This is a genomic window from Metallibacterium sp., assembly GCF_054637675.1.
Map to the genome: position 1 here is coordinate 1 of NZ_JBTSRB010000012.1, position 55,300 is coordinate 55,300.

The 55,300-nt window shown below is 66.1% G+C and carries 55 protein-coding genes and 1 pseudogene (1 of these 56 cut by a window edge); 23 read left to right on the top strand and 33 right to left on the bottom strand.

Features of this window, described 5'->3' with window-relative positions:
* A partial coding sequence (locus ACYDAT_RS05930; RefSeq protein ID WP_461448988.1) for an outer membrane beta-barrel protein occupies positions 1-603 on the bottom strand: 603 nt, incomplete at its 3' end.
* Between the two features lie 192 nt (positions 604-795).
* Positions 796-2,247 (bottom strand): bifunctional 2-methylcitrate dehydratase/aconitate hydratase, encoded by a 1,452-nt coding sequence (locus ACYDAT_RS05935; RefSeq protein ID WP_461438452.1) that lies wholly within the window; start codon positions 2,245-2,247, stop codon positions 796-798.
* A gap of 146 nt (positions 2,248-2,393) precedes the next feature.
* On the opposite strand from ACYDAT_RS05935, the gene ACYDAT_RS05940 reads away from it, so the two are divergent.
* The 5 genes from ACYDAT_RS05940 (at position 2,394) to ACYDAT_RS05960 (ending at position 6,654) form a co-directional block, all read left to right on the top strand.
* Entirely contained in the window at positions 2,394-3,194 is an 801-nt protein-coding gene (locus ACYDAT_RS05940; protein ID WP_461438453.1) for a DODA-type extradiol aromatic ring-opening family dioxygenase, read from the top strand.
* 222 nt (positions 3,195-3,416) lie between these two features.
* Positions 3,417-4,097 (top strand): TerC family protein, encoded by a 681-nt coding sequence (locus ACYDAT_RS05945; RefSeq protein WP_461438454.1) that lies wholly within the window; start codon positions 3,417-3,419, stop codon positions 4,095-4,097.
* Positions 4,098-4,106: 9 nt separating this feature from the next.
* On the top strand, positions 4,107-4,319 hold the full coding sequence (locus tag ACYDAT_RS05950; RefSeq protein WP_461448990.1) for a hypothetical protein: 213 nt from the start codon (positions 4,107-4,109) through the stop codon (positions 4,317-4,319).
* Positions 4,319-4,546, top strand: coding sequence for a helix-turn-helix domain-containing protein (locus ACYDAT_RS05955; protein ID WP_461438456.1), 228 nt, complete (start codon positions 4,319-4,321; stop codon positions 4,544-4,546). The genes ACYDAT_RS05950 and ACYDAT_RS05955 overlap by 1 nt, the downstream gene beginning before the upstream one ends.
* 95 nt (positions 4,547-4,641) lie before the next feature.
* Positions 4,642-6,654: an FAD-dependent oxidoreductase gene (locus tag ACYDAT_RS05960; RefSeq protein WP_461438457.1), complete on the top strand. Its 2,013-nt coding sequence runs from the start codon at positions 4,642-4,644 to the stop codon at positions 6,652-6,654.
* Positions 6,655-6,694: 40 nt separating this feature from the next.
* Here ACYDAT_RS05960 and prpC read toward each other — a convergent pair whose 3' ends face one another.
* The 10 genes from prpC to pilG all read right to left on the bottom strand — a co-directional run bounded on the left by prpC (position 6,695) and on the right by pilG (position 22,011).
* The gene (gene prpC, locus ACYDAT_RS05965; protein WP_461438458.1) at positions 6,695-7,852 is read right to left on the bottom strand and encodes a bifunctional 2-methylcitrate synthase/citrate synthase; all 1,158 of its coding nucleotides are present in this window, start codon (positions 7,850-7,852) and stop codon (positions 6,695-6,697) included.
* Positions 7,853-7,955: 103 nt separating this feature from the next.
* Positions 7,956-8,852 (bottom strand): methylisocitrate lyase, encoded by an 897-nt coding sequence (prpB, locus tag ACYDAT_RS05970; protein WP_461438459.1) that lies wholly within the window; start codon positions 8,850-8,852, stop codon positions 7,956-7,958.
* Positions 8,853-8,935: 83 nt separating this feature from the next.
* On the bottom strand, positions 8,936-9,406 hold the full coding sequence (locus ACYDAT_RS05975) for a chemotaxis protein CheW (protein ID WP_461438460.1): 471 nt from the start codon (positions 9,404-9,406) through the stop codon (positions 8,936-8,938).
* Positions 9,407-9,410: 4 nt separating this feature from the next.
* Positions 9,411-11,630: a chemotaxis protein CheB gene (locus ACYDAT_RS05980; RefSeq protein WP_461448992.1), complete on the bottom strand. Its 2,220-nt coding sequence runs from the start codon at positions 11,628-11,630 to the stop codon at positions 9,411-9,413.
* Positions 11,614-17,712 (bottom strand): hybrid sensor histidine kinase/response regulator, encoded by a 6,099-nt coding sequence (locus ACYDAT_RS05985; RefSeq protein ID WP_461449045.1) that lies wholly within the window; start codon positions 17,710-17,712, stop codon positions 11,614-11,616. The genes ACYDAT_RS05980 and ACYDAT_RS05985 overlap by 17 nt, the downstream gene beginning before the upstream one ends.
* Positions 17,713-17,770: 58 nt before the next feature.
* On the bottom strand, positions 17,771-18,637 hold the full coding sequence (locus tag ACYDAT_RS05990) for a CheR family methyltransferase (protein ID WP_461438462.1): 867 nt from the start codon (positions 18,635-18,637) through the stop codon (positions 17,771-17,773).
* Between the two features lie 18 nt (positions 18,638-18,655).
* Positions 18,656-20,686 carry a methyl-accepting chemotaxis protein gene (locus ACYDAT_RS05995; RefSeq protein WP_461438463.1) on the bottom strand — a complete coding sequence of 677 codons (2,031 nt, stop codon included), beginning with the start codon at positions 20,684-20,686 and terminating at the stop codon, positions 18,656-18,658.
* Positions 20,687-20,720: 34 nt separating this feature from the next.
* On the bottom strand, positions 20,721-21,248 hold the full coding sequence (locus ACYDAT_RS06000; protein WP_461442181.1) for a chemotaxis protein CheW: 528 nt from the start codon (positions 21,246-21,248) through the stop codon (positions 20,721-20,723).
* A 22-nt stretch (positions 21,249-21,270) separates the two neighbouring features.
* Positions 21,271-21,642 (bottom strand): response regulator, encoded by a 372-nt coding sequence (locus ACYDAT_RS06005; RefSeq protein WP_297903921.1) that lies wholly within the window; start codon positions 21,640-21,642, stop codon positions 21,271-21,273.
* A gap of 12 nt (positions 21,643-21,654) precedes the next feature.
* Complete coding sequence (gene pilG / locus ACYDAT_RS06010; protein ID WP_081128981.1) at positions 21,655-22,011, bottom strand: twitching motility response regulator PilG; 357 nt, start codon at positions 22,009-22,011, stop codon at positions 21,655-21,657.
* A gap of 281 nt (positions 22,012-22,292) precedes the next feature.
* On the opposite strand from pilG, the gene gshB reads away from it, so the two are divergent.
* The 5 genes from gshB to ACYDAT_RS06035 are packed head-to-tail and all read left to right on the top strand — an operon-like array spanning position 22,293 to position 26,114.
* Entirely contained in the window at positions 22,293-23,252 is a 960-nt protein-coding gene (gene gshB, locus ACYDAT_RS06015) for a glutathione synthase (protein WP_461448994.1), read from the top strand.
* On the top strand, positions 23,249-24,127 hold the full coding sequence (locus tag ACYDAT_RS06020) for an energy transducer TonB (RefSeq protein WP_461438466.1): 879 nt from the start codon (positions 23,249-23,251) through the stop codon (positions 24,125-24,127). The genes gshB and ACYDAT_RS06020 overlap by 4 nt, the downstream gene beginning before the upstream one ends.
* A gap of 57 nt (positions 24,128-24,184) precedes the next feature.
* Positions 24,185-24,748 carry a YqgE/AlgH family protein gene (locus ACYDAT_RS06025; protein WP_297903930.1) on the top strand — a complete coding sequence of 188 codons (564 nt, stop codon included), beginning with the start codon at positions 24,185-24,187 and terminating at the stop codon, positions 24,746-24,748.
* On the top strand, positions 24,745-25,212 hold the full coding sequence (gene ruvX / locus ACYDAT_RS06030; protein WP_461448996.1) for a Holliday junction resolvase RuvX: 468 nt from the start codon (positions 24,745-24,747) through the stop codon (positions 25,210-25,212). Before ACYDAT_RS06025 ends, ruvX begins: the two co-directional genes overlap by 4 nt.
* The gene (locus ACYDAT_RS06035; RefSeq protein WP_461438468.1) at positions 25,188-26,114 is read left to right on the top strand and encodes an aspartate carbamoyltransferase catalytic subunit; all 927 of its coding nucleotides are present in this window, start codon (positions 25,188-25,190) and stop codon (positions 26,112-26,114) included. Before ruvX ends, ACYDAT_RS06035 begins: the two co-directional genes overlap by 25 nt.
* Positions 26,115-26,144: 30 nt before the next feature.
* On the opposite strand, the gene ACYDAT_RS06040 is transcribed toward ACYDAT_RS06035, so the two are convergent.
* On the bottom strand, positions 26,145-27,293 hold the full coding sequence (locus tag ACYDAT_RS06040) for a PilT/PilU family type 4a pilus ATPase (protein WP_297918441.1): 1,149 nt from the start codon (positions 27,291-27,293) through the stop codon (positions 26,145-26,147).
* A gap of 117 nt (positions 27,294-27,410) precedes the next feature.
* On the bottom strand, positions 27,411-28,451 hold the full coding sequence (locus ACYDAT_RS06045) for a type IV pilus twitching motility protein PilT (RefSeq protein WP_081128995.1): 1,041 nt from the start codon (positions 28,449-28,451) through the stop codon (positions 27,411-27,413).
* A 105-nt stretch (positions 28,452-28,556) separates the two neighbouring features.
* Between ACYDAT_RS06045 and ACYDAT_RS06050 the strand changes: the two genes are divergently transcribed.
* The 5 genes from ACYDAT_RS06050 (at position 28,557) to ACYDAT_RS06070 (ending at position 32,048) form a co-directional block, all read left to right on the top strand.
* A complete protein-coding gene (locus ACYDAT_RS06050; protein WP_461449047.1) occupies positions 28,557-29,216 on the top strand; it encodes a YggS family pyridoxal phosphate-dependent enzyme in 660 nt (219 codons plus the stop codon).
* Between the two features lie 213 nt (positions 29,217-29,429).
* Positions 29,430-30,323 (top strand): pyrroline-5-carboxylate reductase, encoded by an 894-nt coding sequence (gene proC / locus ACYDAT_RS06055; RefSeq protein WP_461448998.1) that lies wholly within the window; start codon positions 29,430-29,432, stop codon positions 30,321-30,323.
* Entirely contained in the window at positions 30,320-30,901 is a 582-nt protein-coding gene (locus ACYDAT_RS06060) for a YggT family protein (RefSeq protein ID WP_461438471.1), read from the top strand. The genes proC and ACYDAT_RS06060 overlap by 4 nt, the downstream gene beginning before the upstream one ends.
* 8 nt (positions 30,902-30,909) lie before the next feature.
* Positions 30,910-31,347, top strand: coding sequence for a DUF4426 domain-containing protein (locus tag ACYDAT_RS06065; protein WP_461449000.1), 438 nt, complete (start codon positions 30,910-30,912; stop codon positions 31,345-31,347).
* Between the two features lie 11 nt (positions 31,348-31,358).
* The gene (locus tag ACYDAT_RS06070; RefSeq protein ID WP_461449002.1) at positions 31,359-32,048 is read left to right on the top strand and encodes a histidine phosphatase family protein; all 690 of its coding nucleotides are present in this window, start codon (positions 31,359-31,361) and stop codon (positions 32,046-32,048) included.
* A 21-nt stretch (positions 32,049-32,069) separates the two neighbouring features.
* On the opposite strand, the gene ACYDAT_RS06075 is transcribed toward ACYDAT_RS06070, so the two are convergent.
* Together ACYDAT_RS06075 and pdxH are read right to left on the bottom strand one after the other, a co-directional pair.
* The gene (locus ACYDAT_RS06075; protein WP_461449004.1) at positions 32,070-32,867 is read right to left on the bottom strand and encodes a cobalamin-binding protein; all 798 of its coding nucleotides are present in this window, start codon (positions 32,865-32,867) and stop codon (positions 32,070-32,072) included.
* A 97-nt stretch (positions 32,868-32,964) separates the two neighbouring features.
* The gene (gene pdxH, locus ACYDAT_RS06080; protein WP_461438475.1) at positions 32,965-33,564 is read right to left on the bottom strand and encodes a pyridoxamine 5'-phosphate oxidase; all 600 of its coding nucleotides are present in this window, start codon (positions 33,562-33,564) and stop codon (positions 32,965-32,967) included.
* Positions 33,565-33,619: 55 nt separating this feature from the next.
* On the opposite strand from pdxH, the gene ACYDAT_RS06085 reads away from it, so the two are divergent.
* Complete coding sequence (locus ACYDAT_RS06085) at positions 33,620-34,510, top strand: kinase (protein ID WP_461449005.1); 891 nt, start codon at positions 33,620-33,622, stop codon at positions 34,508-34,510.
* Here ACYDAT_RS06085 and ACYDAT_RS06090 read toward each other — a convergent pair.
* From ACYDAT_RS06090 to ACYDAT_RS06100, 3 genes are all read right to left on the bottom strand, one after another.
* On the bottom strand, positions 34,474-34,821 hold the full coding sequence (locus tag ACYDAT_RS06090; protein ID WP_297918412.1) for a YbjQ family protein: 348 nt from the start codon (positions 34,819-34,821) through the stop codon (positions 34,474-34,476). The two genes, ACYDAT_RS06085 and ACYDAT_RS06090, sit on opposite strands and share 37 nt — an antisense overlap.
* A gap of 3 nt (positions 34,822-34,824) precedes the next feature.
* Positions 34,825-35,529 carry a response regulator transcription factor gene (locus ACYDAT_RS06095; protein WP_461438477.1) on the bottom strand — a complete coding sequence of 235 codons (705 nt, stop codon included), beginning with the start codon at positions 35,527-35,529 and terminating at the stop codon, positions 34,825-34,827.
* Between the two features lie 112 nt (positions 35,530-35,641).
* On the bottom strand, positions 35,642-36,490 hold the full coding sequence (locus ACYDAT_RS06100; protein WP_461438478.1) for an NAD-dependent epimerase/dehydratase family protein: 849 nt from the start codon (positions 36,488-36,490) through the stop codon (positions 35,642-35,644).
* A 36-nt stretch (positions 36,491-36,526) separates the two neighbouring features.
* Here ACYDAT_RS06100 and ACYDAT_RS06105 point away from each other — a divergent pair, with 36 nt between their 5' ends.
* The 3 genes from ACYDAT_RS06105 to bla are packed head-to-tail and all read left to right on the top strand — an operon-like array spanning position 36,527 to position 39,053.
* Positions 36,527-37,084 (top strand): shikimate kinase, encoded by a 558-nt coding sequence (locus ACYDAT_RS06105; protein WP_461438479.1) that lies wholly within the window; start codon positions 36,527-36,529, stop codon positions 37,082-37,084.
* The gene (gene aroB, locus ACYDAT_RS06110; protein WP_461449007.1) at positions 37,081-38,160 is read left to right on the top strand and encodes a 3-dehydroquinate synthase; all 1,080 of its coding nucleotides are present in this window, start codon (positions 37,081-37,083) and stop codon (positions 38,158-38,160) included. The genes ACYDAT_RS06105 and aroB overlap by 4 nt, the downstream gene beginning before the upstream one ends.
* A complete protein-coding gene (bla, locus tag ACYDAT_RS06115) occupies positions 38,148-39,053 on the top strand; it encodes a class A beta-lactamase (protein ID WP_461438481.1) in 906 nt (301 codons plus the stop codon). Before aroB ends, bla begins: the two co-directional genes overlap by 13 nt.
* 18 nt (positions 39,054-39,071) lie before the next feature.
* Here bla and ACYDAT_RS06120 read toward each other — a convergent pair whose 3' ends face one another.
* Entirely contained in the window at positions 39,072-39,950 is an 879-nt protein-coding gene (locus ACYDAT_RS06120) for a CPBP family glutamic-type intramembrane protease (RefSeq protein ID WP_461441887.1), read from the bottom strand.
* A gap of 172 nt (positions 39,951-40,122) precedes the next feature.
* Between ACYDAT_RS06120 and ACYDAT_RS06125 the strand changes: the two genes are divergently transcribed.
* Positions 40,123-40,365: a WGR domain-containing protein gene (locus ACYDAT_RS06125; protein WP_461438483.1), complete on the top strand. Its 243-nt coding sequence runs from the start codon at positions 40,123-40,125 to the stop codon at positions 40,363-40,365.
* 4 nt (positions 40,366-40,369) lie between these two features.
* Positions 40,370-41,467, top strand: a complete 1,098-nt coding sequence (hemE, locus tag ACYDAT_RS06130; RefSeq protein ID WP_461449009.1) for a uroporphyrinogen decarboxylase — start codon at positions 40,370-40,372, stop codon at positions 41,465-41,467.
* A gap of 146 nt (positions 41,468-41,613) precedes the next feature.
* Here the strand turns inward: hemE and ACYDAT_RS06135 are convergent, their stop codons facing one another.
* The 8 genes from ACYDAT_RS06135 to ACYDAT_RS06170 form a co-directional block, all read right to left on the bottom strand.
* Complete coding sequence (locus tag ACYDAT_RS06135; RefSeq protein ID WP_461449011.1) at positions 41,614-41,802, bottom strand: type II toxin-antitoxin system RelE/ParE family toxin; 189 nt, start codon at positions 41,800-41,802, stop codon at positions 41,614-41,616.
* An 84-nt stretch (positions 41,803-41,886) separates the two neighbouring features.
* Positions 41,887-42,048 (bottom strand): addiction module protein, encoded by a 162-nt coding sequence (locus ACYDAT_RS06140; protein ID WP_461449013.1) that lies wholly within the window; start codon positions 42,046-42,048, stop codon positions 41,887-41,889.
* Positions 42,049-42,151: 103 nt separating this feature from the next.
* Positions 42,152-42,583, bottom strand: coding sequence for a UPF0158 family protein (locus ACYDAT_RS06145; protein ID WP_461449015.1), 432 nt, complete (start codon positions 42,581-42,583; stop codon positions 42,152-42,154).
* A gap of 97 nt (positions 42,584-42,680) precedes the next feature.
* Positions 42,681-43,061 (bottom strand): hypothetical protein, encoded by a 381-nt coding sequence (locus tag ACYDAT_RS06150; protein ID WP_461449017.1) that lies wholly within the window; start codon positions 43,059-43,061, stop codon positions 42,681-42,683.
* 88 nt (positions 43,062-43,149) lie between these two features.
* Complete coding sequence (locus tag ACYDAT_RS06155; protein WP_461449019.1) at positions 43,150-43,668, bottom strand: hypothetical protein; 519 nt, start codon at positions 43,666-43,668, stop codon at positions 43,150-43,152.
* A gap of 79 nt (positions 43,669-43,747) precedes the next feature.
* Complete coding sequence (locus tag ACYDAT_RS06160; RefSeq protein ID WP_461449021.1) at positions 43,748-44,596, bottom strand: hypothetical protein; 849 nt, start codon at positions 44,594-44,596, stop codon at positions 43,748-43,750.
* Positions 44,597-44,802: 206 nt separating this feature from the next.
* Complete coding sequence (locus ACYDAT_RS06165; protein WP_461449023.1) at positions 44,803-45,858, bottom strand: DNA cytosine methyltransferase; 1,056 nt, start codon at positions 45,856-45,858, stop codon at positions 44,803-44,805.
* A 624-nt stretch (positions 45,859-46,482) separates the two neighbouring features.
* On the bottom strand, positions 46,483-47,115 hold the full coding sequence (locus ACYDAT_RS06170) for a DUF5343 domain-containing protein (RefSeq protein ID WP_461449025.1): 633 nt from the start codon (positions 47,113-47,115) through the stop codon (positions 46,483-46,485).
* 208 nt (positions 47,116-47,323) lie between these two features.
* On the opposite strand from ACYDAT_RS06170, the pseudogene ACYDAT_RS06175 reads away from it, so the two are divergent.
* Positions 47,324-48,429, top strand: a pseudogene (locus tag ACYDAT_RS06175) (integron integrase).
* 42 nt (positions 48,430-48,471) lie between these two features.
* Here ACYDAT_RS06175 and ACYDAT_RS06180 read toward each other — a convergent pair.
* The 5 genes from ACYDAT_RS06180 to map are packed head-to-tail and all read right to left on the bottom strand — an operon-like array spanning position 48,472 to position 54,211.
* A complete protein-coding gene (locus ACYDAT_RS06180) occupies positions 48,472-49,401 on the bottom strand; it encodes a patatin-like phospholipase family protein (protein ID WP_461439249.1) in 930 nt (309 codons plus the stop codon).
* A gap of 31 nt (positions 49,402-49,432) precedes the next feature.
* Positions 49,433-49,822, bottom strand: coding sequence for a Spx/MgsR family RNA polymerase-binding regulatory protein (locus ACYDAT_RS06185; protein WP_461449027.1), 390 nt, complete (start codon positions 49,820-49,822; stop codon positions 49,433-49,435).
* Positions 49,819-50,646, bottom strand: coding sequence for a 2,3,4,5-tetrahydropyridine-2,6-dicarboxylate N-succinyltransferase (gene dapD / locus ACYDAT_RS06190; RefSeq protein WP_461449049.1), 828 nt, complete (start codon positions 50,644-50,646; stop codon positions 49,819-49,821). Before dapD ends, ACYDAT_RS06185 begins: the two co-directional genes overlap by 4 nt.
* 20 nt (positions 50,647-50,666) lie before the next feature.
* A complete protein-coding gene (glnD, locus tag ACYDAT_RS06195; RefSeq protein WP_461449029.1) occupies positions 50,667-53,378 on the bottom strand; it encodes a [protein-PII] uridylyltransferase in 2,712 nt (903 codons plus the stop codon).
* 44 nt (positions 53,379-53,422) lie between these two features.
* A complete protein-coding gene (gene map, locus ACYDAT_RS06200; protein WP_461439252.1) occupies positions 53,423-54,211 on the bottom strand; it encodes a type I methionyl aminopeptidase in 789 nt (262 codons plus the stop codon).
* Positions 54,212-54,492: 281 nt separating this feature from the next.
* Here map and rpsB point away from each other — a divergent pair, with 281 nt between their 5' ends.
* On the top strand, positions 54,493-55,300 hold the 5' portion of the coding sequence (rpsB, locus tag ACYDAT_RS06205; RefSeq protein WP_461449031.1) for a 30S ribosomal protein S2. It continues 92 nt past the right edge of the window; 808 of the gene's 900 nt are visible here — the first part of the coding sequence; its start codon is at positions 54,493-54,495; the stop codon falls past the right edge of the window.

Below are 55,300 nucleotides of genomic sequence, written 5' to 3' on the forward strand. Positions count from 1 at the left end.
CGGCGCTGCAGCCGGCGGCGGCGGCGGCGGCGGCGGCGGCGCCATGGAAATCACCAGACCCAGCGTGGCAGCCCAGTCACCATAGTTGGTGGTGGTCGGAAGGGAGACAGTGTCACGGTTCCAGCGGTAGTCGATTTCGCCGCGCAGGGCGACGCGATCGGTCAGCGCGCGCTGCACACCACCACCAACCAGGAATCCGGGACCCCAACCACTGGGCGCATTGAAAGCGTTGTGCCCATACATGCCGATACCACCCGCCACAAATGGCCGCCAACCGGCATAAGTCTGCCCATCGCCGATGAAATAGCGACCGGTCACACCCAGACTCTGCGTCTGCCACTGATGAGTGGCAAAGGGTGAGCTGCTCTTGTAGTTGGCGTCGTTGAGGGTGTACTCGAGATCCACCGCGAAATTCTGGTTGACCCAAAAACCGACACCCAGCCCGCCCAGAACCGAATCCTGGGTGTCGCGCTTGGAATCGGGCACCAGCACGCCAAGGCGCGGTGCGATGTACCAGTTGCCATAATCCACGGCCTGTGCGGTACCCATGCTGCTACCCGCCACAACCAGCGCGATCAGAGCGTAGAGGCTCTTTCTTTTCATCGCAGTCTCCTAATTTCAGTTGATGCGCCCGTTCCGGTTGGCGTCGGCGCCACGCTAATGCTCAGGACTTGCCAGTCAGATACGGCATCGAATGGCAACGGTCACAGTTTAGCAAAAAACAAACAAATGCGTTCAGCACTGTGACGCTCGTTCAGTTTCACGTCAAGCGCGCCTCGCGGCGCGCGATCGGCATCACAGTGCGAACAGATCCATGAAGCAGTGCACCGGCATGGCGTCGAAGCGCTCGGCGCTGGCGCAGACTTCGAGAATGCGCTGCACGCACTGCTGCGGCAAATGGCCGCGCAATGCGCCCTCGAACTTTTGCAACAGCACCGGGATGCCCTCGGCGCGGCGCTTGCGGTGCCCGATCGGATAGTCGATCGAGACCTTGGCCGTATGGCTGCCATCCTTGAAGAACACCTGCACCGCATTGCCGATATAGCGCTTGCCAGCATCGAAATAATCGCGCGTGAATTGCGGATTTTCGTGCACGCTCATCTTGCTGCGCAGCGCGTCGATGCGCGGGTCGGCCGCAACGACGTCGCCGTAATCGTCGGCGGTCAGACGGCCGAAGATCAGCGGCACCGCCACCATGTACTGGATGCAGTGGTCGCGGTCGGCATAATTGGCCAACGGGCCAGTCTTGTCGATGATGCGCGCGCCGGCCTCCTGGGTTTCAATTTCGATGCGCTCGATCTGGTCGAGGCGCGGTGCCACCTCGGCGTGCAGACGCATCGCGCACTCTACCGCAGTCTGCGCATGGAACTCGGCCGGGTGGCTGATCTTGAACAGCACGTTCTCCATCACGTAGCTGCCGAACGGGCGCTCGAATTCGAAGGCCTTGCCCTTGAAAGCCACATCATAAAAACCCCAGGTCTTGGCGCTGAGCGCCGAGGGGTAACCGACCACGCCTTTGTCCACGGCGTTGAGGGCATGGATCACCGCGCGGCGGCAGGCGTCACCCGCGGCCCAGCTCTTGCGTGGCCCGGTGTTGGGGGCGTGGCGATAGGTGCGCAGTGCGCCGTTGTCGATCCAACTATGCGCAACGGCGGTGACAATGGCGTCCTTGTCACCGCCCAGCATGTGCGTGGCCACCGCGGTCGAGGCCAGGCGCACCAGAATCACGTGGTCGAGCCCGACACGATTGAAGCTGTTCTGCAGCGCGTATATACCCTGAATTTCGTGCGCCTTGACCGCGTAACGCAGCACCTGCCCCATGTCCAGCGGCGTGCGCCCTTCACGCTCGGCCTTGCGGCTGAGGTAGTCACCCACGGCCAGAATGCTGCCGAGGTTGTCGGAGGGATGACCCCACTCGGCCGCTAGCCAAGTGTCGTTGAAATCCAGCCAGCGGATCTGCGTGCCGATGGCGAACGCGGCCTGCACCGGATCGAGCTCGTGGCTGGTGCCAGGCACGCGCACGCCGCCAACCATGGTCGCGCCAGGCACCACCGGGCCAAGATGCTTGACGCACTCGGGGAACTTCATCGCCAGCATGGCGCAGCCCAGCGAATCCATCACCATGTAGCGCGCCGTATCGATGGCATCACGCGAGCTGATCTCGCCATCGGCCACGTAATCGGCAATGGCGAGCATCGGTGCATCGGGCGCAGGACGCTGCGCGGAACGGATATCGTGCTGGGACATGGCGGGCTTCCGTGGAGGGGCTGCAACAGACAGCAAGTCGTGCATTTTGCCAGAAGCCGAGCGCACCCCACGCTGTTGCGCCTGCCGCAACAAGCTGTTCGCAGCCAGAGGCATGTGCGCGCGGCGCGCGCCCGCATGATGCGAGCATGGATACACAACACACCACGCCGTTGCCCAGCCTGTTCATCTCGCACGGCGCGCCGACGCTGGCGCTGGAAGACAGCGTCACGGGTCACTTCCTCGACACGCTGGGGCCGGCGCTGCCGCGGCCGCGTGCGATCCTGATCGCCTCGGCGCACCTGCATGCCGCGCAACCCGTGCTGACAACCTCGCCTGCTCCAGCCACGCTGCATGACTTCGGTGGTTTTCCACGCGAGCTTTACGCTCTGCGCTATCCGGCACCAGGGTCGCCGACGCTAGCCACGCGCGCCGCAGAACTGCTGCGCGATGCAGGCTTCGAGGCGGCCACGAATGCCGCATTGCCGCTCGATCACGGCGCCTGGGTACCGCTGCTGCGGATGTACCCGCAGGCCGACATTCCCGTGGTCGCGCTCAGCGTCAGTCCGCAGCGCGATGCGGCTTGGCATTATGCGCTGGGCGCGGCGCTGGCGCCGCTGCGCGCGGACAACGTGCTGGTGATCGGTTCGGGTGGCTTCGTGCACAACCTCGGCACCCTCGATTGGCAGCATGCTGCGCATACGCCAATAGCGTGGGCGCAAGCCTTTGCCGCATGGCTCGCGGCGCGCGTGACCGATGGTGATGGCGCCTCAGCCATGGACTGGCGCGCGCAGGCACCACAGGCGCTGCGCGCGCACCCCACACCGGAACACCTGCTGCCGTTGTTCATTGCCTGGGGTGCCGCAGGCGGCGCGGGGACACTGCTGCATGAGGCCTGGCAGTACGGCACCCTGGCGCTGCACGCGTTTCGTTTCGACGGCGGTGCTTGACCACGCGCACGACGACCCCAACAATCAGCCGCTGCCTCCCACGGGGAGTAGCTCTCAAGGAACTTCGCACGAGGTTCCCCGCACGCCGGCCGTCATCACGAGCGCACGCTCCGGTCGCCGTGGTGCCCCAGCCAACAATGCGGGTGCGAGCGAGACCATGGGCAGCCCCCGGCCGGCCGCGCGCCCGTGTCGGCGCTGTCCGCTCTGCGCGCCGGAGTCTGCATGGACGTTCTCACCTCCACTTTTTGGTCGGGCCTGCTCAGCATCATCCTGATCGACCTGGTGCTGGCCGGCGACAACGCCATCGTCATCGCGCTGGCCGCGCGCAATCTGCCCAAGCATCTGCAGAAGCAGGCGATTTTCTGGGGCACGCTGGGCGCCATCGCGGTGCGCATCGCCATGACCGTCGTGGTGGTGTGGCTGCTCAAGCTGCCCGGACTGATGCTGGCCGGCGGTTTGCTGCTGCTGCCGATCGCATGGAAACTGCTGCGCCAGGACGAGGGTGAACACAAAGTCGCGCCCGCGATGGGCTTCTGGTCGGCGATGCAGACCATCGTGATCGCCGATGCACTGATGGGCCTCGACAACGTACTGGCCGTCGCCGGCGCTGCGCATGGCCACATGTCGCTGGTGGTGATCGGCCTGCTGGTCAGCGTGCCGCTGGTGGTATGGGGCTCGACGCTGATTCTGAAACTGATCGAGCGTTTCCCCGCGGTGGTGTACATCGGCGCCGCCGCCATCGCCTGGACCGCCGGGCGCATGCTCAGCCACGACTTGTTGGTGAAAAACTGGTTCGCCGCGCACGCCTGGGCGGGCTACTTGCTGGAAGTCACCCTGGTCGTGGTGATCTGCGGCGGGGCGTGGCTGATGCAACGCCGCGGAGCCAGACCACAAGCCGGATGAGCGCGTCTTGTGCAGCGATTGCTTCATGCTCGCCGTTGTGGCGCCTGGCTGCTGCGTTCACTCGTCCTGCGGGGTGTATTCGAGCCTTGGCTTGATCGCCTTTCATTCGAAAGGCGCCTTGGCTTCTTCGGGACGAAGATTGCAACCAGCATGCGCTGCGCCGCAACCGGCATCGTGCGCGAAGGCGTGCGCGCCGCCGAAGAAAATCGCGCGTTTGTCTGATGACGATCACCGTCAATCTCGATGTGATGCTGGCCCGGCGCAAGATGAAATCGAAGGATCTGACCGCGCGCGCCGGCGTCACCGAGGCCAACCTCTCTCTGCTGAAGCAGGGCCGCGTCAAGGGCGTGCATTTCGAGACGCTGGCGGCGATTTGCACGGTGCTGCAATGCCAGCCTGGCGACTTGCTCGAATATCGCAGCATGGACGCCACGTCCGGCACGCGCTGAAGTCATGCCGTGGCCGCGCATGATCGGCGCGACGCTTGTCAGTGCCCGCGCGCGGCGCCATGATCGAACGGTCGTTTGAATGCGCGCCGGCCCTGATGCCTTACCCCAACTTGTTCAAGCCGCTGGATCTCGGCTTCATTACCCTGCCCAATCGCGTACTGATGGGCTCGATGCACACCGGGCTTGAAGACCACGCGCGCGACTACGACAAGCTTGCCGCGTATTTCGCCGCGCGCGTGCGCGGCGGCGTCGGCCTGATGGTCACCGGCGGCATCGCCCCCGGTATCGCGGGCTGGCTGAAGCCATTCTCGGGGCGACTGTCGATGCCTTGGCACGTGGCGCGTCATCGCAAGCTCACGCGCGCGGTGCACGCCGAGGGCGGGCGCATCTGCATGCAGATCCTGCACGCCGGACGCTATGGCTATCACCCGCTGTCGGTGGCGCCTTCACGCATCAAATCGCCGATCACGCCGTTCACGCCGCGCGCGCTGTCGGGGCGCGGCGTCGAGCGCACGATCAGCGCCTTCGCGCGCTGCGCGGCACTGGCGCGCGAGGCCGGCTACGACGGCGTCGAGATCATGGGCTCGGAAGGTTATCTGATCAACCAGTTCCTGGCCGCGCGCAGCAACCACCGCAGCGATCGCTGGGGCGGTAGCGCGGAGCACCGCATGCGCTTCGCGGTGGAAATCGTGCGCCGCGCGCGCGAGCGCGTCGGTGTGGACTTCATCATCATTTATCGCCTGTCGATGCTGGATCTGGTCGATGGCGGCCAGAGCTGGGACGAAATCGTGCATCTGGCCAAGGCCGTCGAAACCGCCGGCGCGACGCTGATCAACACCGGCATCGGCTGGCACGAGGCGCGCGTGCCGACCATCGTCACCAGCGTGCCGCGCGCGGCGTTCACCTGGGTCACGCGGCGGCTGAAGGGCGAGGTCGCGATTCCGCTGATCACCACCAACCGCATCAACATGCCCGAGGTCGCCGAGCAGGTGCTGGCTGCGGGCGATGCCGACATGGTGTCGATGGCGCGGCCGCTGCTGGCCGACCCGCAATGGGTGGCCAAGGCGCGCAGTGGCCGCGGCAGCGCCATCAACACCTGCATCGCCTGCAATCAGGCGTGCCTCGACCATGTGTTCGAAAACAGGCGTGCATCGTGCCTGGTGAATCCGCGCGCCTGCCACGAAACCGAGTTGCTGATCGCACCCACCGCACAACGCAAACGCTACGCCGTGGTCGGCGCCGGGCCGGCGGGGCTGGCCTGCGCCACCACGCTGGCCGAGCGCGGCCACGCGGTGACGCTGGTCGAGCGCGACGCGCGCATCGGCGGCCAGTTCAATCTGGCCAGGCGCATCCCCGGCAAGGAGGAGTTCGCCGAAACACTGCGCTATTTCGAGCAACGCATCGCCGATACCGACGTCGATCTGCGCTTGGGCACAACGGCCAGCGCGGATGCGCTGGCCACAGGCTATGACGCGGTGATCATTGCCACCGGAGTCAACCCGCGCCGCGCCGGCATCGCTGGCGAGGATCACCCCATGGTGCTCAGTTATCTCGATGTGCTGGCGCGCGATGCCGCGGTGGGGCCGCGCGTGGCCATCGTCGGCGCCGGTGGCATCGGCTTCGACATGGCCGAGTTTCTGGTGCAACCCGCACCTTCGCCCAGCACCGATATCACGCGCTGGGCGCGCGAATGGGGCGTGGATCTGAACCTGCGCGCGCGCGGCACGCTGCGAGCCGCGCCCGAGCCATCGGCACGCGAAGTGTATCTGTTGCAGCGTTCGCCGGGTACACCAGGCAAGCGCCTGCACAAGACCACCGGCTGGGTGCACCGCGCCAGTTTGCGCGCCAGGCACGTATGCATGTTGGGTGGCGTGGAGTACCAGCGCATCGACGCCGCCGGCCTGCACGTGCGCAAGGGCGGCGAGGAGATGCTGATCGCCGTGGACAACGTGGTGATCTGCGCCGGACAAATGCCGCAGCGCGAACTGGCCGATGCCTTGCTTGCGCAAGGCGTGGCGGTGCATGTGATCGGCGGCGCCGACGTTGCACAGGAACTGGATGCCAAGCGTGCCATCGATCAGGGCACGCGCCTGGCGGCGCAGCTCTGAGTCCGCGCAGCGCCGCGCGCGGACTCGCCAGGAGTGAAACTCAGCCGCGCTTCTCGATCTGCACGAAGGCGCGATCCTCAGGCCCGATGTAGTTGGCGCTGGGGCGAATGATCTTGCCGTCCTCGCGCTGCTCGATCACATGCGCGCTCCAGCCCGAGGTGCGCGCGATCACGAACAGCGGCGTGAACATCGGCGTCGGCACGCCCAGCATGTGGTATGTGCTGGCCGAGTACCAATCAAGGTTGGGGAACATTTTCTTGGCGCTCCACATCACCTGTTCGATGCGCTCGGACACCTCGAACAGGCGCGGGTTGCCGCCCTCGCTACACAGCTTGCGGCTGATCTCCTTGATGATCGGATTGCGCGGATCACCGATGGTGTACACCGGATGGCCGAAACCGATGATGATTTCCTTGCGCTCGACGCGCGCGCGGATGTCGGCCTCGGCCTCGTCGGCGCTACGGTAGCGGGCGATGATTTCCATCGCCACCTCGTTGGCGCCACCGTGCCTGGGACCGCGCAATGCGCCGATCGCGCCAGTGATCGCCGAGTAGATATCGGCACCGGTGCCGGCGATCACGCGCGCGGCGAAGGTGCTGGCGTTGAACTCGTGCTCGGCATACAGCGTCAGCGAATGATCCAGCGCCTGCGCATGCAACTCGCTGGGCGCCTTGCCGTGCAGCAGATGCAGAAAGTGTGCGGCGATGGTGTCGTCATCTGTCTCTGTGTCGATGCGCTTGCCGCTATGGCTGTAGTGATGCCAGTACAGCAGCATCGAGCCGAAACTGGCCATCAGGCGATCGGCAATGGCGCGCGCGCCAATCACGCCATGGCCCTCGTGCTCGGGCAAGGCCGTGCCCAGCACCGAGCTGCCGGTGCGCATCACGTCCATCGGGTGCGTCGCCGCGGGCAATTGCTCCAATGCCACGCGCACCGGCAGCGGCAGGCCACGCAAACGCTTGAGCTGGGCGCGGTAGGCGTTCAATTCGCTCCAACCGGGCAGCGTGCCGTGGACCAGCAGATGGGCGACTTCCTCGAAACTGGCGCGCGTGGCCAGATCATGGATGTCGTAACCACGGTAGTGCAGATCGTTGCCGTTGCGGCCCACGGTGCAGACCGCGGTATTGCCGGCAGCGACGCCGGAAAGCGCGACTGACTTCTTGGCTTTGGGCAAAACCTGCTGGGCGGGATCACTCATTGGCTTGCTCTCCTGGGTGGCTCGCCCATGCGCACGACGCGGGGCAAGCGTGGGGATGTCGTGCATGCACGCAAGCCTGGCGCGCGCTTGCGTCGGCATGGCATCACTCGTCGGGTGCGGTGTGCGCGCCGAACAGGGCATCGAGCTTGCGTTCGTAGGTGTGGTAATTCAGCACCTCGTACAACTCCTCGCGCGTCTGCATGGTCGGCACCACGGCTTGTTGCGTGCCGTCGCGACGCAAAGTCTCGTAAAAATTCAACGCGGCCTTGTTCATGGCGCGATAGGCGCCGCAGCAGTACAGCGCGATATCCACGTTGGCGCCGCGCAGCTCATCGACGGTGAAATACGGCGTGGCGCCGAACTCGGTGAGATTGGCCAGGATCGGCACGCGCGCAGCGGCCTTGAAGCGGCGGTAGTCATCCAGCGTGCGCATCGCCTCGGGGAAAATCATGTCGGCGCCGGCCTCGACACAGGCGCAGGCGCGCGCGATGGCGGCATCGATGCCCTCGACGGCGATGGCATCGGTACGCGCCATGATCACGAAGCTCGCATCGCTGCGCGCATCCACCGCTGCTTTGACGCGATCGACCATCTCCGCGCTGCTCACCACTTCCTTGTTGGGGCGATGGCCGCAACGCTTCTGCCCGACCTGATCCTCGATGTGCACCGCAGCCACGCCGACGCGTTCGAAGCTGCGGATGGTGCGGGCGATGTTGAACGCACCGCCCCAGCCGGTGTCGATGTCCACCAGCAGCGGCATCTGCGTGGCCTCGACGATACGCCGCGCATCGGTGAGCACGTCTTCCATGGTGCTGATGGCGAGATCGGGCAAGCCCAGCGAGTTGGCGGCCACGCCGCCGCCGGATAGATACAGTGCCTGGTAGCCGGCGCGCCTGGCCAGCAAACCGGCATAGGCGGTGATGGCGCCCACCACTTGCAGCGGACTTTCGGCGACCAGCGCGGCGCGAAAGCGCGCGCCGGGGGATGCATGGCTGCTCATGAGTGCTCCGTGGAAAGGGCTATTGTAAACCCCTGCCCGCGCGCGCCAAATCTGATGCCGAGTTTGCGTCCGAGAACCTTGTTTCAGGCAGCGATATTCAACACCGCCAGCAGTCGTGCCTCGATCGCCTGCAGATCGGGAATATGTGCGGGTTCATCGCGCACCAGCACCTCACTGCGCACACCGAATGGATGGTCCTCGCTGCCGCCGGCGGGCATCAGCACGTCAGGGGTCAGCGTGACCAGACGTGGAAATCCCTGCGTGAGCATGGCCAGATAGGGCATGCGCGGATGCGCGCCCGGCGCCTTCAGCACCGCCACGCGCGCGTGCAGCGAGCCTTCCGTTTCGACCTGGCCGATGAGCACCGCATAGGCGACCAGCGGCAGGCGCCAACCACGCCACGGAATGCGCCCCAGCAGCCACGGCGGCGCATCGCCCACCGCCTCCGGGGTGGTCAGGGTAATCACCTCGGCGACGTTGGCATTGGGCAGCAACACGCGCCCGCTGGTCACCGGAATCATCACGCCGCGAATTTCCGAACTGGTCAAAGCCATGCATTCACCCTGCCGAAAAATCCGCATTGAGCCGCGCCGCAAGCTCTTGCGGCGTGCCCGAGAAAGTCACCAAACCGGCCGCCGCCGCGGCATCGACCATGGCGCTGACCACGCAGGTCTCGCGCGACTGCGCCCACACCACGCCACCGCGTTCGACAACCCTGCGCATGCCCTGCAGCGCATCGCTGGCCATGCCCGAAAACACCAGCGCCAGCGCGCGCGCGCCGAAGGTATCGGCGATGCGCGTGAAGGTGTCGTCAATCGATGGCGTGTAGCGCTCGTCGCCACCGGGCAGCAGATGCACACCGCCATCTGGATCAAGCGCGATACGCGCGCGCGGCGGCACCAGCAGCACGTCGCCGACGCGCGCGTTGAGCCCATTGGCGGCGGTGCGCACCGGATGCTGCAGCGCACGCTCGAACTGCGCGGCATAGCCTACAAAGAAGGCTTCGTCCAGATGTTGCGCGACCACCAGCAACAACGGCAGGCCCGGCGTCAGCGCAGACAGGAATTCGCGCACCGCATCCGGCCCGCCGATCGAGGCGCCGATCGCCACCACGCGGCGGAACCCGCGTGCCGGTTCGCGCCGCGCAGCCATATCCGCGTTCGCCGCGGCTGGCGCAATGTCCTCGATCGGTAGCAGTTCGATCCCGTCCGACGCGGCGAAATTCGGTGCAGGCGTCGGCGCATCCATGGGTGGCGCGGGTTGCGCAACAGACACCAGCGCGGCATCAAAATCCAGCAGGCCCCAGTCCGGCGCGGAAACATCAACGGCCGGTGCAATCGGGGCATCCGGCACGGCCTCCTCGAACATCTCATCAAGCATCAGTTCTAGATCGGGGGCGGCATCGCCAACGCTCACTGGCGCTGCTGCCATGATCTCAGGCGACTCGGTGGCGTTGGCGTCGATGACGCTCGTGGCGTCGGTGTTGAGCGACGGGTCCGCGTTGGGGCGCGCGCTGTCCGTCGGCGGCGTCCAGGTTTCAGGGTCGAAGTCGACCAATTCGATCGACAGCGTGGACTCTTCGGGTTCGGCGAGCATCGACAGCAGCGGATCGTGTGCGCCTTCATCAGCGGGCAGGTCGGCGAGGGGCAGCGCGACCGGCACGACCCCCACCGCGTTCGCCGCGTGCGGCAGAACCTCGGCCAGCAGCGCATCGAGATCGGCCGTCGATAATTCATCATGGCTCTCGATGGCGACCGGCTGCGCCAAGGCTTCGTGCTGTGGCACGCGCTCGATCGGGGTCGATTCGTCGAGGGCCGGCTCGATCGAGCCTGCATCATTCGCACTGTCGTCCACGGGCGCGATCGACACAGCGGGCAGTGCTTCCGGCGCGTGCAGATCGGCCAACAGCGCGTCCAGATCGAAATCCAGTGCGTCAAACTGCGGCGTGTCGATCGCCGCGGGCGTGATCGGTGCCGCGTCCACATTCGTCTCGACAGGGGGGGGCGACGCGGAAGCCTGAATCCCGCTCGCCACATCAAGATCCGGATGCGCCCGCAGGGCGGGCTCGAAATCGGCCGGGAGCTGCACGTCCAGCGGTTTTTGCACATGCTCCATGCCGGCGGCGGAGAACGAAACCAGCAGCGCGTCGAGATCATCGTGCAACGGAGTGAGCCGATCCCGCACCGCGCCTTCCCCGGTAGCGGTACGCAGCGGATCGTTCATCGTCGGCGCCGCATCAGGCGCGCTCGCATCGTCCAGCAACGCTTCGATCTCGCGGCCGAGCGCAGCGTTCATGGCGGGCTCCGGACGCGTCGGCGCTGAAGGGTCGGTCGGCGCCTCAACGGCGGCGGCAACGGCGTCATTCCCGAGTGGCGCCGCCAGCAACATTTCCGGCGCCGGCACGGACGCGGCACCGGCCGGGCGCGGCGGATCAATATCGGTGCCGAGGATCTTGGCGGCAAGGTGGCGCGCCCAGCGCGCCGCATCCCATCCAGCCAGGCTGCGCGTGGCTTCGGCGTCATTCAGCACCAGACGCTGACGGACCGGATCCAGAGCCTCGACCACGCGCTCCAGCGCGGCCTCCTCATTCGGATCGAGGTTCAGCACCACCACATCGGCGGCGTGCTCGATGAGCGCCTGTGGCTGAAACTCGCTGACGCGCGCTTCGAGCACGATGCGCGCGCCGCGATCACGCAAGGCCTCGCGCAGGCGCACGCCCATGTCGAGATCCTCGAACAGCAGCACGATCGCGGGTCCGCTATCAGGCGTGCTGGCCACCGAGCACCTCCTGCACATTGCGCAGCAGATCGGCCTCTTGATACGGCTTGCCCAGATAACGCTCCACGCCGATTTCGAGTGCACGCTGTCGATGCTTCTCGCCGCTGCGCGAGGTGATCATGATGATTGGCACGCGCTTGAGGCGCGGATCGTTCTTCATGTGCGTGGCCAGCTCGTAGCCATCCATGCGCGGCATCTCGATATCGAGCAGCATGACATCCGGCGTGCGCTCCTGCAGGCGCTCCAGCGCATCGATGCCGTCCTTCGCGGTGATCACATCCATCTCCACGCGTTCGAGCACGCGCGAGGTGACCTTGCGCATGGTGATCGAATCGTCCACCACCATCACCAGCGGCCGCGCGCGCGGCGCGGCGTCAGTTGCGCTGATGGGCGCGATCGACCGCTCCGCGTCGCCGTCCTCGGCCGCCGCTCGCGCGGCGGCATCGGCATACTGCCCCAGCGCGGTGCCGCGCCGTACCAGGGGCGGCAAATCGAGGATGATCACCACCGAGCCATCGCCCATGATGGTGGCGCCAAACAGGCCCGGCACCGAACTGATCTGCGGGCCGACCGACTTGACCACGATTTCGCGCGAGCCGACGACCTGATCGACGTGCACCGCGGCGCGCAACTCGCCGCTGCGAATCAGCAGCAACGGCAACTGCGGGTCATCACTGTGACGCGTGCCCACGCCCAGCAAACGGCCCAGTTCGTGGATCACGTAGCGCTCGCCGGCGTAGGTGTACATCGGCGCCGCATCGAGCATGCGCGCGGCGAGATCCTCGCGGGTGATGCGCGCCATGCCCTGCACCGAGGTCATCGGCACGGCAAACACCGACTCGCCCTGCTTGATCAGGATCGCCTGCGTCACCGCCAGGGTGAACGGCAGGCGGATCTGGAAGCGCGTGCCCTGCCCGCGCACCGAGTCGATGGCCAGCGACCCGCCGAGCTGCTTGATCTCGCTGGCGACCACGTCCATGCCCACGCCGCGGCCGGCGATCTGCGTGATTTCGCCCGCGGTGGAGAAGCCGCTTTCGAGGATGAAGGCGTACAGGTCGCGATCGGACAGCTCGGCATCGGCGCGCAACAGGCCGCGCTCGATGGCCTTGCCGCGGATGGCATCACGATCGAGTCCGCGGCCGTCATCGCTGACATCCAGCAGCACCTCGGTGGCCTCACGGCTGACGCGGATGGTGACCGTGCCTTCCTCGGGCTTGCCGGCGGCAACACGCTCGGCGGCGGATTCGACGCCATGCGCGACCGCGTTGCGCAGCATGTGCTCGAACGGCGCTTTCATGCGCTCCAGCAAGGTGCGATCCATTTCGCCGTGCGCGCCCTCGACGCGCAACTGCGCGCGCCGGCTCAAGTCCTGCGCGGCCTGGCGCAAGGTGCGGCGCAACGACGGCACCAGCGCCTCGAACGGCACCATGCGCGTGCGCATCAGTCCTTCCTGCAACTCGGAGCTGACCCGCGACTGTTGCAGCAGCAGGGTTTCGGACTGGCGCGTGGTGTCATCCAGCAAGCCCTGCAGCGAGGCCAGATCGGACACCGACTCGGCCAGCGCGCGCGAATACTGCTGCAGTTGCGAGAAGCGGTCCAGTTCGAGCGGATCAAAGCCGCTGTCGTGCGCGGCGATCTGCTGCTCGCGCTGGAAGCGCGCGATGATCTGCGCCTCGGTTTCGATTTCCAGCTTGCGCAACTGGTCGCGCAGGCGCGCCACGGTCTGATCCAGCTCGACCAGGTTGAAGCGGAAGGTGGAAACCTGCTGCTCCAGACGCGAGCGGTAGATCGACACCTCGCCAGCTTGGTTGACCAGCGTGTCAAGCACATCCGAGCGCACGCGCACCATTTCCTGCGTGGTACGCACGAGATCCTCGGCTTCGATCGGCGGCAGCGGCTGCAGCGGAACGCGCGCTGCCTCGGCGAGGACGGGCACAACCACGGGTTCAGTCTCAACGGCGCGCGGAGCAGAGGCTGCGCCGACTTCGGCGAGGCGCTCGAACAAGGCGATGGCGTTGACCGGCAACGCCACGGCATGCCCCTGCCGCACACGCTCGACCAATTCGTGCAGGCGGTCAAAACCGCGCTCCAGCGAGGCAACCACGGCGGTATCGCCCAAACGGCGACCGGCGGCCACGGCATCAAGCAGGCTTTCCATGGCATGCGCGAGATCGCCTACCGGCACGATGCCGGCCATGCGCGCACCACCCTTGAGGGTATGCAGATCGCGCTGCAAGCCGATCACCGCGTCGTGCACACCAGGCTGCGCGCGCCATGCATTGAGGCGAACATCAGCCTGATCAAGAATTTCCAAACCCTCCTGCACGAAGACTTCCAGCAGATCCGGATCGGACTCGGCAAGAGCCAGATGTCCATCGGGTTGGGCATCATCCGGGAATGTCGGGATGGGCGCCTCAGGCAAACGCGCGCTGGCAGCGAGTGCGGGTTCGTGTTGCGGGTAAAGCTGCTCGAAAGCGGGCACCGTGTCGTACGTCTCGGCATCGCGCGCATCCGCGTCGTGCAAGTCCAACTCGGACAGTGGCGCGAATTCTGCTTGCACTGCATCGCTTGGCCCGTGCTGCTCCGCATCCGACAGGACTTCTTGCGGCACTTCTGCGCTGCATTCCGTGCTTGCGGTTTGCAGGCCCTGCAACAGCAGACGGGTCAGCGGATCGTCGGCGAGGGCACCCACATCCGGCGCCGCAGGTGGGGCCTCGATGTCGGATTCCGGGCTCTGCCGCGTGAGGTCGGCCAGCCAGGTTTCCACGGCTTGATCGGCCGCGGCACGCGCGGCCTCGGCATGCTCGGCTTCGCGACGCCCAGCCTCCAAACGCTCAATTTCCGCGCGTTCGACTTCAAATTGCACGACTGCGCTGCGCTCGGCTTCGACACGCTCAGCCGCAAGCCGCGCGGCCTCAGCGCGCTCAACCTCGGCGCGCTCTGCTGCAAGGTGTTCGGTTTCGCGACGTTCGGCTTCGATGTGCTCAGCCTCGACACGTGCAGCTTCAGCGCGCGCAGACTCCACACGCTCGGCCTCGATGCGCGCCGCTTCAACACGCTCCGTCTCAGCACGTTCGACTTCATGCACATCATCGGCGTGCACGCCGACACCATAGATCGCACCGGCATGCTCGGGCTCGGGCAGCGCATCGCGCAGCTCGGCGAGTCGGGCTGCGAGCGCATCGGAATCGGGTACTTTGGGTCGTTCGCGGTCGTACTCGGCCATGATTTGCGTGATCAACGCCGCGGCTTCGCCCAGCGCCTCACGTCCGTCTGCGGGCATGGGCTCGGCGCTGCCACGCAAGCGCTTGAGGTAGGTTTCCAGTGGTGCCAACACGTGGCCGATCACCGGAATGTCGACCATGGCGATGGCGCCGTTGAGTGTATGCACGGCGCGCAACAGTGGTTCGCTGACACTGCGATCGCCGGGCGCGGTCAGCCACGCCTGTACGGTGTCCAGATGCTGCGCGGTTTCGCTGCGCAGGATTTCCAGCAGCACTGCATCGATGGGCGGCAACAACGGCGCGCTGATTTCAATGGGCGCAAGTGCTGCAGCCGGTTCTGTCGATACTTCCGACTCTGGCGCAAGCATGGGCTGCGGGTGCGGCTGCCAGACACGGCGCGTGACGCTGCGCCGCTGCACGCTGGGCGCGGCTTGCATGAAATCATCGAGTTGCGCGGCCTCGCCGCTGCTGAGCCGATCGGCGGCCTGCATGATCGCCGGCAGCGGCGCCCAGGCCTGCGCGCCCTGCAGCGAGCTTTGCACGGCCGGCAAGGCGGCAATGGCGTGCCTGACCAGCGCCTGCACCATCGGGCCGGGCGACACGCTGCGATCAAGCACGCGGTTGAGCAGGTTTTCCACCTTCCAGGCGAACTCGCCCAACTCCATGGCACCCACCAGGCGTCCGGAGCCTTTCAGCGTGTGGAAGGCGCGACGCATGTTGCGCAAGGTATCCAGATCATCCGGGTTGGACAGCCAGGCATCGAGGCCGCTGTTGAGCGCCTGGATTTCCTCGCCGACTTCCTCGATGAACACCTCGCGGATCTCGGCATCGGCGGCCTCACCGTCCTGGCGGAAGCCGGCCAACGGCGTGGCGTCTGCGGGAACTGCCTCCTCGATTTCCTCGGTGATCTCGACCCATTCGCCGAGGCCCTCGCCGGGCTCGGGCAATTCAGCCTGCGGCGGTGCGGTGGGCTCGGTGCTGGCGAAACGCAACCCCGCCAGATCCTGGCTCGGCGTGGGCACAGCCGTGGCGCTGCCGATCAGCAGGTCGTCGACACCACTGCCGGAAACCACGCTGACCGCTTCACTCAGGCTGTGCGCGCCGTGCGATGCGACGTGCGTGTCCTCGGTTTCCGCGGGCATGGCGCGCAGGGCCGGCGCCGGCCAGTAGCCCAGCGCGGCGAGGCTGCGTTGGGTGACATCGAGGATGCGCTCGCGTTGCGGGCGCTGCTCGCGCACCGCTTCCAGAAAATATTCGACCGAGGCCAGCGCGTCGGCGAGCAGATCCATTTGCTCGGCCGTGGGCACGCGCCGGTCGGCGACCAGTTCGTTGTGCACGAAGCGGCCAATGGCCTCGACCAGAGCCGGCAGCCGCGGCACGTCGAGCATGCGCAGCGCACCCACCAGTTCGTCCAGCAGCGCCGGCACGGCGGCCACGCGCGCGTGCACCCAGGGTGATTCGATGAAGGCCACCAGATCGTCCTTGACCCGCGCCAGATTGGCGGAGGCCTCCTTGAGCACGATATCGAGCAGGCGTCGCGCCTCGGCCTTGGGCAGTTGCAATCCCGCATCCTCGCCACTTTCGGCGCCGAGGCGATCGATGTGATCATCCAGCGAGGATTCGACGTACAACAGGGCGCCGGCGACATCGAGCAAGGTCGCTTCGTCCACCGTGCGTGCGCCCGCGGCGAGCTGCGCGACGGTTTCGCGCTGCTCGTGCACCACGCGTCGCGGTACATTGAGGCCAAGCATGCCCAGCGTATCAGCGACGCGCGCCAGCGCATCGGCCTCGCCGGCGAGCTGGCGCGGATCGTGTTCGACGTTGCGCAGGTAGAGATCCAGCGCGTCCTTGACGCGCAGCAGATCTTCCTTGATGGCGCGCGCCACGGTGTCCAGCAGCATGCGGTTGTGACCAGCCAGCGCGCCTTCGGCATGCGCGATTTCGCGCTGCGAGGGCAGCAGGCGATCAAGCCGGTAGGTGTCGTAAATAGCGGCCAGGCGTTCGCTGCCCGGGCGCGCGTGCGCCACGTAGTACAGCAGGCTGCGCGCCAGTTCCTCGGATTCGCCGCGGGCAAGCGCGGTTTCGCCCTCTTCGATCAGTGCGCGCACGTTGCGATCGACTTTGCCGATCAGCTTCCTGACCTCGACGCTGTGCTCATCCAGCAGACCGCGTTCGAGGCCTTCGGCCACGCCACCCGCGATCCACCACAGACGCCGACCGGGCAACGAATAGCACTGCGCGCTGATGCCATCGAGTACGCCGCGCATCGTGGCGAGATGGCGCGCGGCATCACCCTGGTTGCGAATCCATGCCAGCAGCGGCAGTTGCAGTTGCGTGCGCAGCACGGCCAGCGCGCGCTGCTGCGCGGCCGGCGCCGGAGCCGCGGTCAGACCGGGCACGAACGACGGCAACTCGGCATTGAGATCGGGCATGAACAGCGCGGTCTCGCCAATCTGGGCCTCACCGCGACAGCCGCGCAGTTCATTGAGCAGCGGCAGCAGCACCAGCGGCACGTCGCGGTGCCCGCCTTGCAGGCGTTCGAGGTAATCAGGCAACTGCATCATGCCGCGCATCAGCACGGCAAACGCAGCGTCGCGATCCGGTACCGCAGCGTCGAGCAGCGACTTGGCCAGTTGCTCCATTTCCTCGGCGACCATGGCCGCGCCGTACAGTTCGACCATGCGCAGCGTGCCATGCACCTGGTGCAGATAAGTCGCGCAAAAGCGCATCTGGCTGGTGTCGGCCTGATCCTGCACAAAGGCTTCGAGCGAGAGCCGCGCTTGGCGCAGGGTCTCGTCGAGTTCACTCTTGACCCAGCCCAGGGTGGTGAAGTCGAGATCTTCGTCGAGTCGCATGATGTGCCTCTGGGATCGGATGACCGGCTGCGTGAACGCGGGGCTGGGCGCTGTCAGCGCTTCAGCCGCGGCGCTGATAGGCCAGCGTGCCCTGCCAGGCCACCCGCGTCAGCGCGGGGTGGCTCCAGCTGGTGACCTCGCCGGGCCCGATCAGCAGCAGGCCCTCTGGTTCAAGGAGACCCGCCAGTCCGTCCAGCAACTCGCGGCGACGCTCGCGCGCGAAGTACATGAGCACGTTCTGGCAGAAAATCAGATTCAGGCGCTGCAGCGGCGCCGCGGCGGCCTGCAGCAGGTTGACGCGCGCGAACGCCACGCGCTTGCGCAAGCTGGCGATGGGCGTGAACGCCTCTTCGCCGCGCATCTCGACGTACTCGGCACGGTATTGCGCCGGGATTTCCTCGATGCGGCCGCGCGGGTAGATCGCGGCACGCGCCGTGGCCACCGCCGCCGCGCTGACGTCGCTGGCGGTCACGCCGAAATGCAGCTTGCCGCCGTGACCGAGCAGGCCATGGTGCAGGACCATGGCCAGCGACCACGCCTCCTCGCCACTGGCGCAGCCCACGCTCCACGCGTGCAGCGCACCGATGCCGCTGGCCAGGCGCTCGGGCAGCCAGCGCTCACGAATCAGATCGAACGAGGGCATGTGCCGGAAGAAGCGCGTTTCATGCACGGTGAGGCGGTCGACCAGCGTCGCCCATTCCACCGCGCCCGCGCCCGGCGCGCTGATGTGCTCGAAGTAGTGACTGAAGTTGCTGTAACCCACTTCGCGCATGCGCGCTCGCACCGCGCTGACCAGGAACGGCTTGCGCTGCGGCGCCACGACCACGCCGGTGCGCTGCTCGAGCAGGGCCACCCAGCGCGCGAACACCACCTCGTCCATGCCGGCGAGGACAAGTGCGGCATCGTGGGGGTTGAGCGCGACGGCCATGGGCTGTGATTCTCCCGCTCAGCCCGGCAGCTTGAAGTCGGCGACCGAACGGCGCAGATCCTGCGCCATCTGCGCCAGATTGCCGATCGACTCGGCGGTCTGACTGGCGCCCGTCGAAGTCTGCGAGGTGATCTCCTGGATCACGTTCATGGTCGAGGAGATATTGGTCGCCGCCGCGGACTGCTGGCGCGCGGCCTCGGAGATGTTCTGGATGAGGTCGGCCAGATCATTGGAGACTTTTTCGATTTCGCCCAGCGCGGCGCCGGCATCCTCGGCGCGGCGCGCTCCGGTAACCACTTCGGCCGTGGTCTGCTCCATCGAGTTGACCGCCTCGTTGGTGTCCGACTGAATCGCCTGCACCAGCGCCTCGATGCGCTTGGTCGCCGTCGCCGAGCGCTCCGCCAGACGCTGCACTTCGTCGGCCACCACCGCGAAACCACGGCCAGCCTCGCCTGCCGAGGCCGCCTGGATGGCGGCGTTCAGCGCCAGAATGTTGGTCTGCTCGGCGATGTCGTTGATCAGTTCCACGATCGAACCGATTTCCTGCGAGGACTCACCCAGGCGCTTGATGCGCTTGGAGGTTTCCTGGATCTGGTCGCGGATCGCGTCCATGCCGGCGATGGTCTGGCGCACCACCGCGGCGCCCTTGCCGGCGATCTGCACCGAGCGCAGCGCCACCTCCACCGATTCGGACGAGTTTTTCGACACCTCGTCGATCGATACCGCCATCTCGTTGATGGCCGCCGAGGCCGAGGTGATCTGCTGCGCCTGATGCTCGGCAGCCTCGGCCAGATGCGTGGCGGTGGCTTGGGTTTCCTGCGCCGCCGCGGACACCTGCACCGCGGTTTCGTTGATGGTGGACACCAGGCTGCGCAAGGCTTCCACGGCGAAGTTCACCGAGTCGGCGATGGCGCCGGTGATGTCCTCGGTGACCGTGGCGCGCACGGTGAGATCGCCCTCGGCCAGCGAGCCCATTTCGTCGAGCAGCCGCAAAATGGCTTCCTGGTTGCGCTGATTCAGTTCACCCGAGGCCGCGAGGCGCTGCTTCTGCGCACGCGACTGCGCGAACACCAGCAGCAGGGCGAACAGGATGGCGCCGGCAGCACCCAGCGCGCCCAGCCAGACGTTGGGGAACGGACGCTGCAGCGGCAGCTTATCCAGCCGCGTGGACACGTCGCTGGCGCGCAATAGCACCGACTGCGAGTCCACCGACGCTTGATTGGCGGCCTGTTTGACCTCGACCAGGGTCGGCGCGGCGGCGAGCAGCTTGTTGAGCGGATTGGATACGCCCTGCCAACCCTTGTTCACGGTTTCGAGGATATTGCGCGCGGCCGGCTGTGGCAGCGCGCTCACGCCGACCTCGCTGTTGCCCTGGATCAGGCCGCTGAGCACCGCTCCATAAAGCTGCGCGTCGCGGGCAAGACCATCGGCGGCGGTCTGCGCGTCTTCGCCACCAGTCTGCACTTCCAGCGCGCGACGGATCATGCGGTCGCCCAGCAGCATCTGGTTGACCACAGTGTAAGTCTGGTTGGCGCTGCCGCCGCCTTGTTTGACGATGCTGGCCACTTGATCCATGCGCGAATCGAGCACCGGCACCTCGCGGGTGAAGGCATCGGTCTGCTGCTTGGAATCCAGCACCAACTCCTTGTTGCGCAGGATCTTGGTCAGATCGCCGTCCAACTGGGCCCAGGACTTGTCCAGTGCCGTGATGGCCGGACCGACGCCGGCGCTGGCGTTGCCGTAGCCCGGCATGCCGGTATCGGAATCGCCGTTCTTGAGCTTCCTGATCAGGCTGTCAAGCGTGGCGCGGGTGGCGTCCAGCTCCTTGAACGAATCCAGGTTGCCGCTGGCCGATTCCAGCGCGAACTTGGCGGTGGACTGCGACAACACCTGGATTTGCGTGGTCAGGTTGGCCGCGTCGCGTTCGTGCTTGCTGTTCAATGTCAGCCAACCGAAGTCGATCACGGCGAGCGCGATCGAAAGCAGCAGCAACACGATCCAAATCGTGTTGCTGCGCTCCTTGCCGATGACGTTGCTGGTAGCGCTCATGCCTTCACCTCACCCGGAAATTGCGCCGCACGCATCACGCGGCAGCCTGTTGGAAATCGGCTGCGCGGGTCAGGCGCAGCATGCTGAATACGCCCAGACGCTGGGCTTCGATGCGCACGTTGCGCTCGACAAAACGCTGCAGGCGCGGATCGTCCTCGCCCTCGGCGTCGGACTGCATTTCGAGCGTCAGGCTACGCTGCCCACTGACCTCATCGACCAGCAGGCCGACGCTGCCACTGTTGCCCTGACGCACCAGCAGCACGCGCGTGCGCTCGCCGATCAGGGTGGCACTGCCAAACAGAAACAGTCCCAGATCGACCACCGGCACCAGATTGCCGCGTACATTGGCAACGCCAAGCAGCCAAGGCTGGGTGCCGGGCACCGGCGTCAACACCTGCGGCACCATGATTTCGTTGACCTCGCCGATGCTGCTGGCCAGCCGGCGCGCGCCAACGCGAAAGGCAATGCCGCGCCACAGTCCGGGTGCCTCGATCTGTTCCGGCGCGCCAGCCTGGTGCACGAGACTGAGGCGCTCGTATTCGGCCAGGATCGCGAAGGGCATTTCGACACTCATCGCGCGCGCCTCATCCGGCCTGAACCAGCAGTTTCTGGATGCGCGCCAGCAATTCCTTCTCGCCTACCGGCTTGGTCAGAAAATCCCTGGCGCCCTGACGCAGGCCCCAGACGCGATCGGTTTCCATGCTCTTGGTGGTGATGATCAGCACCGGCACATTCTGCGTGGCTGGATCGCGGGTGAGGGTGCGCGTGGCCTGAAAGCCGTTCATGCCGGGCATGATCACGTCCATGATCACCAGATCCGGGCGCAGACTTCGCGCCATCTCGATGCCCTGCTCGGCGCTGCTGGCGCTGGACACGCGGTGCCCGGCACGCTCGAGCAGCGTGGTGAACACGCGCACGTCAGTGGGCGAATCGTCGACGATGAGGATATGCGCCATGACGGGCCGGCCTCAGTGCGCGTCCACGTGGGAGCGGATCGCATCGAGCAGCTCCTCGCGGGTGAAGGGTTTGGTCAGGTACTGATCGGAGCCGCAGATGCGTCCGCGCGCCTTGTCGAACAGGCCGTCCTTGGAGGACAGCATCACCACCGGCACGTGGCGGAAATTCTGGTTGTTCTTGATCAGCGCGCAGGTCTGGTAGCCATCCAGGCGCGGCATCATGATGTCCACGAAGATGATATGCGGCTGCAGGTCGGAGATCTTGGCCAGTGCCTCGAACCCGTCCACCGCGGTCACCACCTCGTAGCCTTCCTTTTTCAGCAACGTTTCGGCGGTGCGGCGGATGGTCTTGGAGTCATCGATCACCATCACACGCAGCGTCGGGCTGCCGGTATTGCTGGTTGCTAGCACTTGTCACCCCCGCCGCGTCAGGGTCGCTGCGGCTTGTGGAAACATGCAAACCGCGTGCCGGAACCCAAGGTCCCGACGCGGGGTGCACAGTCGCGGACCTCGCATCCGCTGTAGATGAGCTGTTTAACGCGCGTTTATGCGAAGTGTCAAGTTGAGCGTGCAAGTTCTTGTCGGCGATGATGCTTTGGTGAACTTTGCACATTGCGTGATGGCCGTCACGCCCGACCCCCGGAGAGCCCATGAACAGCAGTACTGCATCCAGCCTCGCCATCCTCATGGACCCGATCACGCACATCAAGCCGTACAAGGATTCCTCGCTGGCGATGTTACTGGAGGCGCAGCGCCGTGGCTGGGCACTGCACTATCTCGAACAAGGCGACCTGGCCATGCGCGTCGGCGAGCCCTGGGTGCGACTGCGGCCGCTGGTGGTGCGTGATGATGCCCATGACTGGTTCGGCCTGGGTGACGCGCAGTGGCAACCTCTGACGCAGATGCGCCTGATCCTGGCGCGCAAGGATCCACCGCTGGACAGCGAGTTCCTGTACGACACGCAGGTGCTGCAACGTGCCGCTGATGCAGGCGTGCTGGTGATCAACCCACCGCAGGCACTGCGCGACTGCAACGAAAAACTCTACGCGTTGCAGTTTCCGCAGTGCTGCGCCCCCACCTTGGTGGCGCGCGAGCGCGCCGCGCTGCGCGCCTTCGCCGCCGAGCACGGCGAGATCGTGCTCAAACCACTGGACGGCATGGGCGGGCGCGGCATCTTCCGCAGCGCCGCGCACGATCCCAACCTCAACGCGATCCTCGAAACCATGGTCGGCGAAGACGCCCGCTTCGCCCTCGCGCAAAAGTTCATTCCCGCCATCCGCGAGGGCGACAAGCGCATTCTGGTGATCGACGGCGAACCAGTGCCGTTCGCGCTGGCGCGCATCCCGCAGGGTGACGAGTTCCGTGGCAATCTGGCCGCCGGCGGGCGCGGCGTGGGCGTGCCGCTGAGCGCGCGCGACCGCTGGATCGTCAGCCAGGTGGCCCAGGACTTGCGCCGGCGCGGGCTGCTGTTCGTGGGCCTGGACGTGATCGGCGACTGGTTGACCGAAATCAACATCACCTCGCCGACCTGCATACGCGAGCTTGATGCCCAATTCGGGCTGAACATCGCCGCGACGCTGTTCGATGCCATCGAGCGCAAGCTGGCGTGACGCGCACCCCCGCCCCGGATCAAGGCAACGAACGCATCAGCGTGACCCTGCTGTTTTCGCTGATCGTGCACGTGGTGCTGATACTGGGTCTGGGCTTCAGCATCGAACCACCGCGTCCCAGCCTGCCGGCGCTGGACATCACCCTGCTGCACACGGCCAACGCCGAAACACCGCGGCGCGCGGATTTCCTCGCCCAGGCCAACAACGCCGGCGGTGGCAACAGCGCGCACGCGCACAAGCCCGGGGCGCCGTTTTCCACGCCGCTGCCAGACGGCCGCGGACAAGCGCCGCGGCATGTCGATCCGGCCGCGCCGGCACCCACCGAGGCTCGCGGCCCCGAACTGGTGACCACGCGCGGTACCAGCCGCTTCAGCGTGGATTCGCGCCCGGCCACGCGCCCAGCGCCGGCACGACCCCTGCCGCAGGCGCCGATTCCGGCCTATGAGCGCGAACAAATGGCCCAACTCAGCGCCGAAGTGCGCGCCGAACGCGCAGCCTACGCACGGCGCCCGCACCTCAAGTTCATCTCGGCCAACACGCGCGAATACGCCTTCGCCGCCTACATGGCGGCCTGGGTGGAGCGCATCGAGCGCATCGGCAATCTCAACTACCCCGAGACCGCGCGCGCCGGACATCTGCACGGCGAGCTGATCCTCACCGTGGGCATCGGCCGCGATGGCGCGGTGCGCAGTCTGGATATCGTCAAGTCATCGGGCATTCCGCTACTGGATCAGGCGGCCGAGCGCATCGTGCGCATGGCAGCGCCGTTTCCGCCATTGCCGCAAAACGATGGCCGTCTCGATGAGCTGTATATCACCCGCACCTGGCAGTTCCTGCCTGGCGGCAGGCTGCGTCAGCATGCGGTGCAACGCTGAACGGAACCTCGAAACGCGTCCTGCGGCGGGCAACCGCAGCGCGGCTACAATACGAGCATGACCGCAACCAGCACGCTCACCGGCCACCTGCTGATCGCCATGCCCGGGCTGCGCGATCCCGATTTCGAGCACACCGTCACGCTGATCTGCCAGCACAACGAGGACGGCGCGCTCGGCCTGGTGGTCAATCGGACCTCCGATTACCGCCTGCAGGATCTGCTGCAGCAAATGGATATCAGCACCGACGATGACCCGCTCGCGCAGCAAGCCGTGCTGGCTGGTGGCCCGCTGCAGCGCGAGCGCGGCTTCGTACTGCACAATCTGGATGGGCGCTGGGCATCAAGCTACGCCATCGATGAGCAGCTGATGCTGACCACCTCGCGCGACATTCTCGAAGCCATCGCCGCCGGGCGCGGTCCGCAACAGATGCTGATCGCGCTGGGTTATGCCGGCTGGGAACCCGGCCAGCTCGAGCGCGAATTGCGCGACAACGCCTGGCTGACCGTCGCCGCGGACAACGAACTGTTGTTCGAGGTGCCGCTGGAACAGCGCTGGAGCGCCGCCGCAGCGCGCATGGGCGTGGATGCGCAGCGCCTCGCCCACTACGCCGGCAACGCATGAGCGCAGCCCTCGGCGCGCGCGTGGGCAACGTGCTGGGCTTCGATTTCGGCCTGCGCTGCATCGGCGTTGCCGTGGGCACGACCCTCGCCGCCAGTGCACGCCCGCTGGCCGTGCTGACCGCGCATTCGGGAGCCCCCGACTGGAGTGAACTCGATGCGCTGCTGCGCGCCTGGAGCCCGCTGGCGCTGGTCGTCGGCCTGCCGCTGGATGGCGATGGCAGCGAGCAACCGATCACGTGCGCCGCGCGCGGTTTCGCCGCACAACTGCGCCAGCGCTACCGCATCGACGTGCACCTGTGCGACGAGCGCCATAGCTCGCAGGAGGCCGCGCGCCGCTTCGCCACGCAGCGCGCGGCCGGGCAGCGGCGCAAGCGCGATGCCGCGCAGCTCGACGCGCTGGCGGCGGCGGTCATCCTCGAATCCTGGCTGAGCGAAACCTCATGCACCCGCACCTGCGCCACCTGATCACGCTGCAAAACCTCAGCGCCGAGACGCTGCTGCACCTGCTCGATCGCGCCGAGGCGCTGCGTGTGGCCAGCGCCCATGGCACGCGCAAGCTCGATCTGCTGCACGGACGCACGGTGCTGAATCTGTTTTTCGAACCATCCACGCGCACGCGCACCTCGTTCGAGCTGGCCGCGCGCCGGCTCAGCGCCGACGTGGTCAATTTCGATATCGCCAACTCCTCGACCAACAAGGGCGAAACCTTGCTGGACACGCTGCATACGCTGGAGGCGATGCATCTCGACGCGCTGATCGTGCGCCACCGGGAAAACGGCACGCCCGAGTTCATGGTGCGTCACGCCGCCAGCGGCGTCAGCGTGATCAATGCCGGCGATGGTCATCACGCGCATCCGACCCAGGGCCTGCTGGATGCGCTGACCGTGCGCCAGCACCGCCGCAACCTCGACGCGCTGACGGTGACCATCTGCGGCGACGTGCTGCATTCGCGCGTGGCGCGCTCCGACGTGCATGCCTTCCAGATCCTCGGCGTGCGCGAGCTGCGCCTGTGCGGACCGCAGGCGCTGCTGCCGACCGCTGCAGAATTCCCCGACTGCACGCTGGGCGATGATTTCGACGCCGCGGTGGCCGGCAGCGATGTGATCATCATGCTGCGCCTGCAGAAGGAGCGCATGATCGCCACCCTGCTGCCCGACGAAGACGCGTACTTCGCGCGCTACGGGCTGACCAGCGCGCGCCTGAAACGCGCCGCGCCAGGCGCCCTGGTGCTGCACCCGGGGCCGATCAACCGTGGCATCGAGATCGCCTCGGAAGTGGCCGATGGCATGCAGTCGCGCATCCTCGAACAAGTCGCCAACGGCGTGTTCGTGCGCATGGCGGTGCTGGCGGAACTGCTGGCGCGGTAAAGGCGGCGCGCCGGGCGGCGCGCCGCGCGCTCAGCGGCGCAATTCGTTGGGCGTGGTTTCCAGCAGCTCGACCTCGCCCAGCCCTTGCGACAGCGTGTTGGCATCGCCACCCTGCGCCAGCTTGATGCTCAAACGCACCTCGTTCGAGCTGTCGGCATGGCGCAACGCATCGTCGTAGGTGATCTCGCCGGCGTGGTACAGCTCCACCAGGCTTTGATCGAAGGTGCGCATGCCGAGATTGGTGGATTCCTTCATCACTTCCTTGAGCCGGTGCACCTCGCCCTTGCGGATGTAATCCGACACCAGCGGCGTGCCCAGCATGATCTCCACCGCCACGCGGCGCGCCTTGCCGTCCGGCGTCGGAATCAACTGCTGCGCGATCACGCCCTTGAGGTTGAGCGACAGGTCCATGAACAACTGCTCGCGCACGTCGATCGGGAAGAAATGGATGATGCGCTCCATCGCCTGATTGGCGTTGTTGGCGTGCAGCGTGCACAACACCAGGTGTCCGGTTTCGGCGAAGTTGACCGCATGGTTCATGGTCTCGCGCGTGCGCACCTCACCGATCATGATCACGTCCGGCGCCTGGCGCAGGGTGTTCTTCAGCGCGTTCTCCCAACTGTCGGTGTCGATGCCGAGTTCGCGCTGGGTGATGATGCAGCCCTCATGCTTGTGCACGTACTCGATCGGATCCTCGATGGTGACGATGTGCCCGGTGGAATTCTGGTTGCGGTAGCCGATCATCGCAGCCAGCGAGGTGGATTTGCCCGCGCCGGTGGCGCCGACGAAGATGATGATGCCGCGCTTGGTCATCGCCAACTGCTTGAGGATCGGCGGCAGATTGAGTTCCTCCACGGTGGGAATGCGCGTCTCCAGGCGGCGCAGCACCATGCCCACGCAGTTGCGCTGGTAGAACGCGCTGACACGGAAACGACCGACGCCGCTGAGGCTGATGGCGAACTGACACTCATGGGTCTTCTCGAACTCCTCGCGCTGCGCCGGCGTCATTACGTTGAGCACCATGTCACGCGCCTGGCTGGCGGTGAGCGGCCCCTGCGTGATCGGCGTGATGCGGCCATTGATCTTGATCGACGGCGCGACGCCCGCGGTCACGAACAGATCCGAGGCCTTCTTGTGCGCCATCAGCTTGAGATAACTGGTGAAATCCGGCGTGCTCATCGCGCCCTCCCGAGATGCGCCGCATGCCACGGCGCGGCCAACCGTTGGTCCAGCACGGCGGCAAGCACCGCGCCCTCCCTGCAACGCTACACCCGGGGCGATACCCGCGCGAGCGTCTCAGGCCCTGAAAATGTCCTTGTTCTTGGCGTATTCCAGCGCGTTCTGGCGCGTGATCGAGCCGCGCTTGACCATGTCCTGGAGGCATTGGTCCATGGTCTGCATGCCGTACTGCTGGCCGGTCTGGATCGAGGAATACATCTGCGCGACCTTGTCCTCGCGGATCAGATTGCGGATCGCGGGGATGCCGACCATGATCTCGTGCGCGGCGATGCGCCCGCCACCGACTTTCTTCAGCAGCGATTGCGCGACCACCGCGCGCAGGCTCTCGGACAGCATCGAGCGCACCATGGGTTTCTCACCGGCCGGGAACACGTCGATGATGCGGTCGATGGTTTTGGCTGCCGACGAAGTATGCAGCGTGGCGAACACCAGGTGTCCGGTTTCCGCGGCGGTCAGCGCCAGGCGGATGGTCTCGATGTCGCGCATCTCGCCGACCAGGATGAAATCGGGGTCTTCGCGCAGCGCCGAGCGCAGCGCCTCGTTGAAGCCGTGCGTGTCGCGGTGCACTTCGCGCTGGTTGATCAGGCATTTCTGCGAGGTGTGCACGAACTCGATCGGATCCTCGATGGTGAGGATGTGGCCGTAGTTGTTCTTGTTGACATAATCGACCATCGCCGCCAGCGTCGTCGATTTGCCTGAACCGGTTGGCCCGGTGCACAGGATCAGGCCCTGCGGCTGGTCGATGAGATCCTTGAATATTTTTGGCGCGCCCAGGTCTTCCAGCGTCCACACCTCGGAGGGAATGGTGCGAAACACCGCCGCGGCGCCGCGGTTCTGGTTGAAGGCGTTGACGCGAAAACGCGCCAGCCCGGCGATCTCGAAGGAAAAATCGACTTCGAGGAATTCCTCGTAGTCGCGACGCTGCTTGTCCGACATGATGTCGTAGATCAGCGCATGTACCTGCTTGTGCTCCAGCGCCGGCACGTTGATGCGGCGCACATCGCCATCGACGCGGATCATCGGCGGCAAACCCGCCGACAAATGCAAGTCCGAGGCTTTATTCTTGACCGAAAATGCGAGCAGTTCGGCGATATCCATGCGCGACTCCCCCCAAACCGCCCACGGCGGCATCGTCAGCATCAGGTTTGAGTATAGCCCGCCGACGCGCTGCCGCAGCAGGCACCGCGCTTGAACGCCGGGTGTATCACGCTTGAGGCTATCCGCGCGCGTATCGCCGCCGCGCAAATGCCAGCGGCGCCAGCGGCAAGACTGCTCGCCGTGTCCAAGACCCGGCCAGCCAGCGCCGTGCGCGCCCTCGCCACCTGTGGACAGCGCCACTTCGGCGAAAACTACGTGCAGGAGGCCTTGGCCAAGCAGCGCGAACTGGCCGATCTGCCCCTGCGATGGCACCTGATCGGCCCGCTGCAATCCAACAAGTGCCGCGAGGTCGCGCGGCATTTCGACTGGCTGGAAAGCCTCGATCGCGCCAAGCTGGTGGCACTGCTGGATGCCGCACGCCCGGCCGCGCTGCCGCCATTGAATGTGCTCATCCAGGTCAATATCGACGACGAAGCCGGCAAATCCGGCTGCAAGCCCGCTCAGACTGCCGAGCTGGCGCGGCTGCTCGCGCAAGCGCCACGCCTCGCGCTGCGCGGGCTGATGGCGATTCCCGCGCCGGTGCCCGACCGCGCGCAGCGCGTTGCTGCCTTCCGACGCATGCGCGCACTGTTCGATGCGTTGCGCATGCAGCATTCCACCCTCGACACTTTGTCGATGGGCATGAGTGACGATTACGAGTTGGCCATCGCCTGCGGCGCCACCGAAGTGCGCGTGGGCAGTGCCTTGTTCGGGCCGCGCAGGTGAAATCCCGGAACTCGGAACTCGGAACTCGGAACTCGGAACTCGGAACTCGGAACTCGGAACTCGGAACTCGGAACTCGGAACTCGGAACTCGGAACTCGGAACTCGGAGAAAGGCTACGACCAGACCGCAACGGAACAAGCCCCGGCTTCCACTGTCGCGGCTGATATGCCCCTAGAATCCAGAATCGGAAATTCCTGAATCGCTGACGCCCGCATGCACCCGTCTTCACCCGAGTCCCGAGTCCCGAGTCCCGAGTCCCGGACGTCTGCCCCACGTCCCGCGTCCCGGCCCATCGCCTTCCTCGGCGGTGGCAACATGGCGCGGGCGCTGATCAGCGGTCTGTTGCGCGGCGGCGTGCCGAGCACGGACTTGCGCGTGGCCGAACCGCGCGCCGAGGCGCGTGCCGAACTGGCGCAGACTTTCGGCATCGCCACGCACGCCGATAACCCTTCCGCGGCGCGCGGCGCGGCGCTGTGGGTGCTGGCGGTCAAGCCCCAGATCTTGCGCGAAGTATGCGTGGGGCTGGCTCCGCTGGCGCAATCCGAGCGCCCCGTGGTGCTGTCGATCGCGGCGGGCATTCGCAGCGCGCAGGTTGCGCAATGGCTGGGCGGCAGCATCGCCGTGGTGCGCGCCATGCCCAACACGCCAGCGCTGCTGGGCGCGAGCGCTACGGGCCTCTTCGCCAATGCACAAGTAAACGCGGATGGCCGTGCGCTGGCCACGCGCGTGATGCAGACCGCGGGCCTGTGCTGCTGGATCGAGGACGAGGCGCAGATGGATGTCGTCACCGCGCTCTCCGGCTCCGGCCCGGCGTATTTTTTCCTGCTGACCGAAGCACTGGAGGCCGCCGCCGTGGCGCAGGGCTTGCCGCAAAAGATCGCGCGCACGCTGGCCACGCAAACCTGCCTCGGTGCGGGACGCATGCTGCGCGAAGACGGCGCCAGCGCTGCCGAATTGCGCCAGCGCGTGACCTCGCCGGGCGGCACCACCGCCGCCGCGCTGCAGGCCTTTGCCGCCGGCGGCTTTGCCGAGTTGGTGGCCGCCGCGCTGAGCGCCGCCACGCAGCGCGGTGCCGATCTGTCCGCGAGCGCCGAGAACACGCCATGAGCGGCTATCTCGCCAGCGCCGCGCAAATCCTGATCACCTTCGCATTCGGCGCGGTAACGGCGTTGTTCGTGCTGCGCCTGCTGGCCGAGCTGGCGCGGGTGAACTTCTACAACCCGATCTGCCAGTTCCTGTTCCGCGCCACGCATGTGCTGGTCACACCGCTGCGCCGCTTCGTGCCCAGCGTGCGCCGCGCAAGCCTGGCGCCGCTGTTGCTGGCCTATGTGGCGGCGGTGCTGAAAATGCTGCTGCTGATGCTTGTTGCCGGCGTGCTGCCGCACGTGCCGGGCTTGCTGCTGCTGGCGGTGGCCGATCTGCTCGACTTCGTGCTGGTGCTGTACATGGGCATCATCTTCGCCGCCGCGCTGATGGGCATGTTCGCGGTGGAAGACCAGCACCCGCTGGTGCCCTTCATCAACCAGATCGCCGCGCCGGCGCTGCGCCCGTTGCAGCGCGTGGTGCCGTTGCTGGGTGGGCTGGACTTCTCGCCGACGATCGCCATTCTGTTGATCTTGCTGGCACGCGTGCTGCTAGTGCAGCCGCTGTTCGATTTCGCGCAGCGTCTGGCGCTGGGTATCTGAGGTCGCCGATGCGCAACCGTGTCCGCCTCGCCCTGCTCGGCCTGCTGCTGACGCTGCCGCCGTCCACCCTGCACGCGGCCGATGCGGTCAAGACGCAGGGCTATGCGATCTACTACAGCGCGGTCGCCACCGACACCATTCCGATGCAGGTGGCCGCGCGCCACGGCCTGCGCCGCGCGGCTGACGAAGGCGTGGTGAACATCAGCGTGATGCGCGGGCCGGACGCCGCGCGCGGCACGCCGGTGGCGGCCACGGTGCGCGGCGCCGCGTACACGCTGCTGGGCAAGCGCCTGGCGCTGAACTTTCGCGCGGTCGATGACGCCGGCATGGTGTATTACCTCGCCACGCTGCACATTCCGCGTCCGGACACGCTGCGCTTCATGCTCACGGTGACACCCGTGGGCGGCGCGCCGATCGCGGTGGAGTTCAGCCGCGACTTTCCCTGACGCGCATGCGCGTGCTGCTGATCCGCCACGCGCAAGCCGACTGGGGCGGCGCCGATTACGATCGCCTCAGCGCGCTGGGCATGCAGCAGGCCGCGGCGCTGGGGCAGTGGATCGCGCGGGAATCCGGCTGGCGTCCGCAACGACTGATCTGCGGCCCGCGCCGCCGCCATCAACTGACCCTGGCGGCCATCCGCGACGCCCTGCAGATGGCACACGGGGCTGCGCCGGTCGTCGAGATCGAGCACGACTGGGACGACGCCGATGCCGCCGCGCTGCTGGCTGCATTTCGCAACGCGCAACCACGGGCGCCCGAGCTGGCCTGGGTCGCGCCCGGCGCCAGCCCCGCGCAGGCGCGTGCCTTGCTCACCGCGGTATTTTCCGCCTGGCGCGACGGCGCGCTGGACGCCGACCTGCCCGAAACCTGGCGCGCTTTCGCCGCGCGCATCACCCAAGCGCGCGCAGCGCTGACAACGCGCCCCGTGGAACAAGTCCTGTTGGTCAGTTCGGCCGCTGCCATCGCGCGCTGCGCGCAGGCCGCGCAGCAGCTCGACGACGACGCCATGACCGCGCTCAATCTGGGACTGGACAACGCCGCGCTCAGCGAGTTCTCCGTGCAGGACGGCGCCTGGCGACTGCTGCGCTGGAACTGTCTGCCGCACCTCGCCAGCGATTCAGCGCGCGCGCTGGCCAGTACCCACTGATTCACCCCGATCGCGCAAACCTCAATCGCGGCGCAGCGCCCACGCGCGGATGTGCGCGTGCAGCGCGTCCAGTCCGTCGAACAGCGCGGCCGGGCCTGGCTGCAGGATGATCGGCGACTTGATCTCGAACAGTTGCCGCGTGCGCACCGCGCTGATCGCATCCCAGCCCGGACGCGCGGCCACCTGCTCGGGGCGAAAACGCTTGCCGCACCACGAGCCGAAGATGATTTGCGGATCGCGCCGCACCACCTCGCGCGCATCGGCGAGGATGCGGTGTTTCGCCAGCGACTGCGTGCCCAGCTCGGGGAACACGTCCTCGCCGCCGGCGCTGCGCAGCAATTCGGCCACCCACTGGATGCCGGTGATGATGGGCGCGTCCCACTCCTCGAAATACACGCGCGGATGACGCGGCAACGCCGCAGCCGCGACGCGCACGGCATCCACGTGCGTCTCGGCGCGGCGCGCATAGAGCGCGGCCGCATCGCCAGCGCCAACCAGCGCGCCCAGGCGTCGGATGTAATCGAGGATGCCGGCGACGCTGCGGTGATTGCTGATCCACACCTCGACGCCAGCGCGAATCAGCGCCTGCGCGATGTCCGCCTGGATGTCGGAAAACCCGATCGCCAGGTCCGGGCGCAATTCGAGTATGGCGTCGATCTTCGCGCTGGTGAATGCACTGACCCTGGGCTTTTCCCTGCGCGCACGCGGCGGCCGCACGGTGAAGCCGGAGATGCCGACGATGCGCTCCTGCTCACCGAGCGCGTACAGCACCTCGGTGGGCTCCTCGGTCAGGCAAACGATGCGGCGCGGGCCGTGCATAGGAAGCGCCTCAGCGGGACCGGGGACCGGGGACTTGGGAAAAACCGAACCCGGGATTCAAAAGCGTGTGTCTTGCCCGAGTCCCGAGTCGCGGCTTTCACGGATACAACAAGCGTTCGCGCCAGACATCCGCAAAACGCTCCCAGCGACGACGTTCGTGCAGGCGGAATTCGCGCCCGTGCCAAACCTCGATCATGTCCGGCAGCACGCGATAACCACCCCAGTGCGGTGGGCGCGGCACGTCCTTGTCGGCGAACTGCTGTTCGTACTCGGCCACGCGCGCATCGAAGGCCGCGCGATCGGGCAGGGTCTGCGACTGCAGCGAGGCCCAGGCGCCAATCTGGCTGCCGCGCGGCCGCGCGGCGAAGTAAGCATCGGATTCATCGTCGTGCAGGCGCGCGGCGCGACCCTCGATGCGCACTTGCACGCCGCCGGCCTTGACCTCGCCCAGGAGTTTCCAGTACAGGCACAGCGCCACCTCGGCGTGGGCGCGAATCTCCTCGCCCTTGGCGCTGCGGTAATTGGTGTAAAACCGCAGGCCGTCGGCCTCGATACCCTTGAGCAGCACGATGCGGGCATGGGGGCGACCGTCACCGCTGACGGTAGCGAGGGTCATCGCGGTGGCCTCGGGGTCGCCGCAGGCGCGCGCCTGCTCAAGCAGATCGCGCAGGTGTTGCAGGAGTTCGGGGTTGAGCATGGTGTCCTTGAAGATTGCGGCTGCAGCTCGACCGTTCCAAGGGCGAGCCCATGCGTTGAAAACGCGCGATGCTAGCACGTCGGTCGCGGCGCTGACCGCGCGTCTGTGGCCACTGATCGAGGCCACGCTGCGCGGGCGCTCGGCGCCGCTGCGGGTTGGGCTGTCCGGCCTGCAGGGCAGCGGCAAGAGCACGCTGGCGGTGGCGCTGCTACGCGCGGCGCGGCAGCATGGCGTGCCGGCGGCGCGATTGTCGCTGGACGATGTTTATCTGGGCCGCGCAGCACGACAACACATGGCGCGCACACTGCATCCGCTGTGGCTGACACGCGGCGCGCCGGGTACGCACGATCTGCACCTGCTGCGTGCCACGCTGCGCGCGCTGCAACGAGCCAGCGCCGCGCGGCCCGCACGTCTGCCACGCTTCGACAAGGGCCGCGACGCGCGGCAGCCACCCTCGCGCTGGCCACATGTCATCGCACCACCGGCCTTGATCGTGCTGGAAGGCTGGTGCCTGGGCCTGAGGCCACAACATCCGGCGCGGCTGGCGCAGCCCGTCAACGCGCTGGAACGCCACGAGGATGCCGACGGCCGCTGGCGACGCGCGGTCAATGCAGCCCTGGCGTCTTACGCGCCGCTGTGGGATGTACTCGATTTGCGCATCCTGCTGCGCGCACCCGACTTTGCCGCGGCGTGTCGCTGGCGCGCGCAAGCCGAGGCGGCGCTGCGTGCACGGGCTGCGCCGCGCGCGATGGATGCTGTGCGACTGCATCGGTTCATGCAGCACTATCAGCGCCTGAGCGTGCATGCGCTGACCACGCTGCCGCGCTGGGCCGATATTTGCGTGGACCTGGATGCGGCGCGGCGCGCGCGCGCGGTGAGGCTTGCCTGGCGCTTCCGGGAACGCCTGTCTCAGGGCGAGGGTTCAACCACCACCGCGGTGCCATAGGCCAGCACCTCGGTGACGCCATCGGCCACGTCGTTGGCGTCGTAGCGCATCGCCAGCACGGCATTGCCGCCCATCGCCGCCGCGTGCTGGCACATCAGCGCGAAGGCTTCCTCGCGCGCCTTCTCGCACAGCTCGACGTACAACGTGATGTTGCCACCGACCAGGGTTTGCAAGGCCGCGCCGATATTGCCGATGACGCTGCGCGAGCGCACCGTCAGTCCGCGCACGATGCCCAGCGTGCGCACCACGCGGTAGCCGTGCAGTTCATTGGCGGTAGTGACCGCGCCGTGCGGAATCATGTTCGCGCTCATGGTTCAGGCTTGTTCGAGTCGATAACCGTGCTGGTACACGGCGGTCAGTTTCCAGCCGTGCTCGCCGCTGAGCGCCAGTTTCTTGCGCAAGCGGCTGATGTGCGTGTCGACGGTGCGCGTGGTCAGACCGGGACTGAGATTCCACACCTGCTCCAGCAGCGCCTCGCGGCTGACGATGCGGCCGTGGCGGCGGAACAGATAGCTGGCCAGGTCGAACTCGCGCTGGGTCAGATCGAAATCATCCGCGCCGATGCGCACGCGACGCTTGGTGAAATCGATGGTGTAAGGCGGCACGTCCAACTGCGCGGCAGCGTCGATTTCGGCGCCACCGCGACGGCGCAGCACCGCGGCCACGCGCGCCAGCAGCTCGGCCTGCTTGGGTGGCTTGACCACGTAATCGTCGGCGCCCGCCTCCAGCCCGCGCACGATGTCGGTTTCGGCCGCGCGCGCGGTGAGGAACACCACCGGAAGATTGGGATTGCCGGCGCTACGGATCCACTCCAGCACTTCCAGACCGCTGGCATCGGGCAGCATCCAGTCCAGCAGCAACAGGTCAATGGCTTCGTGGCCGAGGCTGCGGCGAAACTCGGCGGCCTTGGCGAACAGCAGCGCCTCGTAACCCGATTTCTCCAGCCAGATCTGCACCAGGCCGGACTGCTCGGGATCGTCCTCGAGCACGCCGACGACATAGCCGTGCTGCTTGTTCATTCCGTGGCGTTCCTCTGTGTGTGGCATCCACGAAGCCCCTGTCAGCAAGCAGTGCCATCGCACCCGAAACCGCAAGCTTGACATGGCTTTGCGCGCGCAGTGTAACAAATTGTCACGCGCGCGCCGCGAGCAGCGCGGCATGGCCGGCGCGCGCATCCGGCCAGCGTGGCGCCCAGCCGCTGGCGCGCAGACGCGCATTGCGCAGGCGCTTGTTGCCGCTGCCGGACGGCGGCGGGCCGATGTCCGGCAGCGGCGCGTGCAGTTGCTGCGCCAGCGCGGCGTAGAGCTCATGCAGCGGCAGCGGCGCATCGTCCACGCCCAGATAGCACAACGCCGGCGCCGGCAGGGTCAGCAGATGCGCCAACGCGGCGGCGGCATCGTCGACGTGGATGCGATTGGCGTAGAACGGTGGCGCGCGCGGCGCGCGCGCATGGCCGGCGCGCAAGTTGTCGAGCAACTGCGTGCGCCCCGGCCCGTACAGCCCCGCCAGACGCAGCGCCACGCCGCGACCCGCGCCGAGCCGCGCGTGCAGCACACGCTCGGCCTGCAACAGGATCACGCCGTTGAACGCCAGCGGCGCGGGCGGCGTGTCCTCGTCCACCCACGCGCCCGCGTGCTCGCCGTACACCGCGCTGGAGGTGACCAGCACGCAGCGCTGCAGCGCCTCAAGGTCCAGCGCATCGAGCAGATGGCCAAGGCCCTCGAGGTAAACCGAGCGATATGCCGCCGCATCGCGCGCCGCTGGCGCCGGCAGAAACACCACGCGACGGATGCCGCGCGGCAGCGCGCGCAGCGCAGCGGCATCCGCCAGATCCGCAGCGAATCCAGGCAAGCCGGGCGCCAGCGCGGCCACATTGCGGCGCAGACACAGCACGCTCTGTCCCTGCGCCTGCAGCAGTGCGGCGAGGCGCATGCCGACATCGCCGCAGCCGGCGATCAGTACCGGCGCTTCGACAGGCATTTGGTCTCGCACCCTGCTTGCGGTCTAATCGCGGTCATGAATCCCTCGTTGAATTTGTTTCTGATCGGACCGACCGGCGCCGGCAAGACCACGCTGGGCGCCTGGCTGGCGCCACGCCTGGGTCTGCCCTGCGTCGATCTGGATCGCGTGATCGAGGCGCAGGCCGGGCAACCGGTGCGTGAGATTTTCGCGCACGAGGGCGAGGCCGGATTCCGCGCCCGCGAGTCAGCGGCGCTGCTCGAACATAGCACGCACGCCGGCGTGCTCCTGGTCTGCGGTGGCGGCATCGTGACCCATGCCGACAATCGCGCGTGGCTGCGCCAACGCGGCTTCGTGTTGTGGCTGCGCGTGAGCGCGCCGACGCGCGCGCGGCGTCTGGCTGACGATGCCACGCGCCCGCTGCTGGCCGGCGACGATCTGCTGGCGCGTCTGCAGCAGCTCGATGCCGCGCGCGCAACCTGGTATCGGGAATGCGCTGACGCCGTGCTGGATGAAACCCCCGACGAAAACATCGACGCGCTCGGCGCGCGCGCGCTGGCGCTGCTGCACGTGCACTGGCGGCGTGGCGCCGCAATCACGGGGGCGCCGGCATGAGCACGCCACGCGAACTCGAAGTGCGCCTCGGCGCGCGCAGTTATTCCATCCGCATCGGCCGCGACCTGCTCGGCGATGCCACGCAATGGCGTCCGCTGCTGCGCGGCCGCCAAGCGCTGATCGTGACCAACACCACCGTCGCGCCGCTGTATCTGGCACGCCTGGAACCCGCGCTCGTCGACCTGCACTGGCGCGCGTTGGCGCTGCCCGATGGCGAGGCGCACAAGACGCTGGCCACGACCGCGCTGATCTGGGACGCGCTGGCGCAACTCGGCGCCACGCGCGACGCCTGCATCCTCGCCCTCGGCGGCGGCGTGGTCGGCGACATGGCCGGCTTCGCTGCGGCCTGCTGGATGCGTGGCATCGACTTCATGCAGATGCCGACCACGCTGCTGGCCATGGTCGATTCCGCCGTGGGCGGCAAGACCGGCGTCGATCACGCCGCCGGCAAGAATCTCATTGGCGCGTTTCATCAGCCGCGCCTGGTGCTGGCCGACCTCGGCACGCTCGCTACCCTGCCGCCGCGCGAATATCGCGCCGGCCTCGCCGAAATCGTCAAGATCGGCGCGCTGGGTGACGCCGCGTTCATGGCCCGGCTTGAACGCGATACCGCGGCGCTGAACGCGCGCGCCGATGACCCGCTGACCGCCGCCATCGCCCACGCCTGCGCCTACAAGGCTGGCGTGGTGATGCGCGATGAAACCGAACAGGGCGAGCGCGCGCTGCTCAACTTCGGCCACAGCTTCGCGCACGCGCTGGAAACCGTCACCGGCTACAGCGCGCTGCTGCACGGCGAGGCGGTGGCCATCGGCATGGTGCTGGCGGCCAAGCTGTCGGCGCAGTTGGGCCACGCCAGTGAGGCCGACGCGCAGCGCCTCGCCGCCCTGCTCGCCACGCTGGGTCTACCCACGCAGCCACCGTCCGGGCTCGATGCCGACGCGCTGCTGGCCGCCATGCACCTGGACAAGAAAAAGCGCGGCGGTGGCCTGCGCCTGATCCTGTGGCGCGGCGCCGGCGCGGCCTTCATCGCCGAGGGCATCGATGAGGCCGCGGTGCGCGCGGCATGGGCATGCTGAGCCGGCGCCAGGTGCTGAAGGGCATGGCGCTGGGCGTCGCGGCGGGTGCGCTGCGTACCGTGCCCGTGCGCGCTGCAGCGCCGGCGTCGGCGCTGCATGCGCAATGCGCGCGCATCGAATCACAGACCGGCGGACGCCTTGGCGTTGCCATGCTGGATACGCACAACCGCATCGCGGCCGGGTATCACGCCAATCAGCGCTTTCCGGTCTGCAGCACCTGGAAGCTGCTGGCGGTCGCGGCCTTGCTGCGACAAGTCGATGAGGGGCACGAGAACCTCGAGCGCCGCATCCGCTTCAGTGCAAGCGAGCTGGTGGTCTACGCGCCTGTCACCAAGGATCACGTCGACGCCACCGGCATGTCGCTGCGCGAACTGTGCGATGCGGCGCTGGTGTGGAGCGACAACACCGCCGGCAATCTGCTGCTGGCGGCCTTGGGCGGCCCGTCCGCCATCACCCGCTTCGCGCGCGCGATCGGCGACCCGGTGACCCGGCTCGATCGCACCGAGCCCACCTTGAATGAGGCCACGCCCGGCGATGCGCGCGATACGACCTCCCCGCGCGCCATGCTCGGCGATCTCGACACGCTGTTGCTGGGCAACGCGCTGACGCCGCCATCGCGCGCACGGCTCAACGCGTGGCTGGCCGCCAGCCAGACCGGCGCCAGGCTGTTGCGCGCGGGCTTCCCGGCCAACTGGCGCGTGGGCGACAAGTCCGGCGCGGGCGAGCACGCCACGCGCAACGATGTCGCCATCGCCACGCCGCCGCGCCGCGCGCCCATTCTCGTGGCGGCGTATCTGACCGGAGCCACGGTGCCGATGCCACAGCGCGACGCCGCGCTCGCCGCCGTGGCGCGCGCAATTCACCAAGCCCTTGCGGGTGCGGGCGTCGCCTGAAAACTGGCGCGGTTCAACTCACCGCATTACTGCAGCCTCGGGCAGCACGGTACGGATCACGCCGCGCCGGAACAGAAAAAACAGCCCGCGCACGATCATCGCCAGCAGCAGCAGCGAGAACACGCCGGCCAGCAGTTTCATCGGCAGACCCATCGTGGTGGCGTCGTGATGCGTCCAGGCAAACAGCACCAATATCCAGTCGAAGGCGAGATGCGTGGCGATGCTCCGGCGCAAGCCGTACTGCACGCGCAGATAGGCCAGCACCAGACCTGCCATCAGTTGCGGCAGCGTCAGCCACAGCAGCCAATCCTTGAAACCGATGCCGAAGTTGAACGAATGCGCCGCGGCAAACAACAGCGCGCTGATCCAGAAAGCCCATGCTGCGTAGCGGCGCAGCGCACGCAACAGACCCCGGCGGAAAAACCACGCCACGCCTGCCTGCACGGCGATGATCGGCGACGCAATGGCGAGATTGATGAAGTAATGCCAAGCGATATCGCGCACCGGAAATGGCTTTCCGGCCAGCACCATCAGGCCATGGATCAGCAAACCGATCAGGAACGCGCCGAAAAAGCCCATCCCCACGGCCATGGCGCGCGGCGACTCCGTCAGAAAACAGCGAAACGTCAGTTCCTCGAGCACCGGGGCAACCAGCAGCAAGGCCGCGAATCGCCACGAGGGATGGCTGGCCATGTGATTGATGAAGCGATCATTGGGGATGGCATGGCCGAGCAGGTGCAGCATGAGGTAGCCAATCGCCTCGGCGATGAACGACAGCACCACCATCAGGCACAGCCAGCCGATCCACTCACTGATGCGCAGCGGCGCGAAGCGGCCCGTGGCCAGGCGCGGATGGCGCCAGAACTCCAGCAAGGACGGCGCCCGAGACTGATCCATATCCCTTCCTGATCGCATGCCACGATGGAAGTCAGACAACACGCGGGCATCCGCGTTGCGATCACGACCCTTACACTTCCGCAAGCCCGCGACGGCTGGCCCGCAGTGCTACACCTCAGTGCGCGCCGACGAACCGCTACAATCGCGCTCCCCATGCACCGTCACTCGCTCGATGCGCCTGTATCTGCAAACCCTGCCCGAAGCGGGCGCCACGCCGCGCTACTACCAGCTTGCGCTGGAGCAGGATTTGCTCGGCGGCTGGACGCTGGTGCGTGAGTGGGGCACGCAGGGCGGCAAGCCGGGTGGGCGCCGCGAGGTTTATCTCGAGCGCGACGCCGCGCTGGCCGCCTTCGAGGCCGCGCGCGACGCGCAACTGCGGCGCGGTTTCCGCGTGATGTTCGCGCAGGGCTCCTGAGCGCATGAGCCTGCCCGTCATCGCCGACGATCCGCGCCGCACGCGCTTTTTGCGCGCGCTGCGCCGCGAGCCCACCGACACCACGCCGGTGTGGCTGATGCGCCAGGCCGGGCGCTACCTGCCCGAGTACCGCGCCACGCGCGCGCGCGCCGGCAGTTTTCTGGCCTTGGCCAAGACGCCCGAGCTGGCCTGCGAGGTGACCCTGCAGCCGCTGCTGCGTTTTGACCTGGACGCCGCGATTTTGTTTTCGGACATCCTCACCATCCCCGATGCGATGGGCTTGGGCCTGGAATTCGCGCAGGGCGAAGGCCCGCGCTTCGCGCGGCCGGTGCGCAGCGCCACCGACATCGCACGCCTCGGCGTGCCCGATCCCGAGACCGAGCTGCGCTACGTGATGGACGCGGTGCGCCTGATCCGCCACGAACTCGATGACCGCGTGCCACTGATCGGCTTCGCCGGCAGCCCGTGGACGCTGGCCTGCTACATGGTCGAAGGCGCCGGCTCGCGCGACTTCGCGCGCGTCAAGGCGCTGGCCTGGAACGATGCCGCCAGCCTGCACCGCCTGCTCGACGTGCTGGCGCGCGCGGTGGCCGCGTATCTGGCCGCGCAGGCCGCCGCCGGCGCGCAGGCGCTGATGCTGTTCGATACCTGGGGCGGATTGCTGGCGCCGCCGATGTTCGCCGAGTTTTCGCTGCGTTATCTCGATGCGATCGCGCAGCAACTGCGCGCGCATGCGGTCACCGCCGCGCTGCCGCTGATCCTGTTCGCCAAGGGCGTCAACGGCGCCGGACAACTGGAGGCGCTGGCCGATACCGGCTGCGCCGCGCTGGGCGTGGACTGGACCATCACCATGACCGAAGCGCGGCGCCGCGTCGGCGCGCGCGTGGCGCTGCAGGGCAATCTCGATCCCGCCGCGCTGCACGCGCAACCCGAGATCATCGAGCGTGAAGTGGCCGCCCTGCTGCACACCTTCGGCGCGCACCCCGGCCACGTGTTCAACCTCGGCCACGGCATCACCCCCGAGGTCGACCCCGCCCGCGTCGCCGTGCTGGTCGACGCCGTGCACCGGCTGGGTCGGCGCGCGGTGGCCGCGCGCGGCTGAACAAGGGCAAGCGTGATGGCGTCTCGCATAGCCAGCGGGCTATGTGCGCGCTCCGCCATAGCCAGGCCGCTTGCGATCGTGTTTGACGACCAGCACGCTGATCTCTGCAGCTGAGGCCCGGTGGATGACCGTGTAGGGGAAGATACTCATCGCGAATCCCCGAGGCGCCCCTGCAAACGCAGGGAGCCGATCTCGGCATGTTCGGCCAGCAACTGCGCGAGGCGCTTGAACTCAGCAACGAATCTCCCCGCCAGTGCGGGCGAGCCTTCCCGCTCGCAGAACAAGGCGGCTTCGTGGAGGTCTTGTTCCGCTGCAGGGTGAAGGGTAACCCTCATCCCGGAAAGCGTGCTTCAAGCCTTGCTGCAGCAATCTCAATGGGTATGGTCTGCACCGCGCCCGTTCGCAGCTCTTGCTCGCGCTCATCCCGGAAAGCGTGCTTCAAGCCTTGCTGCAGCAATCTCAATGGGTATGGTCTGCACCGCGCCCGTTCGCAGCTCTTGCTCGCGCGTCTCGGCAAGCTCATCCCAAGCTGTTTCAGCTCCAGCATCCGCGTCGAGGCTGGCGATCAGGCGGTCGAGCAATCTCGCTCAATCGGCGGGCGACAGGCGCAGGTTGGATTGGCGAAAGCTCTCATAACATAACCGGCGCTGCACGGCTTCATCGCGCAGCGTCCGTATTAATGGGTTAGCCCGCATTTTGACAAGCCTGCTTCGCAATTGAAAGTCCTTCCTCAGCACCCCACTCGCGTAGAGCAAGCTCAGTTGCCTTGGTCTCATAGTCGTACCAAGCTGCCAGGCAGCCCTTTCGTTCCAGTAAGTCCTTGAACCGCCCGTAGGCACCCCGCTGGCGAAAGATGTTTGCAACGGTTTGATATGAGTCGGCAAGCTGCTCTTCAGCGAAAGCGAGCGCAAGGTTTTTCCCCAGGTTCAGGTCATGCTTATTCGGTACCGCGACGTAGATGCTTCCGTCTTCGATGTCTTCGGGAAGCTCGTCGTCGAGTTCCATCGTGCTTGACGACCAATGAACATTTCCAGTGACACGGGACACGAAGGCCTCGTTGTCATCGGGCGACGAACTGACCCACTCATAGGCGGCCAGCAGATCGTCAAACCTCACCGGAGCGCTCAGTGTCATGGTTTGTGGGCTAACTACTTAAGCGGCGTGCCGAAGGCACGTCCGCTTGAAGGAAGGGTTAGGCGACATTCTGGATCGACTAGGCCTGAGGTTTCTTGGGTACTCTTTGGGCTGGGTCATAGAAGAACGTTTCCTCCGCAATGCGCTCACCTTCCCAGCGTTGATAGGCGAGCTCCTCCATGTGTGTGATCGTTCCATCGATCCACTCGAAGTGGAAGATCCATCGGATGACCACGATGTCCCCGCTCGCAAACACTGGGCGCACGCACCTCGACGTGACTGACTTCGCCCTCGCGAAAACCTTCCGTTCGTTGGCGATATGCAAATCTCGGCCGACGCGCGGAGCGGACTGGTTCTCTTGCATCGACGAGTTCCCGGTGTAGAACTCCTCGCACGCCTCGGCGTGAGCATTCTGCTCGACTCGCGCGATAAAGCGTTCAAGTGTCTCGGTGGTTGGCATGCGTATGGTGTGATTGATCAATGGAATTAATGGCGCCTAACGCCTGAATTAAGCCGAACCGCGAAGCGGTTTCGGCTTGAATGAATTGTTAGCCCCCGGACTTTCCGGAAAGCTGCTCTAAAAGCCGCGAGCGCTCCTCGGGCGACATCTTGGCAAGAATGGCCGTAGCCTCTCTGAGTTGTGGACTGACAGCAGTCCCTACTTCTTGAGAGGCGCCAAGCTTTCTTAGCGTAAGTCCCTGTACTTCTTTGATGGTCATGGAGTTGCCACGAATGGCAACATTGAACTGATAGTCGCCGGTTTGCGTATGGGACAAGTCGCGGTAGTTGGCAATGAGCGGCTGGAGTGGGCCAGAAAAAATATCGATGGTGGATTTGTGACGCTTGGCAACGACTAGAACGCCATCTGTAGCTCGGCGCTGCTCTTTCTTGAGCATGTCGGAAGTGATGCCGTGCCAATCCTCATAGCCGCCAAGTACCCAGTAAGACTTGCCAGACGCGTCCTGCAAGAACTTTCGATAGTTTCCGACGCGAGAGAGCTTTGTGCCGAGGTGCCTCTCGACCTCTGAGATCACCTTGCTGCGATCGGTCTCATCGAACTTTGGCATGCCAGTCTCCGAACTGCGTTGAGGGGGCTAACGCCTGAGTTAAGCCGCGCCGCGAAGCGGCGTCGGCTTGAACGAAATGTTAGCTTTCAAGCCATGCACTCGTGACGTTGCGGTACTTGGCCAAGATATCTTCTCGGCCAGAGAGTCTTGGGTCGGATAGTAGTTCGTATGCCCGGTTGAGTGCCGCGCCGATCTCTTCTTTCTGGAGCTCTGCGCAGAAAACAGAGAAGAAGTCATGAATATCAACAACCGCGAGATCAAATGGTAAGTCTTGAACAAAGTCTATGAGCTTTGTTGCAGGACTCAATTCCGAATCGCCTCTTACTCCGGCGGCGAATATTACGTACTTTGGAAGGTTCGCATCACGGACCTTCTTTGCAAAATCGGACAGCCGATTTTTCCAGTCACTCCTTACCGTCACCTCGTAGGCCGCAACAAGCTCGTAGTCCCTGAATTCTTCAATGTCCCCTTTCGTGCCGTCGAATTTGTCGGACGCATGAGGATGGTGGGTCTGCACTCGGTTTCCAAATCGCTTTCGATGAGTTTCCAAGAATGCGGCAACCAAGAACTGTTGAATGTGACCCTCCGATGGAACGGCAAGCAGCGACTCACAGAGGCTCAGACTACGTGCATAGGACAGATACGAGCCCGGGAGAGGCGGAAGAGCCTGCGGAACAACTCGTGACGTTGCAATTCTCCATGCCACATGGTGCAGCAGTCGCTTCTTTTCCTCGGCGTTTAGCGCAGCGAGACCCCGTATGTAAGGAGAGAATCTGGCGTCTTGCGAAAGGTCGAACTGCTTCACTGCGCCCTTCCAGCCGAGATTCTCACCGAAGGCTGTTATGTTCTTGTGGAACGTGACATGGCGGAATGTCAGGGATGTGGCTAGCTTCTTGTCGCCGTATGTGCCGCGCACTCCTGTTGGCACGGCGCGGTGGTCCCAACTTTGATCGACAACGGAATAGGCGGTAAGGAATGCGCACGCCAACCGAACGCTTCCGCCATGCGATTCCACATGATCGTCGAAAAGGGCGCGCGTGGCTGCCTTTGCTGGTGCCCCGAGAGTCTCGCCATCAACGATCCTATCTACAAGTTCTAACAGGAGGCTAACGGAGCGCTCAACATTTACATTCCTCACAGCGCAAGCTCACTCTGGCCGTTTAAATGGTCGAGGACTGGAACTAGCAGGGGCAGCATGGAAGCTCGCCCATTGAGCTGAAAAAAAACAGATCTCCCAACCACAAAGGCGAGGTCCGGTGGCACAGCATCCCCAACTTGGGTGTACTGAGACGACTTGCGGCCCGCAAACCGCATTCCCGCTGGGAACGTCTGCACAAGGGCACTTTCTTCTACGCTCATCCGCCTTGCTCCGGGCACTTCACCCTCACGCGGCTTTCCTCCTGCCTTCAAATGAGCGTGATACTCGGCTGCGAAATTTTGCGTGTCGAACCAGTGAGTCTTGTAGCCGCCGGCGGATGCCAAAATCGTATGGCACGGCCCGTTTGGATCTATAGGGCGCCCGCCTCCGTTATAAACGTGGCCCGCGTATGGTGAGGCGCGAAGGTCAGGAAAGCGAGCAAACTTGACGGGGCAGTTTGGAGCCTCTCCGATGGGATCGGTGCCAATTACGTCAAATGCAGACAGATACTTATTCTCAGTGCCTGGCCCGTGTGTTGCAGCTGGGAAACGTAGTTGCATGTTTCGAGACCCTAGAACGAATAGCCTCTTGCGCTTTTGAGGAATTCCGTAATCTGCAGAATTCAACACAGCCCAGTTTAGTCGAAATCCGCATGCCGACAGCTGCGATAGAGCCCAGTCAAAATATGGACGTGTTCGCTTCTGGATCAAACCAGGAACGTTCTCCATGATGAACGCAGAAGGTTGACTTTCCTTTAGGCAGCGAATGAACTCTGGAATCATATCCCGCTTGTCTGCTTGAGCCTTACGAAGCCCGCCGATTGAGAATGGTTGACATGGCGGACCACCGACTACGATATCCGCAACGCCTCTGAATTTCTCAAATGAAACCTCACGCACATCGACGTTGTAGTGCGTTGCATCGGAATCGTGCGATGCGTACGTGTCCATCGCGTCTCGGTTCAACTCGACGTTTGCCAGTATCCGGTAGCCAGCTCGCTTAAGGCCAATTGAAAGTCCGCCAGGGCCAGAAAATAGATCAATGGTGTTCATGTGTAACCACTCCGCTCTTCTGGCAAGGGTACCGAAAAAACTGACATTGAAAGCTAACGCTGGAGTTAAGCGGCGGCGTAGCCGTCCGCCTTGAACGAGATGTTAGATTTCACTTGAGGCCCGCCAGATAAAGAAACTCTTGTACTACTAAGCGGATATCTGCAAGCAATGGATCTATATCTCCACGCTGCGCCGTGTATCTACGGCTATGTGCTGACTTGTCCCCTATGTCCTTGAGCTTTGGAAGCGCCTGTTTGCAGTTACGCGTGAGATTCCACGCAGACTCCCCGAGGCAGTGACCAATGAGATCACTAAGATAGTAAAAATCGCCCTTTGGATTCTTAATCTTGCTTGAGATTGAATGCTTTTCGTACGCTTCTATAATTAAAGTTTCAATCAATCGTCGGACTAGGACAGCACACGCATCATACCAACCATTCTCGTAACAACCATTAGCTTGATTTGTGACTTTCTCTATGTATCCACGGGTATTTCTCACGAGAGATCGCGGGACTACCGATTGGGTAGCGGGAATTAGACCTTCGTCTGGAGGACCTAGTTCGTGCCGAACTTCAGCATCTATTGCCTTTGCGGCGTTAAGCGCATTTCTCGCAGCAAAACTCATCACTCACCCTTCGCGCCATACAGGTGCTTAGACATACTCTTAAATATCTGGTCAATTTGGTCGACAGATGCTTCGGGTGAAATGTGTATTTGGATGTCGATATGAACGGACGGGCTGTGTGAATTACTCGCAGGACTAAATGCAGCATTCGTGGGTTTCGGAATAACCGCCGAGTGCAAGGCAGTTGACTGGAGGGCAGGTGCAACTTGCTGCGTTGATGTGGAGAACTCGGCGCACTCGCACAGTGCTTTGAATGTAGCCACGGTCTTCGCAATGACCTGTTTTCCAGCGGTCGAGCTCGTACTGAAGACGTTTTCAAGGTCGGAATTCGGGCTTTCCCATGCGTTTGGATATACAGCGAAAAGCTCTGCGTAACCTGTCCGAAGCGCATCGCCGAGCACTTTTTTGTGGTGCGATCCACGATAGCTCGACCAGACGCTCGTGGGTACGCCAGACGGGTCAACTAGACCTGCAACTTTTAGAATTCCGATCAACCCAGCGTCGTTGCTTGATTTGAAGCCAACGGTCTTTAGCCATTGGACTGTTGCTTTTGATGGAATGCCAACCTGACGCACTTTTTCGAGAAGCGGTTTTATCTTTCCGGGAACCGTTGTGTACGCGAAATCGCCCATTCTTGTTGCTCCTTGCTAGTTGACGACGAAACTTGATTAGAATCTAACAAGATGTAGACCCCACATCCGGGGGATAACGCCGGATGTTCAGCCTCTGCCGAGGCCGTGTCAATCGGAAAATTCCTACATCGATCAAGCCGATGGACGATAGCGCCCCGGCGCGTGCCGGGCTCACCATCGCGCTGTGTATCGCGCAAAGTGAGGCGCTATGAATTATTCCTCCGAATCCGCAGGTATAAAAGCAGCCGCCCCGCTAGCCTCGGCTACGCCGGCACCGCGCCTGATGGACGAGGTTCGTCGACATTTGCGGCTCAAACACTACAGCTTGCGCACTGAGAAGGTGTATGTAGCGTGGATACGGCGGTTCATCCTGAGCAGCGGCAAACGCCATCCGCGCACGATGGGCGCGACCGAGGTCGAGCAGTTTCTGTCCGATCTCGCCGTGCGCGGTCGGGTGGCAGCGAGCACTCAGAACCAGGCCCTGTCGGCATTGCTGTTTCTGTATCGCGAGGTGTTGTCGATCGATCTGCCTTGGCTGGACAACGTGGTGCGCGCCAAGCAGCCGCAGCGCCTACCCACGGTGTTGTCGCAAGACGAGGCGCGGCGCCTGCTCGCGGCGATGGATGGCCGCCCGTGGCTGATCGCCCGCCTGCTATATGGCACCGGCTTGCGCTTGATGGAGTGCCTGCGCCTGCGCGTGAAGGACATCGACTTTACGCGCTACGAGATCATGGTACGCGAGGGCAAGGGCGGCAAAGATCGGCACACGATGCTGCCGCGTTCTCTGGCGGAGCCGTTGCAGCGCGAGATCGAGCGGGCGCGCGTGATTCATGCCGAGGACCTGGCGGCGGGTTTCGGTGCGACGCGCCTGCCGCATGCGTTGGCGCGCAAGTATCCGCGCGCCGCGCGCGAGTTCGGCTGGCAGTTCGTGTTTCCGTCGGTGCAGCGTGCGGTCGATCCGCTGGATGGCACGATCCGCCGCCATCACTTCGACGACGCCATTCTTTCCCGTGCGATGAAAACGGCACGGCAGCGTGCCGGGATCGACAAACCGCTGAGCGCGCACACCCTGCGCCATTCGTTTGCGACGCACCTCATCGAGATGGGCTACGACCGATTCGCCCGGAGCGAATCGGGACGACTGAAAAGTCGGCCCCGAGCAAGGCGAGGGGAGAGCCCCAGGGATGGGGCGAACACATTCGCACCGTCCAGGAACTGCTGGGCCACAAGGATGTGTCCACCACGATGATCTACACCCACGTGCTCAACCGCGGCGCCGGCGGGGTGCGCAGCCCGCTGGATCGGGCGCCTTGAGCGGATGCGGGCCGGGCATGGCGCGCGCGGGTAGGCATCGCGCTAAAACCACGCCGCATCCAACCACGCCTGCAGCGGTTCCAGCGGCAAGGTCTCGGCCCATTGCAACAACCACGGCAGCGCCGCCACATCGTCCATGGCCACGTTGTGTTCCGGCGGGAAGAACGGCGCGTAGCGAAAATACTGATCGCTGCCCAGCAACATGCGGCACTGGTAATCGGCGATGCCGGAAACGCCATCGAGCATCAGGTCCACCAGCTTGGGCGCCCACTGCAGGTAACCCCAGTTGACCTCGCTGCCGGCGATCACCGTGCGCACGGCGCCAGTGCCCAGCGACAGCAGGCGGATGTCCGCCCAGGGCACCGGTCCGCCCGTGCGCGGATCCTGCGACTGCGCCAGCGCACACATGGCTGGATTGTTGGCATACACGCCGCCGTCGACGTAGCCATCGAAACTGGGAAAGTACGTGGGCGCGGCGCTGGTGGCCATGGCCACGCGCCAGACCAGCTCGGCGCCGTCGCTGTCGCTGCCGGGCAGGTTGTGGAACAGCTTGGGCTTCCAGTCGCGCCGCGCCGGATCGCTGGCCTCCGGATCGAGATCGAACGCGGCGATCAGCACCGCGCCGCCGAGCTGATCCAGCCGCGTGTCGGCGCCAAGCAACTCGCGCAGCACGCGCTCGCGCGGGGCGGCCGGATAGCGCGCGCCGGCCATGGTGCCCACACTGCGCACGCGCTGCCACAGGTCGGCGGCGAAGATCTCCGCGCCGCGCTGCAGGTACATCGCGCGCAGCGCGCCGGGCGTCAGGCCGCGGCGCAAGCCCAGCGCGATCAGCCCGCCGGTGGAGGTGCCGGCCATCAAGGCCACGTCGGCCAGCAGCGCGGGCCGGGCGGCCTGCAAGCGCTGCAAGAGCACTGCCGTCACCACCCCGCGCAAGCCACCGCCATCGAAACTGAGAATCCGGTACGTCGCCATGGCGCCCTCCGGTTTCCCCTGCGCCGGCATTCTAACCAGCGGCGCGCGGCGGCGGTTTCGGCGCAGCGCCGGCAAACCAGCCGGCGAACTGACGCTCGTTGAAGCCCACGCCCAGCAGCGCCGCGTCACGCAACACCAGCGGACGGCGCAGCAGCGGCGGGTGCTCGCGGATCAACAGCGTCCACTCGGCGTCGGAGGCCGGGCTCTTGCGCTGCGGCAACAGATTGCGCCAGGTCGGCCCGCCCTTGTTGACCAGCTTGTCCCAGCCGCCGATTTGCCGCGCCCAGTCGCGCAGCGTGTCCGGCTCGGGACGCTGCGCGCGGTAGTCGATGAAGCGATATGTCACGTCGTGCCGATCCAGCCAGCGCCGTGCCTTGGCGCAGGTGTCGCACTTGTCCAGACCGTACAAGGCGTAACTCATGCCTCGCTCCGCAGCAGCTCGTTGGGCGAGGTCTTGGCGCGTGTTTTCGCGTCCACCTGCTTGACGATGATCGCCGCGTACAGGCTGTGCGTGGCATCGGCCGCGGGCAGGCTGCCGGCGACCACCACGCTGCCGGCGGGCACGCGGCCGTACAGCGTTTCACCGGTCATGCGGTTGTAGATGCGCGTGCTCTGGCCGAGAAACACGCCCATGCCGATCACGCTGCCGCGCTCGACGATCACGCCCTCGACCACCTCCGAGCGCGCGCCGATGAAGCAATCGTCCTCGATGATGGTGGGCGCGGCCTGCAGCGGCTCCAGCACGCCACCGATGCCGACACCGCCGGACAGATGCACGCGCGCGCCGATCTGCGCGCACGAGCCCACCGTGGCCCAGGTGTCGATCATGCTGCCCACGCCCACGTAGGCGCCGATGTTGAGATAGCTGGGCATCAGCACGGCATCCTTGCCGATGAACGCGCCGCGGCGCACCAGCGCGCCCGGCACCACGCGCGCGCCCAGCGCGCGCAGCTCGGCCGCGCCGGCCTCGGCGAAGCGCAGCGGCACCTTGTCCCACGCCGCCATGGCGCCACCACTCATCAGGCGGCTGCCGTGCACGCGGAAGTACAGCAGCACCGCCTGCTTCAACCAGGTATTGACGCGCCAGCCACCCTGCCCGTCCGGCTCGGCCACGCGCGCGGCGCCGCGCTCCAGCAGTTCCAGCACCTGCTCCAGCGCGGGCGCGAGCGTGGTTTCCAGCGCGTGCGCATCGAGCTGCGCGCGCGCGGCCCAGGCCTGTTCGATGGTTGTTTCCAGCGCGGACATCGGGTTCTCGGTCATGTGGATCAGCCGTGGCGGGGGGCGGTCGGTGCGGGATTGGTCGTGGAGGAATCGCCCGATGGCGACGCGGCGGATCCTTGTCCAGCGTCACCCAGACGCGCTTCGAGCGCGCGGCACAGCATCTCGCAGCGCGCGGCATCGAGCGCACGGTCGTGACGATCGGTAAGCTCGAAATAATCCTCGGCGATGTCGCCGAAGGTGGCGATGCGCGCATCGTGCACGCGCACGCCGCTGGCCACGAACGCCTCGGCGATGTCGGCCAGCAGGCCGGGACGATCGCTGCAACGCAGCGCCAGGCGCGTGCGCGCACCCCCGCGCGCCGGCTCGTAGCGGATCCGCGGCGAGCGTTGAAAGTGACGCAAGCGCCGCGGCAGGCCGTGGCGCACGCGCGGCGCGTGTGGCGCGCGCAAGGCCGCCTCCAGGCGCGCGCACAATCGCGCCGCGCGCGCGGCATCGCCGCTGGCGCCGTGCGCATCCAGCAACACGAAGCTGTCCAGCGCGCGTCCGCTGGGGGTGCCGAGGATGCGCGCTTCCTGCACCACATAGCCTTCACGCTCCAGCGCGGCGGTGGCGGCGGCGAACAGGCCATCGCGATCCGCGGCCAGAAAGAACACCTCCAACGCCCCGCGCGCGGCGTGCGACTGTGCCGCGACCACCGGCAGCACGCCGGGCGCCGCCAGCAGCGCGGCGCTTTGCCAGGCCACCTGCGCGGCGCGTTGGCGCACGAACGCGGCCGCGGGGAAGTCCAGCCAAAGCTGTTCGACGGCCGCCGATTCGTGTCCGCTCGCCACGAGCTGCGCCAGCGCCGCAGCGCGGCAAGCCTGGCCGCGCGCGGCTTCATCCAGACTTTCGGCGGCACCGCTGAGCACGCGCCGCGCGGCCTGGTACAAATCGATCAGCAGGCGATCCTTGAAACCGTTCCACAGCTTGGCGCTGGTACCGATGACGTCAGCCACGGTGAGCAGGTACAGCATGTCCAGCCGCGGCAACGTGCCTACGCGCGTGGCAAAGGTTTGCACAATCTGCGGATCGCTGATGTCCTGCCGCTGCGCGGTCTGGCTGAGCAACAGATGCCAGCGCACCAGAAACGCGGCGGCGTCCACGTCGGCATCCGTCCAGCCCAGGCGCCGCGCGAAACCGCGCACCTCGACCTCGCCCAGTTCGCTGTGATCGCCGCCGCGACCCTTGGCGATGTCGTGGAACAGCGCCGCCAGGATCAGCACCGGCAGATGTTCCTGCCGCTGCCATAGTGACTGCGCGAGCGCGAATTCAGGCGCCGCCGCGGGCGTGGCGAACAGCGCCAGTTGCGCCAGCACGCGCAGCGTGTGCTCGTCCACGGTGTACTGGTGAAACAGGTCGTACTGCATGCGCCCGCTGACCGCGGCAAAGGCCGGGATCAGCGCGCCCAGCACGCCGTCGCGCGCCAGCGCGGTCAGCGCCATCGGCGCCGCGGCGCCACGCCGCAACAGGTGATCGAAAGCGCGCAGCGCATCCGCATCCTGCGCCAACGCGCCTCCCGGCAGCGCGTGCAGAACGCTGCGCATGGCGCGCGCGGCGTCGGCGCTGAAGGCCTGGATGCCGGCCTCGGCATCCAGCCGCAACGCACCCTCGACCAGCGCCGCGGGGCGCTGGCGGAACAGATCGGTCGCGCGCGGTTCGAGCGCCGCGCCGCGCCGCTGCCAGTCGGCATCAAGCGCGATCGGCGGCGGCGGCGGATCGAGCCGCGCCGCGAGCCGCGCCGCGGCCTCGTCCACCAGTGTCTCGACGCTGGCGGCGGCGCGGTAGTAATCCTGCATGAAGCGCTCCACCGCCAGCGCGCCGGCATCATCGCGGTAGCCCAGTTGCTGCGCCAGTGCGCGCTGATGATCGAACAGCAGGCGCTCCTCGGCGCGCGCGGCCTGCAGGTGCAGGACGTAGCGATCACGCGCCAGCAGCGCCTCGGCGGATTCCAGCGCGGCGGCGGCGGCGGCATCCAGCAAGCCCTCGCGCGTCAGCGCCGACAAGTCGCGTGGCAGGCCCATGCGCAGCCCCAGCCAGTACAGCAAATCGAGTTGGCGCAAGCCACCTGGGCCGTCCTTCAGATCGGGTTCGAGGCGGTAGCTGCTGTCGCCGCGACGCGCGCGGCGCTGCGCCTGTTCCTCCATGCGCGCGGCCAGAAAACGCGGCAGCGGCCACAGTGTCGTATCGGTCATCAGCGCGGCCGGCAGCCCGGCCATGGCGCGGTCCCCGGCCAGCCAGCGTGCTTCCATCTGCGCGGTGAACACGCTCAAATCCTGCGCCGCCAACGCATGCTGCGCGGCCAGCGTGCGCACTGCCTGCGCCGGCTTCAGCCCCAGATCCCAGAGCACCGTGAACACGCGTTCCAGCCCGCGCGAGGCCAAGGATGACTCATCGCGCGCCAGCACCAGCAGGTCGACGTCGGAATGCGGAAACAGGCGCCCGCGGCCGAAGCCGCCTTGCGCGAACAATGCCAGCCCGGCCGGCTCACCCAGATGCAATGTCCACACCTGCGTCACCACGCGCGACACCAGCGCGCCGTGCGCCGTGCCCAGCGCGCGCGCCTCGGCGCCGGCGTCGAACGCCAATGCCAATGCGCGCGCGTAATCCCCCAGCAATTGCCGCAGCGCCAGCCGCGCTTCGTCCGACAAACCGCTGCGCGGCACTGCCTCGGGCAGGCGCGGCAGCGGCGGAATGGCGATGGGAAACGCGCTGTTCATGCCCTGCCGGTCATGCGGCGACGACGGGGGGTGGTATGCGCGGCTCAGGCCGCGTCCGGCCAGGGCGTGAGGATCTCGAAACCGTCCTCGGTCACGGCCACGGTGTGCTCCCACTGCGCCGACAACGAGTGGTCCTTGGTCACCACCGTCCAGCCGTCCGGCAGCACGCGCGTATGCGGCTTGCCGGCGTTGACCATGGGTTCGACGGTGAAGGTCATGCCGCGCTGCAGACGCAGGCCGGTGCCCGGCTTGCCGTAGTGCAGCACCTGCGGATCCTCGTGATAAATGCGCCCGATGCCGTGGCCGCAATACTCGCGCACGATGGAAAACCCCGCCGCCTCGGCCACCTGCTGCACGGCATGCCCGACATCGCCCAGCGTCGTGCCGGGGCGCACCGCGCCGATGCCGGCCATCATCGCCGCGTGGGTGGTCTCGACCAGACGCCTGCCCAGCACGCTGGGCGTACCCACGAAATACATGCGGCTGGTGTCGCCGTGCCAGCCGTCCTTGATCACGGTGACATCGATGTTGACGATATCGCCGTCTTTCAAAATCTTGCCGGCGTTGGGAATACCGTGGCAGATCACCTGGTTGACCGAGGTGCACAAGGTCTTGGGAAAACCGCGGTAGCCGACGTTGGCCGGGATCGCCTTTTGCACGTTCACGATGTGCTCGTAGGCGATGCGATCCAGCTCCTCGGTGCTCACGCCGGGGCGCACGTGCGGCTTGAGGATCGCCAGCACCTCGGCGGCAAGGCGCCCGGCCGTGCGCATCTTCTCGATGTCGGCGGGGCTTTTCGGCAGCACCGCCACGGTTCGCTCAGGACTGCGCATCACTTGCCATCCACGCGGGATACCCGCTAACATTTCAAGGCTTTGCACGGCCCAACCGGGCCTTTGCAGGCATCGAGTGTAACCGCTCGCGGCGCCACTCGAAACGGCCACCCGGCCAAATCCGCACACGTATCGGCACCCGCTCCGGGGTGCCTTGGCGTGGCACGGGTCGACAGCGCACCGCCTCCGCGATGACGCCGCAGACCCTGCCCGCCAGGGTCGGACGGGGGATGCGTGGAAGTCCCAACCCTGCGGGCCACAAGGCCCATTCGGAGTTCATCATGTCCCAAGTCACCATGCGCCAGATGCTGGAAGCCGGCGTGCATTTCGGCCATCAGACGCGCTACTGGAATCCCAAGATGGGCCCGTACATTTTCGGCGCCCGCGGCAAGATTCACATCATCAATCTCGAAAAAACCATGCCGCTGTTCGGCGACGCCATGAACTTTCTCTCCGGCGTGGCGCAGAAGCGCGGCGGCACGGTGATGTTCGTCGGCACCAAGCGCTCCGCGCGCGAGGCGCTGGAAACCGAAGCGCAGCGCTGCGGCATGCCCTACGTCGCGCAGCGCTGGCTGGGCGGCACGCTGACCAACTTCCGCACCATCAAGCAGTCGGTGGCCCGGCTCAAGGAGCTGGAAGCCATGGAAACCGACGGCCGTTTCGAGAAGCTGGTCAAGCACGAGGTGCTGAGTTTGCGCCGCGAGCGCGACAAGCTGCAAAAATCCCTGGGCGGCATCAAGAACATGGCGCGCCTGCCCGACGCGCTGTTCGTGATCGACATCGGCTATGAAAACATCGCCGTGCTCGAAGCCAAGAAACTGGGCATCCCGGTGGTCGCCGTGGTCGATACCAACTACGACCCGGCGCTGGTCGATTACGCCATTCCCGGCAATGACGACGCGATCCGCGCCGTGCAGTTGTACGCACGCGCCGCCGCCGACGCCATCCTCGAAGGCAAGGCCGCCACCCCGGCTGCCGCGCAGGGCGACGAGAACGATTTCGTCGAACTCGACGCCGCCGGCAATCCGGTGGCCAAGGAAGACGATGCCGCGCGCCGCAAGACGCCGCCGCGCCGCAACGCCGGCAAGC

Excerpts from the sequence above, each read along its gene's own strand:
- ACYDAT_RS05935 (WP_461438452.1), bottom strand. The coding sequence starts at position 2,247 with ATGTCCCAGCACGATATCCGTTCCGCGCAGCGTCCTGCGCCCGATGCA.
- ACYDAT_RS05940 (WP_461438453.1), top strand. The coding sequence starts at position 2,394 with ATGGATACACAACACACCACGCCGTTGCCCAGCCTGTTCATCTCGCAC.
- ACYDAT_RS05945 (WP_461438454.1), top strand. The coding sequence starts at position 3,417 with ATGGACGTTCTCACCTCCACTTTTTGGTCGGGCCTGCTCAGCATCATC.
- ACYDAT_RS05955 (WP_461438456.1), top strand. The coding sequence starts at position 4,319 with ATGACGATCACCGTCAATCTCGATGTGATGCTGGCCCGGCGCAAGATG.
- ACYDAT_RS05960 (WP_461438457.1), top strand. The coding sequence starts at position 4,642 with ATGCCTTACCCCAACTTGTTCAAGCCGCTGGATCTCGGCTTCATTACC.
- prpC (WP_461438458.1), bottom strand. The coding sequence starts at position 7,852 with ATGAGTGATCCCGCCCAGCAGGTTTTGCCCAAAGCCAAGAAGTCAGTC.
- prpB (WP_461438459.1), bottom strand. The coding sequence starts at position 8,852 with ATGAGCAGCCATGCATCCCCCGGCGCGCGCTTTCGCGCCGCGCTGGTC.
- ACYDAT_RS05975 (WP_461438460.1), bottom strand. The coding sequence starts at position 9,406 with ATGGCTTTGACCAGTTCGGAAATTCGCGGCGTGATGATTCCGGTGACC.
- ACYDAT_RS05990 (WP_461438462.1), bottom strand. The coding sequence starts at position 18,637 with ATGGCCGTCGCGCTCAACCCCCACGATGCCGCACTTGTCCTCGCCGGC.
- ACYDAT_RS05995 (WP_461438463.1), bottom strand. The coding sequence starts at position 20,686 with ATGAGCGCTACCAGCAACGTCATCGGCAAGGAGCGCAGCAACACGATT.
- ACYDAT_RS06000 (WP_461442181.1), bottom strand. The coding sequence starts at position 21,248 with ATGCCCTTCGCGATCCTGGCCGAATACGAGCGCCTCAGTCTCGTGCAC.
- ACYDAT_RS06005 (WP_297903921.1), bottom strand. The coding sequence starts at position 21,642 with ATGGCGCATATCCTCATCGTCGACGATTCGCCCACTGACGTGCGCGTG.
- pilG (WP_081128981.1), bottom strand. The coding sequence starts at position 22,011 with ATGGTGATCGATGACTCCAAGACCATCCGCCGCACCGCCGAAACGTTG.
- gshB (WP_461448994.1), top strand. The coding sequence starts at position 22,293 with ATGAACAGCAGTACTGCATCCAGCCTCGCCATCCTCATGGACCCGATC.
- ACYDAT_RS06025 (WP_297903930.1), top strand. The coding sequence starts at position 24,185 with ATGACCGCAACCAGCACGCTCACCGGCCACCTGCTGATCGCCATGCCC.
- ruvX (WP_461448996.1), top strand. The coding sequence starts at position 24,745 with ATGAGCGCAGCCCTCGGCGCGCGCGTGGGCAACGTGCTGGGCTTCGAT.
- ACYDAT_RS06035 (WP_461438468.1), top strand. The coding sequence starts at position 25,188 with ATGCACCCGCACCTGCGCCACCTGATCACGCTGCAAAACCTCAGCGCC.
- ACYDAT_RS06040 (WP_297918441.1), bottom strand. The coding sequence starts at position 27,293 with ATGAGCACGCCGGATTTCACCAGTTATCTCAAGCTGATGGCGCACAAG.
- ACYDAT_RS06045 (WP_081128995.1), bottom strand. The coding sequence starts at position 28,451 with ATGGATATCGCCGAACTGCTCGCATTTTCGGTCAAGAATAAAGCCTCG.
- proC (WP_461448998.1), top strand. The coding sequence starts at position 29,430 with ATGCACCCGTCTTCACCCGAGTCCCGAGTCCCGAGTCCCGAGTCCCGG.
- ACYDAT_RS06060 (WP_461438471.1), top strand. The coding sequence starts at position 30,320 with ATGAGCGGCTATCTCGCCAGCGCCGCGCAAATCCTGATCACCTTCGCA.
- ACYDAT_RS06065 (WP_461449000.1), top strand. The coding sequence starts at position 30,910 with ATGCGCAACCGTGTCCGCCTCGCCCTGCTCGGCCTGCTGCTGACGCTG.
- ACYDAT_RS06075 (WP_461449004.1), bottom strand. The coding sequence starts at position 32,867 with ATGCACGGCCCGCGCCGCATCGTTTGCCTGACCGAGGAGCCCACCGAG.
- pdxH (WP_461438475.1), bottom strand. The coding sequence starts at position 33,564 with ATGCTCAACCCCGAACTCCTGCAACACCTGCGCGATCTGCTTGAGCAG.
- ACYDAT_RS06090 (WP_297918412.1), bottom strand. The coding sequence starts at position 34,821 with ATGAGCGCGAACATGATTCCGCACGGCGCGGTCACTACCGCCAATGAA.
- ACYDAT_RS06095 (WP_461438477.1), bottom strand. The coding sequence starts at position 35,529 with ATGAACAAGCAGCACGGCTATGTCGTCGGCGTGCTCGAGGACGATCCC.
- ACYDAT_RS06100 (WP_461438478.1), bottom strand. The coding sequence starts at position 36,490 with ATGCCTGTCGAAGCGCCGGTACTGATCGCCGGCTGCGGCGATGTCGGC.
- ACYDAT_RS06105 (WP_461438479.1), top strand. The coding sequence starts at position 36,527 with ATGAATCCCTCGTTGAATTTGTTTCTGATCGGACCGACCGGCGCCGGC.
- aroB (WP_461449007.1), top strand. The coding sequence starts at position 37,081 with ATGAGCACGCCACGCGAACTCGAAGTGCGCCTCGGCGCGCGCAGTTAT.
- bla (WP_461438481.1), top strand. The coding sequence starts at position 38,148 with ATGGGCATGCTGAGCCGGCGCCAGGTGCTGAAGGGCATGGCGCTGGGC.
- ACYDAT_RS06120 (WP_461441887.1), bottom strand. The coding sequence starts at position 39,950 with ATGGATCAGTCTCGGGCGCCGTCCTTGCTGGAGTTCTGGCGCCATCCG.
- ACYDAT_RS06125 (WP_461438483.1), top strand. The coding sequence starts at position 40,123 with ATGCGCCTGTATCTGCAAACCCTGCCCGAAGCGGGCGCCACGCCGCGC.
- hemE (WP_461449009.1), top strand. The coding sequence starts at position 40,370 with ATGAGCCTGCCCGTCATCGCCGACGATCCGCGCCGCACGCGCTTTTTG.
- ACYDAT_RS06135 (WP_461449011.1), bottom strand. The coding sequence starts at position 41,802 with ATGAGGGTTACCCTTCACCCTGCAGCGGAACAAGACCTCCACGAAGCC.
- ACYDAT_RS06150 (WP_461449017.1), bottom strand. The coding sequence starts at position 43,061 with ATGCCAACCACCGAGACACTTGAACGCTTTATCGCGCGAGTCGAGCAG.
- ACYDAT_RS06155 (WP_461449019.1), bottom strand. The coding sequence starts at position 43,668 with ATGCCAAAGTTCGATGAGACCGATCGCAGCAAGGTGATCTCAGAGGTC.
- ACYDAT_RS06165 (WP_461449023.1), bottom strand. The coding sequence starts at position 45,858 with ATGAACACCATTGATCTATTTTCTGGCCCTGGCGGACTTTCAATTGGC.
- ACYDAT_RS06170 (WP_461449025.1), bottom strand. The coding sequence starts at position 47,115 with ATGGGCGATTTCGCGTACACAACGGTTCCCGGAAAGATAAAACCGCTT.
- ACYDAT_RS06180 (WP_461439249.1), bottom strand. The coding sequence starts at position 49,401 with ATGGCGACGTACCGGATTCTCAGTTTCGATGGCGGTGGCTTGCGCGGG.
- ACYDAT_RS06185 (WP_461449027.1), bottom strand. The coding sequence starts at position 49,822 with ATGAGTTACGCCTTGTACGGTCTGGACAAGTGCGACACCTGCGCCAAG.
- dapD (WP_461449049.1), bottom strand. The coding sequence starts at position 50,646 with ATGTCCGCGCTGGAAACAACCATCGAACAGGCCTGGGCCGCGCGCGCG.
- glnD (WP_461449029.1), bottom strand. The coding sequence starts at position 53,378 with ATGAACAGCGCGTTTCCCATCGCCATTCCGCCGCTGCCGCGCCTGCCC.
- map (WP_461439252.1), bottom strand. The coding sequence starts at position 54,211 with ATGCGCAGTCCTGAGCGAACCGTGGCGGTGCTGCCGAAAAGCCCCGCC.